Origin of the sequence: Synechococcus sp. CCY 0621 (assembly GCF_019038465.1) — a bacterium.
Taxonomy (GTDB): Bacteria; Cyanobacteriota; Cyanobacteriia; order PCC-6307; family Cyanobiaceae; genus Cyanobium.
This window is the reverse complement of the sequence record NZ_JAFKRH010000040.1, coordinates 1-55,435: the sequence shown is the minus strand read 5'-3', so window position 1 is coordinate 55,435 and position 55,435 is coordinate 1. Positions and strand designations below refer to the sequence as shown.

The window sequence follows — 55,435 nt, the reverse complement described above, 5'->3', positions numbered from 1 at the left end:
CGAGGCGTTCTCCATGGTGAGGCGCAGCCGTTCTTCCGAGGCCGCCAGGTCGGTCTTGGTGCGCTCCTCCGCCTGGCGTGCCTCCACCTCCCCCTGGATGTCGCGCCAGCTGCCGACCATCCCCAGCACCTCCCCAGTGGCCCCGAGCACCGGCCGCAGGGCCATGGACACCCAGCGGCTGCCCCCATCAGCGGCCCGGAAGCGAAGCTCGCAGACACTGCTGTTTCCCTGCCGGACCAGGCCGATGCTCTGATCCAGCTGCCCGCGGTCCGCCTCCAGCAGCAGTTCGTCGATGCTTCGTCCCTGCAGCTGCAGGGAGTCATGGCCCAGCAACTGGTGCACCGACGGGGAAATCCAGGCGATCCGCCCGTTCAGGTCGCTGCTGAGGACCACATCCGGGGCGTTCTCTGCCAGCAGCTGGTAGTGCTGCTTGAGCTCCCGGTTGCTGCGGTCCTTGGCCTGCAGTTCCCGGGCCAGATGCAGGGACACCCAGGCCATCCCGATCAGCCCGACCAGCCGCAGCAGCAGTTCCAGGGTTGTGGGTTGGGGAGCCTGAAGCGACCAGACAACCGTCAGCACGATCGCCAGGCTCGTGAACCAACCCACCTGGCGCGGCGTGGCGAAGGAGGCCGCCAGCAGCACGGGGATCCAGTAGTAAGGAAACAGAGTGAAGCCCAGGCTTCTGGTGAGGGCCAGATCCAGCACAAAGAGGCCGATCAGGGCAACTGCCGAGACGACGACTCTTGGATGGTAACGAGGTTGGGAAGGAATCAAATTATTCTGACTAACAAATGTGACTGCTAATCATTAGCCGCCCATTTCACCGCGATGGTGGAGCAGGCAGTTAGTTGTTGACGCTTTCTGATTGGGTGTCGGAGCTGTTCTGGTGGCCGTTGATGTGCTTTTCGCAGGCCATGGCCGCTGAAGCGAACAACAGAACAAAGCTCAGCACGATGGCTCGCAAAGGAGCTTGAAACGCAGGGTTCATGCCGTAGGGGTCCAGATAAGGTGGACTATAAGTAGTCGCTGGCTTCCACGCTCTAGGCCTGGATGCTGCATGCCTGCCGCGCTCTGCTGACCGTGGCCGCGGCGGTGGCTAGTAAGAGCTGGTGGGAGACCATCGCCATGACCCCTTCGGCCCCGGCCAGCACCGACCCGCGCATCGCCCAGGTGATCCGCCGCCATGGCGCCCGCGCCGACGCCCTGATTGAGGTGCTGCACCAGGTGCAGGAGCTCCATGGCTACCTGGCGCCGGAGGTCCTGCGGGAGGTGGCCACCGGGATGGGGCTGCCCTTGAGCCGGGTCCATGGCGTGGCCAGCTTTTACCACCTGTTCCGGCTGGAGCCCCCCACCGCCCATCGCTGTGCCGTCTGCCTCGGTACCGCCTGCTACGTGAAGGGGGGCGCCCAGGTGGCGGCCCGCATCGAGCAGAGGCTGGGGGTGCGCCTCGACGATGCGGCGGGCGATGGTGTCTGGGCCCTGCAGCACGTCAGCTGCCTGGGGGCCTGCGGCCAGGCGCCGGTGCTGGTGGTGGATGGGGAGCTGATGACGCGGCTGTCCGTGGACCCGCCCGAGGCGCTGGACGCCCGGCTGGAGGCCGCCGGCCTGCCTCAGCGCACCACCACCTGATGGGTCCCCCCACGGTGGACTGCATCGCCAGAGGCGAGTGAACGGCCGCCTGGCCATTTCCTGGCTAGCAAGGCCTTAGGCGCACCGGTCCCCATGCCCGTTACTCCGCAGCTGCGCTGCTGCGATGCCAGCGGCTGCCGTTCTGCCGGCGGCCAGGCCCTGCGCCGCGCCCTGGAGGAAGCCCGGGACGCCGCCGGCCTCACGGCTGAGGCGCTGGCGATCAAGCCGGTGGGTTGCCTGCGCCTGTGCGGCAGCGGCCCCCTGGTGGCCTGCGACGGCCCCGGCCCCAGCCAGCTCTTCGGCGGCGTGGCCCCCGAGCACGCCGGGGCGTTGATCGCCGCCAGCGTGGCTGCAAACGATGGCTCCGCCGCGGTGTCGGATGACCCCCTGGCGGCTCACCGCCTCGATCTGAGCGATCCCTTCTTCGCCCTGCAGCAGCCCGTCGTGCTGGAGGGCTGCGGCCAGGTGAATCCCGAATCCATCGACGACGCGATCGCCTTCGGCACCTACGCCCAGCTGCACCGCGTCCTGCAGGAGCTCACCCCCGAGCAGGTGCGCGACGAGGTGCGCCGCAGCGGCCTGCGCGGTCGCGGCGGCGCCGGCTACCCGACGGGTCTGAAGTGGGACACGGTGGCCCTGCAGCCCCCTGGCCCCCGCTACGTGGTCTGCAACGCCGATGAGGGGGACCCGGGCGCCTTCATGGACCGCAGCGTGCTCGAAAGCGACCCGCACCGCCTGATCGAGGGGATGGCGATCGCCGCCTACGCCGTCGGCGCCGAGCGGGGCTTCGTTTATGTGCGGGCGGAATACCCCCTGGCGATCGAACGGCTGCGGCTGGCCCTGCAGCAGGCCCGCAGCCGCCACCTGCTGGGCAACCACATCGACGGCACCAGCTTCAACCTGCGCCTGGAGGTGCGGGTGGGCGCCGGTGCCTATGTGTGCGGTGAGGAGACGGCCCTGCTGCTCTCGATTCAGGGCCAGCGCGGCATGCCCCAGCCCCGACCCCCCTTCCCGGCCCAGTCGGGCCTCTGGGGGGCGCCCACCCTGATCAACAACGTCGAAACCTTCACCGCCGTGCCGGCGATCCTGCGGCAGGGCGGCCACTGGTACGCCGGCATCGGCACCGAGCACAGCAAGGGCACCAAGGTGTTCGCCCTCTCCGGGGCGGTGGTCAACACCGGCCTGGTGGAGGTGCCGATGGGCACCCCGCTGCGCACCGTGGTGGAGGTGATCGGTGGCGGCGTGCCCGATGGCTCGCCGATCAAGGCGGTGCAGACGGGGGGCCCCTCAGGCGGCTGCATCCCAGCCGAACGGCTCGACACCCCCGTCGACTACGAAAGCCTGCTGGAGCTCGGCTCGATGATGGGCTCGGGCGGCATGGTGGTGATGGGGGCCAGCACCTCGATGCCCGAGGTGGCCCGCCACTTCATGGGCTTCAGCGTCAACGAGAGCTGCGGCAAGTGCGTGCCCTGCCGCGCCGGCACCGTGCAGCTGGCCCAGCTGCTCGATCGCTTCGTGGAACACCGGGCCACCCCCGCCGACATGGAGCGGCTCGATGCCCTCTGCCAGATGGTCAAGGTCACCAGCCTCTGCGGCCTGGGCCAGTCGGCCCCCAATCCGGTGCTCAGCACCCTGCGCTGGTTCCGCCATGAGTACGAGGCCGCCTGCCGCGAGCCTGCGGCCTGTGTCGCCGCCGGGGGGGTGGAGCGATGAGCGTCGTCACTCTCACGGTGAATGGCCAGGACGTGGCGGTGCCGGCGGGGGCAAGTCTGCTGGAGGCCACCCGGGCGGCGGAGGCCAACGTCCCCACCCTGTGTCACCTCGAAGGCCTCACCCCGGTGTCCGCCTGCCGGCTGTGCCTGGTGGAGGTGGAGGGCTCCAGCAAGCTGCTCCCCGCCTGCAGCACCGCCGCCGCCGAGGGCATGGTGGTGCACACCCACACCCCCCGGCTCAGGGAGTACCGGCGCATGACGGTGGAGCTGATCTTCGCCGAGGGCAACCACGTCTGCGCCGTGTGCGTGGCCAACACCCACTGCGAGCTGCAGGACATGGCCGTGACCGTGGGCATGGACCACTCCCGCTTCCCCTACCAGTACCCCCAGCGGCTGGTGGACGCCACCCACCCCCAGTTCACCCTCGACCACAACCGTTGCATCCTCTGCACCCGTTGCGTACGGGTGTGCGACGAGATCGAAGGGGCCCACGTGTGGGACATCGGCAGCCGCGGCGGCCAGTGCCACATCGTCGCCGGCCTCGATGAGCCCTGGGGCCAGGTGCAGGCCTGCACCTCCTGCGGCAAGTGCGTCGATGTGTGCCCCACCGGCGCCCTGTTCCGCAACAGCGACACCACCGCCGAGAAGCAGCCCAACACCACCCTGCCCGCCCTGCTGCGCACCGCCCGCGAACAGCGCCGCTGGCACAACCAGTGAGCTCCCACCCCATGATCCCCACCCCGCCTGCCGCCAAGCTCCGCCTCGCCACCGTCTGGCTGGCGGGCTGCTCCGGCTGCCACATGTCATTTCTGGATCTCGACGAGTTCCTCTTCGATCTGGCCGAGAAGGTGGATGTGGTGTTTTCGCCGGTCGGCACCGACGTCAAGATCTACCCCGAGAACGTCGACATCGCCCTGGTGGAGGGGGCGGTGGCCAATGTCGACAACCTCGAGCTGGCCCTGCAGCTGCGCCAGCGCACCGCCCTGGTGATCTCCTTCGGCGACTGCGCCGTGACGGCCAATGTGCCCGGCCTGCGCAACCTGCTCGATGGCGGCCACGACAGCGCCAGGGCCGTGCTGGAACGCGGCTACCTGGAGCTGGCCGACGCGACGGGCCAGCTGCCCTTCGCCCCCGGCATCGTTCCGGAACTGCTGCCGAAGGTGCTGCCCCTGCATGAGGTGATTCCGGTGGATCTGTACCTGCCGGGCTGCCCCCCCTCCGCCGAGCGCATCCGCGAGGCGATCACACCGTTGCTGGCCGGTGAGCGGCCCGTGCAGGAAGGCTCCGCCATGCTGCGGTTCGGATGAGGACAACGCCATGACCCGCACCGTCATCATCGATCCGGTGACCCGCATCGAGGGCCACGCCAAGATCACCCTCCACCTCGACGAGGCCGGCCACCTCACCGACACCCGCTTCCACGTGGTGGAGTATCGGGGCTTCGAAAAGTTCTGCGAGGGCCGGCCTTTCACCGAGATGGCCGGCATCACGGCCCGCATCTGCGGCATCTGCCCGGTGAGTCACCTGCTGGCGGCCGCCAAGACCGGCGACAAGCTGCTGGCGATTTCGATCCCCCCGGCGGCCGACAAGCTGCGGCGGCTGCTCAACCTGGCCCAGCTGACCCAGTCCCATGCCCTCTCGTTCTTTCACCTCAGCAGCCCCGATTTCCTGTTGGGCTGGGAGAGCGATCCGGCGAAGCGCAACGTCTTCGGTCTGATGGCCGCCGACCCCGACCTGGCCCGGGCCGGCATCCGCCTGCGCCAGTTCGGCCAGCAGATCCTGGAGCTGCTGGGCGGCCGCAAGATTCACTCCGCCTGGGCGGTGCCCGGGGGTGTGCGCTCCCCCCTGAGCCAGGAGGCCAAGGACTGGATCCTGGACCGCCTGCCGGAAGCCCGCGCCACCGTGACCCTGGCACTGGAGCTCTACAAAAAACTGCTCGATGGCCCCCTGCAGAAGGAGCAGCGGGTCTTCGGCGACTTCCCCAGCCTGTTCATGGGCCTGGTGACCCCCAAGGGGCTCTGGGAGCACATCGACGGCGGCATCCGCTTCCGCGATGCGAACGGGGCGGTCGTCGCCGACCAGCTCAGCGAGGACGACTACGCCGAGTTCCTCGGCGAGGCGGTGGAACCCTGGAGTTACCTCAAGTTCCCCTACTACAAGCCCCTCGGTTACCCGGACGGCATCTACCGGGTGGGCCCCCTGGCCCGGCTCAACGTCTGCGACAGCATCGGCACCCCCTGGGCCGACCGGGAACTGGCGGAGCTGCGCCAGCGCAGCGGCCAGACCGCCACCTCGAGCTTCGCGTACCACCACGCCCGGCTGGTGGAGATCGTCGCCTGCCTGGAGGCGATCGAGGTGCTGGTGCGCGACCCCGAGCTGATGCACGGCCGCATCCGGCTGCGGGCCTCCCTCAACCGCAACGAGGCGGTGGGGGTGAGCGAGGCGCCCCGGGGCACCCTCTTCCACCACTACAAGGTGGATGACGACGGCCTGCTCACCAGCGTCAACCTGATCATCGCCACCGGCCAGAACAACCTGGCGATGAACCGCACCGTGCACCAGATCGCCCAGGAATACATCCCCGACCCGGTGCCCGCCGGCGCCGAGATCCCCGAGGCGATGCTCAACCGGGTGGAGGCGGGCATCCGCTGTTTCGACCCCTGCCTCTCCTGCTCCACCCATGCCGCCGGCCAGATGCCGCTGCGGCTGCAGCTGCTGGCCGCCGATGGCACGGTGCTGGCCGAGCGTCTGCGGGGATGACCGGCGCCGGCCAGGCATTGCTGATCGGCATCGGCAACCCCCTGCGGGGCGATGACGGCGTGGGCTGGCACCTGGTGGAGGGTCTGGGGCTGCAGCGCCACCAGCTCACCCCCGAACTGGCCGAGGCGGTGGCGGCGGCCGATCGGCTGCTGATCGTCGATGCCTGGCTGGCGCCGCCCCGCAGCCGCTGCCTGCTGCGGCCCCTGGTGGCCTCAGGCGGCTGGGAGCGGGACACGCACCGGGTGGCGCCTGCCCGGCTGCTGGCCCTGGCCGAGCAGCTGTTCGATCGCTGCGCGCCGGCCCACGAGCTGCTGGTGCCGGCCTTCGACTTCTCCTGGGGCGATCAGTTCTCGCCGCAGCTGCGACGCCAGTTGCCGCAGGCGCGCCGGTTGCTGCGGGGCTGGTTGCAGGGGGCTGCGGCGCCCCGTGCATGAACTCAGCCTGATGGACGCGGTGCGGCAGCAGGCCCTGGAGCAGGCCGCCCTGCATGGGGCCCGCCGCATCACCGCCATCACCCTGCGGGTGGGCAGCCTGGCGGGGGTGGAGATTGAGGCCCTGCGCCTGGCCCACACGGTGGTGATGGCGGACACGATCGCCGCCGGCTCCCGGCTGGTGATCGAGGCGGTGCCCGCGGCGTGTTTCTGTGCCGCCTGCGGTCAGCCGTTCCCGGCGCGCGATGGCTGCTGCGACTGTCCGCGCTGCGGCCGCATCAGCCGGGAACTGCTGCGGGGCCGGGAGCTGCAGCTGGCCTCCATGGAGCTCGACTGAGGCCTGAGCCAGTCCGGGCCTGGCTGCCTTCCACCCCCGCCATCGCCTGCCCGACGCGGCCCCCGCAGACCCAGCCCCAGGTCGCCGGTTATCCCGATCAGGACTGGAAAAAATTCGCTCTATTATCAGCACACGGCAAACATGCAGCCAGTTTCAAGCATGAACTGAAATCTTGCGCAAGTTTTCTTTTTTTTACCACTCTGTGCCAGGCCTGATGCTGTCCATGACCTGACATTTCGACCATGGTGCGGGTTTATTTGTAAATGAGTGAGAGGAACGCAACCCCATGACTTATTTAACGAGGACATTCAATCGGACTTTCCTCCGCGGTGTGGGAATCGCTGCCACGGGCGGTCTGCTCCTGGGCGGCCCCGCCATGGCGGAGGTCATGCCCCTTGGCGAGCGCACCGAGCCAGTGACCAATCCTGTGGCATTGGAAACGTCGGCAGGCCTTGCCGGGGTCACTGAAGCCGGCCCCAGTGACGTTCCAGCCCCCAGCGCAAGCCTGGCTCCCCAAGCCGCGCCGGAGGCCACCCTCATCGCCCAGACCTATCCCCTGCCGGTGGTGAAAGAGGCCTACTCCGCCAAGGGCTGGTACCTCACCATCGGTGCCGGCGCCCAGACCCCCCAGTGATCAGACGGTCAACAGCAACGGCACGCTGGTTTCACCCTTCTTCACGCCACTGCTGTACAACTTCGGTAACAACAACTCCACCAAGCTCGACCTGGGCGGTGGTTTCTCCGGTGACGTCGGCGTCGGCTACGACTTCGGTGCCCTGCGCGCTGAGCTCACCTACGGCTACAGCCGGGCCAGCCTGAACGCCGTTGGTGCCGCCAACCCGATCGGCTTCGGTGCCTTCGGCATCGTTCCCTTCACCAACAATGTCTCCGGCATCATCAACAAGAATGATGTGCTGGCCAGCCTCTACTACGACATCGAGACCAACAGCCGCTGGACGCCCTACATCGGCGGTGGCATCGGTTACACCAACCTCAGCACCCCGAGCTTCAGCCTCAACGGTTTCCCCACCAACAGTGTCAACAAGGGGCTGTTCGGTTGGCAGGCCAAGGTGGGCGTCAGCTACGCCATGAGCTACAACTCCGATGTCTATCTTGAGGGCGTCTATCAGGGCGCTGGCGGTTATTCCTCCGAGAACCTGACCTTCGACGCCTTCAACAGCTTCGGCGGCAAGATCGGCTTCCGCTACCGCTTCGGCGCCCGCCCTGTCGCGGCAGCACCTGCTCCCACCCCGGAGCCGGAACCGATCATGCAGCCCGCACCGGCTCCTGCGCCGGTCTTCCAACCCGATCCGGCCCCCGCGCCGATCCGCGGCCTCTGGTGAACACCGGATGGCCCCAGTGGCCATCAGGGCCCCGTTGGAGCTCCGTGCCTAGCCTTCGGGCGAGGCCGGGCCCCGGCGGGGCTTTTCCGTGCCGCTCTCCTGTCTGGGGGTCGATCCTGCGATGTGTGTCGACTGCAATTGCGGCCAGCCCGTGGCCGCCGCCACCGACCCCCCCCGGCACCTGGAGCTGGGCCAGCGCCTGCTGGTTCACAACGATGCCCAGGCGTTGGCCAACCGGGAGCATTTCGCCGCTGCCGGCGTCCGGGTGATCAACCTGCTCTCCTCCCCTGGCTCCGGCAAGACCGCCCTGCTGGAGCGGCTGGCCCTGGAGCTGGCCCCGGCCCTGCCAGCGACACGCCATCCGATGGCGGTGATCGTGGGGGATCTGGCCACCGACAACGACGCCCGCCGCCTGCGGGCTGCCGGGGTGCCGGCCCTGCAGATCACCACCGGCCAGGCCTGCCACCTGGAGGCGGCGATGGTGCACCGGGCCCTGCACGACCTCGACCACCTCGGCCATCCCCTGGCTGGCCTGGAGCTGCTGGTGATCGAGAACGTGGGCAATCTGGTCTGCCCGGCCGCCTTCGACCTGGGCGAAAGCCTGCGGGTGGTGCTGCTGTCGGTCACCGAAGGGGAGGACAAGCCACTCAAGTACCCGGCAACCTTCCATTCCGCCGATGTGGTGGTGATCAGCAAGGGCGACCTGGCTGAGGCCTGCGGCTTCGATGCTCCCCAGGCCCGCCACAACGTGGCCCGGGTCGCTCCCCAGGCCCGGATCGTGGAGGTCTCTGCCCGCACCGGTGAGGGCATCGCCGCGCTGTTGGCGGCCCTCGGCCTGGAGCGGGTGCCCGTCGCCGGGTGAGCGGGCCGCCTGGGGCCGGACGGGCCCGGCTGCAGCTCACGTGCCGTGGGGTGGTCCAGGGGGTCGGCTTCCGGCCCCTGGTGCACCGGCTGGCGGCCGACCTCGACCTCAGCGGGGAGGTGGAGAACGGCCCTGGCGTGGTGCGACTGCAGCTGGAGGGGGAGCGCCCTGCCCTGGAGGCGTTCTTGCAGCGCCTGCCGCTTCAACTCCCTCCCGGGGCCCGAATGGAGCGGTTGGATCCCCTCTGGCTGCCGTCCCCGACGCGGCCGTCCGGGGCGCTCCAGGCGGGGGTCCGGATCCAGGCCGGGTGGGCGGAGCACTTCGGCATCGACCTGGTGGCAACGGCGCTGGTGGCCGATCGGGCCCCTTGCCGCGCCTGCCTGAGCGAGTTGTCGGATCCGGCCGATCGTCGCTTCGGCTATCCCTTCATCAGCTGCTGCGACTGCGGTCCCCGCTTCAGCATCGCCACCGCCGAGCCCTGGGTCCGGGCCCACACCACCCTGGCCCCCTTCCCGCTCTGCCCGGCCTGCCGCCAGGAGTTTGAGGATCCGGCCGATCGCCGCTTCCAGGCCGAGACGATCGCCTGCCCGGTGTGCGGGCCGCGGCTGGCCCTGTGGGATGGCGCCGGCAGGTCCCTGGCGGGTGCCGGCGGCAACGGCGGCACCACCGCCCTGATCGAGGCCTGCTGTGGGCGCCTCGCCGCCGGGGAGATCCTGGCCCTGCAGGGGGTGGGCGGCTTCCAGCTGATGGTGGATGCCACCAACGCAGCGGCGGTGGCCCGGCTGCGGCGGCGCAAGCGACGGCCCGCCAAGCCGTTCGCCCTGCTGGTGGCCGAGGTTGGTGCCCTGGCCCCCTACGGCCGCATCGCTGGCGGGGAGCGGCAGGCCCTGGCGGATCCCGCCGCCCCGATTGTGTTGCTGCGCCGCCATCTGGGCGGCCCGGAAGCCCTGCCGGGGGTGGCCCCGGGCAGCCCGTGCCTGGGGGCGATGCTGCCGGCCTCGCCGTTGCACCATCTCCTGGCGCACGCCTTCGGCCGGCCCCTGGTGGCCACCAGCGGCAACCCCAGCGGTGAACCGCTCTGCACCGATCCCGCCGAGGCCCTGGAGCGGCTGGGGGGCGGGACCGGCGGCCCCATCGCCGATGTCTTCCTGGTCCACGACCGCGCCATCGCCCGGCCCCTGGACGATTCGGTGCTGCAGCTGATCGATGGCCGGCCGGCCCTGCTGCGCCGGGCCCGGGGCTATGCCCCTGAGCCCCTGCCGTTGGCGGCGGCTCCAGCCGGGGCGTCCGATGGCGTTGTGGCCCTTGGCGGCGATCTCAAGAGCGCGCCGGCCCTGGTGCTGGATGGGCGGCTGTGGCTGGCCCCCCACCTGGGGGACCTGGCCGAGGGCCGCCTGCTCTCCAGGCTGGCCGACGGTCTGGCGGCGATCGAGCGGCGCTGGGGCGGGCAGCTGACGGGGATCGCCTGCGATGCCCATCCCGGCTACCTCAGCCACCAGCTCGCCACCGATCAGCCGTGGCCGCGGCGCACGGTCCAGCACCACCGGGCCCACGGTCTGGCGGTGCTGGCCGAGCACGGGCTGCCGTCGCCGCTGCTGGCCTTCACCTGGGATGGGCTGGGCTACGCCCCGGGCGCCGACGGCGCCCCCCAGCTGTGGGGCGGAGAGCTGCTGCTGCTGGGCGGGCCCGGCGCTTCCGCCTGTGAGCGTCTGGTGGCCCTGAGGCCCTTCCCGCTGCCGGGCGGTGAGCGGGCCATGGCCGAACCCCGCCGGGCGGCCCTGGGGCTGCTGGCCGCCGCCGGCCCCTGGGCCCTGGCGCACCCCGGCGCCCGCCCCAGTCAGGCCGCCTTCACGGCCGGCGAGTGCCAGTTGCTGCTGCAGGCCATCGCCAGCGGCTGCAACAGCCCCCTGAGCACCAGCGTGGGCCGGCTGTTCGATGCGGTCGCCTCCCTGCTGGGCCTGGTGCAGGTGCAGAGCTATGAGGGCGAAGGGGGTCTGCGCCTGGAGGGGGCCGCCGCCAGCGCTTCCCAGGAGCTTTGCCCCTGGCCCCTCCCCCTGGTGCCGCCCGAGGCCGTTGCGGGTGGCTCCAGCGGGCCGAGCCTGGGCTGGCTCGACTGGGAACCGCTGCTGGCGGCATTGCTGGCGGCAATCGCCACCGGCACGCCGCCGGCGCTGTGTGCCGCCCGCTTCCATCACGCCCTGGCCGAGGCCCTGGCCGACACGGCCGCCCTCGCCGCTGCCTTGCGCTGCCCCCCCGCCATGGCCAGCAGCGCGAAGGTGCCAGTCGCCCTGGGCGGCGGCTGTTTCCAGAACCGGTTGCTGCTGGAGGCCGCGATCGCGGCGCTGCGGGCCAGGGGCCTGCAGCCGTTCTGGCCGCAGGTCGTGCCCTGCAATGACGGCGGCCTGGCCCTTGGGCAGGCCTGGGCGGTGGGCGGTCCGTGGGCAGATCCGGCCGCCGCGCCTACAACCGGAGGGAGTGCCACCGCGCCGAACCCTCCCCATGTGCCTGGCCGTGCCGGCTCGCATCCTCTCGATCCGGATCCAGCCGCCGCAGGGGGCGCCTGAGCCGAGCGGGGCCGATGACGGCCTGTGGCGCATGGCCGAGGTGGATTTCGGGGGGGTGCGTCAACAGGTGAGCCTGGCCTGCCTGCCCGAGGCGGCCGTGGGCGATCGGGTGCTGGTGCACGTGGGCCTGGCCCTCAGCTTTGTCGACGACGATCCCGCATGACCATCACCGTCGACGGCAACGAGGCCGTGGCCCTGGTGGCCTATCGCCTCAACGAGGCGATCGCCATCTACCCGATCACCCCCGCCTCACCGATGGGGGAGTGGGCCGATGCCTGGTGCACCGAAGGCCGCCCCAACCTCTGGGGCACGGTGCCGGCGGTGGTGGAACTGCAGAGCGAGGCCGGCGCCGCCGGCACCGTGCACGGCGCCCTGCAGGCGGGGGTGCTGACCACCACCTTCACGGCCTCCCAGGGGCTGCTGCTGATGGTGCCCAACCTCTACAAGCTGGCCGGCGAGCTCACCCCCGCCGTGCTGCACGTGGCGGCCCGCTCCCTGGCGGCCCAGGGGCTTTCGATCTTCGGCGACCACAGCGACGTGATGGCCTGCCGCGGTACGGGCTGCGTCATCCTCTGCTCGGCCTCGGTGCAGGAGGCGGGCGACTTCGCCGCCATCGCCACCCGGGCGAGCCTGCTGGGGCGGCTGCCGGTGCTGCACATGTTCGACGGCTTCCGCACCTCCCACGAGATCCAGAAGATCCACCCCATCGACGACGCGGTGCTCCACGCCCTGATGCCGATGCAGGCGGTGGCGGACCACCGCCATCGGGCCCTTTCCCCCGACCATCCGGTGCTGCGGGGAACGGCCCAGAACCCGGACGTTTATTTCCAGGCGCGGGAGTCGGTGAACCGCTTCTATGACGCCCTCCCAGGGCACCTGCTGGAGGCGATGGAGCAGTTCGCCGGCCTCACCGGCCGCCATTACGGGCCCTACGAGTACGTGGGCGCCATCGATGCCGAGCGGGTGGTGGTGCTGATGGGTTCCGGCTGCGAAACCGCCGAGGAGACGGCGGTGGCCCTGAACGCCGCCGGCGAGCGGGTGGGGGTGCTCAAGGTGCGCCTGTTCCGGCCCTTCGTGGCGGCCCTGTTCGTCGCCGCCCTGCCACCGACGGTGCGGGGGCTGGCGGTGCTCGACCGCTGCAAGGAGCCCGGGGCCGGCGGCGAGCCCCTCTACCTGGATGCGGTGGCGGCCCTCAGTGAGGAGTGGCAGTCCTGCCATGGCGATCGGCCCCTGCCCCGGGTGGTCGGCGGCCGCTACGGCCTCTCCTCCAAGGAGTTCACCCCGGCGATGGTCAAGGCGGTGTTCGACAACCTCCGGCTGCCGCAGCCCCGCAATCACTTCACCGTCGGTATCGACGACGACGTCACCCATCGCTCGCTGCCCGTCGCGGCCGACTTCCACGTCGATGGGCCCGACCAGGTGCGGGCCGTGTTCTACGGCCTGGGTTCGGACGGCACCGTGGGGGGCAACAAGGCCACGATCAAGATCATCGGTGAGCAGACCGACCTGTTCGCCCAGGCCTACTTCGTCTACGACTCCAAGAAGTCGGGGTCGGTCACGGTGTCGCACCTGCGCTTCGGCCCCCGGCCGATCCGCGCCCCCTACCTGATCGAGCGTCCCACCCTGGTGGCCTGCCACCAGTGGGATTTCGTCGATCGCTTCGACCTGCTGGCCGGCCTGGACGCCGGTGGGGTGCTGCTGCTCAACAGCCCTTTCCCGATTGAGGAGAGCTGGCGGCGGATGCCGGCCTCGCTGCGCTGTGGCATCCGGGAGCGGGGCCTGTCGGTGTGGCTGATCAACGCCTACCGGGTGGCGCGGGAAGCCGGCATGGGCCAGCACATCAACACGGTGATGCAGGCCTGCTTCTTCGCCGTCAGCGGCGTGCTGCCGCGCCAGGAGGCGATCGAGCAGATCCGCATCTCCCTGCGCAAGACCTACGGCCGCAAGGGGGAGGCGGTGGTGGCCATGAACCTGCGCGCCCTCGACGCCACCCTCGACAACCTGCAGCCGCTCGACTGGAGCCGCCTGCCGGTGGAAGACGACCTCCCGGTCGCGCCGCCTGTGGCCGACAGGCTCGCCGGCGCTCCGCTGTTTGTGCGCGAGGTGATCGCCCCCCTGCTGGAGCGGCGCGGCGATGCCCTGCCCGTCAGCGCCCTGCCCTGCGACGGCACCTGGCCCACGGGCACGGCCCAGTGGGAGAAGCGCAACATCGCTGACACGGTGCCGGTGTGGGAGAGCGACCTCTGCGTGCAGTGCGGCAAGTGCGTCATGGTCTGTCCGCATGCGGTGATCCGGGCCAAGGCGGTGGTGCCGGAGGCCCTGGCCGGAGCCCCCGAGGGATTCCGCCAGGCCCCGGCCCGTGACCCCGACTTCAAGGGCCGCAGCTTCACGATCCAGGTGGCCGTCGAGGACTGCACCGGCTGCGCCCTGTGCGTGGAGGTCTGCCCGGCCCGCGACCGCACCGAGCCGAAGCGCAAGGCGATCAACATGGCCCCCCAGCGCCCCCTGCGGGAGCAGGCCCGGGGCCACTGGGACTACTTCCTGGGGCTGCCCGAGATCGCCCGCGGCGACCTCAACCTGCACAAGATCGGTCAGCAGCAGCTGCAGCAGCCCCTGTTCGAATTCTCCGGCGCCTGCGGCGGCTGCGGTGAAACGCCCTACCTCAAGCTGGCCAGCCAGCTGTTCGGCGACCGCATGCTGGTGGCCAACGCCACGGGCTGCTCCTCGATCTACGGCGGCAACCTGCCCACCACCCCCTGGAGCACCAACGCCGAGGGGCGCGGCCCGGCCTGGAGCAATTCCCTGTTCGAGGACAACGCCGAATTCGGGCTGGGCATGCGCGTGGCCATCGACCAGCAGCGCCAGATGGCCCTCGAACTGCTGGAGCGGCTGGGGCCGGCGCCGGAGCGGGCCGACGCCCTGCTCCCCGGGGCCCTGGTGGCGGCGATCCGGGACGCCGACCAGCACGACGAGGCCGGCATCGTCGCCCAGCGGCAGCGGGTGGAGGAGCTCAAGCGGCTGTTACACGCCGTGGCACCCCAGGGCCCCTGGGCCGCCCAGGCCGCCCGTCTGCTGGATCTGGCCGATGCCCTGGTCAAGAAAAGCGTCTGGCTGGTGGGGGGTGACGGCTGGGCCTACGACATCGGCTTCGGCGGCCTCGACCACGTGCTGGCCAGCGGCCGGGATGTCAACGCCCTAGTGCTCGACACCGAGGTGTACTCCAACACCGGCGGCCAGATGTCGAAGGCCACGCCCCGGGCGGCGGTGGCCAAGTACGCCGCCGGCGGCAAGGCCGCCCCCAAGAAGGATCTCGGGCTGATGATGATGAGTTACGGCAGCGTCTACGTGGCCAGCGTGGCCATGGGGGCCCGCGACGAGCACACGGTGCGGGCGTTCCTGGAGGCGGAGAGCTACCCGGGGCCGTCGCTGATCCTGGCCTACTCCCACTGCATCGCCCACGGCATCGACATGGCCCGGGGCATGGAGCAGCAGAAGGTGGCGGTGGACTCCGGCCGCTGGCTGCTCTACCGCTACGACCCGCGCCGCACCGAACGGGGTGAGCACCCCCTGCAGATCGACAGCCGGGGCCAGAAGCGGCCCCTGGCCGAGGCGATGGCCACGGAGAACCGCTTCCGCATGCTCTCCTTCAGCCAGCCGGAGCGGGCCCGGGCCCTGGCCCGGCAGGCGGAGCTGGAGGTGGCCCGGCGCTGGGCCATCTACCGGGCCCTCGCCGGCACCCCCGTGGAGGCACCGGCATGACCCGTCCCGATCTTTCTGTCACCTACCTGGGCCTGGAGCTGCGCAGTCCGCTGGTGGTGGGGGCCGCGGCGCCCCTCAGCGAGGACATCGACAAACTGCTGCGGCTGGAGGAGGCCGGCGCCGCGGCCGTGGTGTTGCATTCGTTGTTCGAGGAGCAGATCGAGCGCGACCAGCTGGAGCTGCACCGGGTGACCCTGCAGGGGGCCGACAGCTACGGGGAGGCGCTTAGCTACTTCCCCGAGCCCTCGATCTTCCATGTGGGCCACGACCTCTACCTGCGCCACCTGGAGCAGGCCCGCTCCAGGCTGTCGGTGCCCGTGATCGCCAGCCTCAACGGCGCCCATCCCGGCCAGTGGGTGCAGGTGGCGCGGCGGATGGAGTCGGCCGGCGCCAGCGCCCTGGAGCTGAACATCTATTCCGTCCCCACTGACCCCGACCTCTCCAGCGCGGCGATCGAGAACCAGGTGCTGGAAATCGTCGCCGAGGTGCGCGCTGAGGTGTCGCTGCCCCTGGCGGTGAAGCTCAGCCCCTTCTTCACCAACTTCGGGTCCATGGCCAAACGGCTGGCCGCCGTCGGTGCCGATGGCCTGGTGCTGTTCAACCGCTTCTACCAGCCCGATATCGACATCGAGGAACTGGAGGTGCGGCCCAACCTGCTGCTGTCCACCCCCCACGACCTGCGGCTGCCCCTGCGCTGGATCGCCCTGCTGCACGGCCGCCACCCGGTGGATCTGGCGGCCACCGGCGGCGTGCATCGCGGCACCGACGTGGTGCGCCTGCTGATGGCCGGTGCCGCCATCACCCAGGTGGTGGCCGCCCTGCTGCGCCACGGCCCCGGCCGGCTCACGGGCCTGGAGGAGGAGCTCAGCCAGTGGCTGCTCGAGCACGAGCACGCCACCGCCCGGGAACTGATCGGCTGCATGAGCCAGCAGCGCTGCCCCGATCCCAGCGAGTACGAGCGCTCCCAGTACATGCGCGCCGTCCAGACCTTCCTGCCCGCCGAGGCCGCGGCGGCGCCCGGTCCCTGGTGAGTGCTCCTCTGGCGGCGACGGCGGAGGTGGCCGCCGTGCGGGAGCTGGCCCAGGAACTGGCCGCGATCACCACCCGCCCCTGGACCCTGATGGAGGTGTGCGGCGGCCAGACCCACGCCATCGTGCGCTGGGGGCTCGACCAGTTGCTCCCCCCCGGGTTGCGGCTGATCCACGGCCCCGGTTGCCCGGTCTGCGTCACCCCCGCCGCCACCATCGATGCGGCCCGCAGCCTGGCCCGCCGGCCGGAGGTGATCCTCTGCTCCTACGGCGACATGCTGCGGGTGCCGGGCAGTGCCGCCGATGGCGGGCCGGGGGATCTGCTGGGGGTACGGGCCGAAGGGGGCGACGTGCGCCTGCTCACCTCCCCGTTGGAGGCCCTGGCCCTGGCCCGGCGCCACCCGGACCGGCAGGTGGTGTTCCTGGCGGTGGGCTTCGAGACCACGGCCCCGGCCACGGCCCTGCTGGTGCGCCAGGCGATGGCCGCCGGGGCGGCCAACCTCTCCCTGCTGGCGGCCCATGTGCGCGTGCCCCCCGCCATGGCGGCGATCCTGGCGGCCGAGGGCAACCAGGTGCAGGGGTTCCTGGCGGCGGGGCATGTGTGCGCGGTGATGGGCACCACGGAGCTGGAGCAGCTGGCGGATCGGCACGGGGTGCCGGTGGTGGTGAGCGGCTTCGAGCCCCTGGATCTGATGCGGGGCCTGGTGGCCTGTGTGCGCCTGCTGGAGCGGGGCGAGGCCCGGGTGGCGAATGCTTACGGCCGCGTGGTGCGCCAGCAGGGCAACCCGGCCGCCCGTGGCCTGTTGGAATCGGTGTTTGAGCCTGTGGATCGGCCCTGGCGGGGCTTCGGCGTCATCCCGGGGGGCGGCCTGGGGCTGAGGGTGCCCTTCCGCCGCCTGGAGGCCGGGGCCCGCTTCCCCGACCTGCCCGGTGGGCGGGCGGCCGCTCCGGAACCGGCGGGGGTCTGCATCAGCGGCGCCATCCTGCAGGGGCGGGCTCGCCCCATGGACTGCCCGGCCTTCGGGAGCACCTGCACCCCGGAGCATCCGCTGGGGGCACCGATGGTGTCCTCGGAGGGTGCCTGCGCCGCCTACCACCGTTACGGCCGCCGTGGCTGAGCCGGCCCCGCCCGTCACCGCCCGCATCCAGCTGGCCCACGGCGGTGGCGGCACCCTGATGCAGCAGCTGATCGACGCCGAGCTGCGCCGTCTCTACGCCGACCCCGACCAGGTGCTGCACGATGCCGCCCGCCTGTCCCTGCCCCACGGCCGGCTCGCCTTCACCACCGACAGCTACGTGGTGCAGCCCCTGGAATTCGAGGGCGGCGACATCGGCAGCCTGGCGGTGACGGGCACTGCCAACGACCTGGCCATGGCGGGTGCGAGGCCTTTGGTGCTGAGCCTGGGCCTGATCCTGGAGGAGGGACTGGAGCTGGCCGTGCTGCGCCGCATCGTCAGCTCGATGGTGGAGGCGGCCCGGCACTGCGGGGTGACCATCGTCACCGGCGACACCAAGGTGGTGGAGCGGGGCAAGGGGGACGGGGCCTTCCTCAACACCAGCGGCATCGGCCTGCTGCAGGTGGACGATCCGATCGATCCGCTGGCGATCGCCCCCGGCGACCAGCTGCTGGTGAGCGGCGACCTGGGCCGCCACGGGGTGGCGATCCTGGCCGCCCGCCATGGCCTGGATCTGCAGCCCCCCCTGGCCAGCGACTGCATGCCCCTGTGGCCGGCGGTGGAGGCGCTGCTGGCCGCCGGGGTGCGGCTCCACTGCCTGCGGGATCTCACCCGGGGCGGGCTGGCCAGCGCCCTGCAGGAACTGGCGGCCCCCAACGCTCTGGAGCTGCAGATCAAGGAAGCGTGCCTGCCGGTGGCGGAGCCGGTGCGCCGCACCTGTGAGCTGCTGGGCTTCGATCCACTGCACCTGGCCAACGAGGGACGCTTCCTGGCGGTGGTGCCCGAGGCCGATCGGCAGCGAGCCCTGGAGGTGCTGGGACCCGCAGGGGGAGCCTGGATCGGCCTCGTGGCCGCTGGCCCCCCCCGGGGCCGGGTGCTGCTGCGCACCCCCTACGGCAGCGAGCGGGTGCTGGTTCCCCTCAGCGGGGAACTGCTGCCGAGGATCTGCTGAAGCAGGACGTCACTGGATCGGCACCTGGGTCGGCTCGGCGCTGGGGGCGGGCCCCTTGCGGGGCACGGTCACGGTCAGCTGTCCTTCCCTGGCTGTGGCCTGGAGGCCAGCGGTGTCGGCGTCCTCCGGCAGGGTGAAGCTGCGGGAGAAGTGGCCGTAGAAGCGCTCCACACGATGCATCCGGGCACTGTCCTCCTTCTTCTCCTGCTGCCGTTCTCCCTGCACCGTGAGGACTCCGTGGTCGATGGTCACCTTCAGGTCCTCCTTGCGGACCCCGGGAATGTCGGCCTGGATCTCGTAGGCGCCATCGGTTTCGACGATGTCGACCCGGGGATTCCATTCGGCCATGGTGCCGGCGGCGATGGCGCGACCCGAAGGCCACGGCCAAGGCAGGGTGCGGGTGTAGCGGTCGAAGAGTTCTTCGACGTCCTTGAGGGTTTCCGAGGGAATGATGGCCATGGTGGTTCCTCCTGAATTGTGAAAGAGCCTGAATGGATCTGTCGTGGGTTTCACTGTTATGAGTCCCCACCTTTTCCGTTCACAGGTTGGTGTGGATAGAATGGTGCAGATTACTGCCTTTGAAGTGATCCTACGGAGACCATGGGGAGAGAAAGACGATAGGCAGACCTAGGCTTCTTCTTTCAATTCAATCTTATTGAAGCTCCCCGTTCGGCCTGGATCGAATGAGCTGTTCTTTGGATCTCTTCACCATCCTCAACGATTCGTTCGCCAGCGTTTGTCGATGGCATCGGCGAGGATCACCAGCACTGGCGCCAGGGCCATCGGACCCAGCCAGGCCATGGGGAACGGCGCCATCCCGAACACGGCGGCCACCGGAGCCAGCAGCACCAGGGCACTGGCCAGCAGCGGCTCGCTGACCAGTCCCAGCCACAGCAGCTGGTTGGGAATGCCGAGCATGGCCCAGGCCGGACGGCGTTCACTGCGGCAGGCCAGCAGGGTGCCCATCTGGCCGGCCACGATCAGGCAGAAGGTGACGGTGGTGGCCTGTTGCTGGATCGCCACCACGCCGGCGTCAGCCGTGTGGTGCAGCAGCTGGGGGGCCAGGACACGCAGCTGGCTCCAGCCCACGCCGTTGGCACGCCAGGTCAGCAGGTACCCCGCCATGGCCACCAGGCCCTCCACCACCCCCAGCACCAGATAGGCCCGCATCATCACGGCCCGGTTGAGCAGCGGCAGGCCCTTGGGGCGCGGTGGCAGGCGCATCACCCCCGGCTCGGGTGGGTCGGCCCCCAGGCCCAGGGCCGGCAGCAGGTCGGTGCCCAGGTCGACGGCCAGGATCTGCAGCACCGTGAGGGCGGCGGGAATCCCGGCGATCACCATCGCCAGGAAGGGCAGCACCTCCGGCACGTTCGAGGCCAGCACGTAGGTGATGAAGCGGCCGATGTTGGTCACCACCGAGCGGCCGTAACGGACGGCCTGCACGATCGTGGCGAAGTTGTCGTCGAGCAGCACGATGTCGGCGGCCTCACGGGCCACATCCGTGCCGCTGATCCCCATCGCCAGCCCGACATCGGCGGCGCGCAGGGCCGGCGCATCGTTGACGCCATCGCCGGTGACGGCCACCACCTCGCCGAGGGCGCGGTAGGCCTGCACCAGCCGCAGCTTCTGCTCCGGCGCCATGCGGGCGAACACCAGCCGGCGGCGGTACTTGAGCAACTGGCGCAGCTGCACGTCGCTGATCTGGGCCAGGGTGGAGCCCTCGATCACCCGCACCGGGTCGGCGCTGGCCTGCTGATGGGCTGCCGATCGCCCCGACGTTCGGGGCGGGTCGAGCAGACCGATCTGCTGGGCGATCGCCTGGGCCGTGAGGCCGTAGTCGCCGGTGACCATCGTCACCTTGATGCCGGCTTCGCGGCACTGCCGGATCGCGTCGGGCACCTCCGGCCGTGGTGGGTCGTAAAGACCCAGCAGGCCGAGGAACATCTGCCCGCCTTCCAGGTCATCACTCGGCGCCGTGGTCGACTGGTCGTCGCCGCGGCGCAGCGCCACGGCAATGACGCGGAAGCCTCGGGCGGCCAGCGAATCGTTGGCGGCCACCACCTGCTGGCGCAGTTCGGCCGGCAAGGGCGCGTCGCCACCGGAGGACAGCCAGCTGGTGCAGTGCGCCAGCACCTCCAGGGGAGCCCCCTTTGTGATCAGCAGGGAGCCCCCGGTGACAATCGGCAGGTCGTCGGCCTGGTCGCTCCATTCCACCAGCACGGTCATGCGGCGGCGCAGGGAATCGAAGGGGATTTCCCGAAGCCGTGGATGGCGGCCCGGCAACGCCTCCGGGACCAGACCAGCCTCAGCGGCGGCCACCAGCATCGCCGTTTCGGTGGGATCCCCCACCCCCAGCCACGGTTCGGTGGCTCCACCGGCCCCAGCCACCGCGGCCTCGAGACGGGCGTTGGAGCACAGGGAGGCGGCGCGCAACAACAGCCGCTCCAGCCCCTCTTCGGGTATGGGGAGCCAGGTGCTCTCCACCGCCATCCGGTTTCCCGTGAGCGTGCCCGTCTTGTCGGAGCAGATCACACTCACCGAGCCCAGGGCTTCCACCGCCGACAGGCGGCGGACCAGGGCCTTGCGGCTCGCCATGCGCTGCACCGCCATGGCCAGGGCGAGGGTCACGGTGGGCAGCAGCCCTTCAGGGACGTTGGCCACGATGATCCCCGTGGCGAACACCACGCTCTCCAGCGGGGCCATCCCGACCAGCAGAACGCTGAGGCCGAAGGCGACCACGCCCATGGTCACGGCGATGGTGCAGATCGTGTGGACGATTTTGCTGACCTGCACCTCGAGGGTGCTGGTGCCGCGGCTGGTGCCGGCCGCCAGCCGCGCCACCTGTCCGAATTCGGTCTCAGCGCCCGTGGCGTAGACGAACGCCTCCCCCCGTCCTGAGGCCACCGTGCTGCCGGCCATCACCAGGTTGGCCCGCTCACTGGTGCTGACCTTCGCCTGCCGTTGGCTGGCTTCAGGGGCATCACTCCGGCGCGCCACCGGCAGGGACTCGCCGGTGAGCACGGAGAGATCCAGATAGAGCGTGTGGGCGATGCTCACCCGACAGTCGGCCGGGACCCGAGCCCCCTCCTCGAGCCGAACCCGATCGCCCGCCACCAGGTTCTCCGCCGGCAGAAAGCCCAGCTGCCCGTCGCGCCACACCTGCACCTGGCTGGGCAGGGCACGCGTGAGGGCGGCCAGGGTGCGCTCGGCCTGGAATTCCTGCCAGAAGGAGAAGACGCCATTGATCAGCACCACCGCCCAGATGGCCCAGCCCAGCTGCGGGGTTCCGGCGGCGAAGGCCAGGCCTCCGGCGATCCACAGCAGCAGGGCCATGAAGTGGACCATCTGGTCCAGGAAGCGCAGGGCCAGGGGCCGCCGCTTGGCCGGCGGCAGGCGATTGGGACCGAACTGCGCCAGGCGTCGGTCGGCCTCGTCGCTGCTCAGGCCCTGCGCTGAGGTCTGCAGGGCCTGATGGACCTCCTCCAGGGGCAGCGACCAGATCGGCTGGGATGCGGCGAGAAGCACGGATCGGCAGCGGGGGCCACGGTCAGCATGACCAGCTTCCGGAGCCGTGAAGCGCTGTCGCTAGCGTCCGCGGGACGTTGTTGATGCTGCAGCCCATGCGAGCGCTGGTGCTGCACCGCTCCCTGGCTGTGCTGGCCCTGTGGCTGGTCGCCCTTCCCGCGGCGGCTGCCGAGGTCGGCACCCTGTGGCGGCTGCGCGATGGCGCCGGAACGGTGTTCATCGCCGGCTCCCTGCACCAGCTGCGCCGCGACCGGGCCACCCTGCCCCCGTCCTATGGCCAGGCCTACCGGGAGGCGGAGCGGCTGGTGATGGAGCTCGACATGGACGCCATCAGTCCGGCGGACCTGGCCGGCGAGCTGCTGGGGCGGGCCATGGATTCCCAGGGCCATTCGCTGCGCGACGGCCTGCCGCCGGCGTCCTGGCGGGCCCTGCAGCCGCGGCTGCAGGGCCTGGGGTTACCGGAGGCAGCGATCGATCGCTTCGAGCCCTGGGCCGTGGCCCTGCTGCTCGCCTCCACCGAGTTTCTGCAGCGGGGCTACTCCCCGGACAGCGGCGTCGAGGGCCAGCTCCAGGCCAGGGCTGCCGCCGACCGCAAGCCCATCGACGGACTGGAGACCCCGGCCCAGCAACTCGCGTTGTTCGATGGGCTGAGCCGGGCGGACCAGCTGCAGTTGCTGGAGGTCACCCTGAAGGAACTGGACAGCGTCGGGCCGAGGCTTGAGGCCCTGGAGGGCGCCTGGCGGGCCGGCGACCTGGCCGGGCTCGATGCCCTGCTGCTAGGGGACTACCGCCAGCGCCCCGAACTGCACCAGCGCCTGGTGGTCAGGCGCAACCGGGCCTGGGTGGCTCCTGTAAGGGAGCTGCTGCGACGCCCCGACGACACGCTGGTGGTGGTGGGTCTGATGCACCTGCTGGGGGAGCAGGGGCTGATCGCCCTGCTCAGGACGCAGGGGCTGAAGCCTGAGCGGTTCGTGGCTGGGGCCTGGCGGCCCGATCCCTAGGCCGGTTCCCCCCGGCGGCCCGCTCCCAGGCTGAGCTCCCATCCCTTCACGATCCGGTAGAGGGTGGGCACCAGGAAAAGGGTCAGCCCCGTGGCCACCAGGAGGCCGAAGAACACCACCGTGCCGATGCTGGTGCGGCTGGCGGCCCCGGCACCGGTGGCGAACAGCAGGGGGAGGAAGCCGGCCAGGGAGGAAAAGGCGGTGAGCAGGATCGGCCGCAGGCGGGCGACGGCGGCGCCGTGGACGGCCTCGTCGAGGGGCATCCCCTCGGCCAGACGTTGGTTGGCGAATTCGACGATCAGGATCGCGTTCTTCGCCGCCAGGCTCACCAGCACAAGCAGGCCCATCTGGCCGTACACATCCAGGGGCAGGCCCCGCAGCGCCAGACCCAGCACCCCGCCGAGCACCCCCATCGGCACCGTCGCCAGGATGATGAGGGGATCGGCGAAGTTCTCGTAGAGACCGGCCAGCACCAGGAACATCACCAGCACCGCCAGGGCGAAGACCTGCAGATTGCCGCCACCGGCCCTGGCCTCCTCCCGGGCCAGGCCCGCCCACTCCAGGTCGGTGGCGGTGCTGGCCCTGTCCCGCTGCAGCTGCTCCAGCAGGGTGATGGCCTGGCCGCTGCTGACCCCCTGGGCGGGTTCGGCCCGGATGCTGATCGAGCGCACCAGCCGGGTGTGGTTGATCGTCGTGGGGCCGGTGCCCGTCTCCACCCGCACGATCTGGGCCACAGGGATCAGTTGGCCATCCCGGTTGCGCACCTGCAGGGCCAGCACGTCATCGGCGTCCCGCCGGGCTTCGCCGTCCAGCTGGAGGATCACCTTGCGCACCTGGTCCCCTTCGAAGCTGTCGTTGACGTACTCGCTGCCGAAGCTGGCTCCGAGCACGCTGACCAGCTCATCGAGGTCCACCTGGAGCGAGGCCATGCGCAGCCGGTCGGGAATCAGGCGCAGCAGGGGGGCGTCGGCACTGAAGCGGGTGCCCACCTGCTCAAAGGCGCCGGTGTCCCGGGCCGCCGCGATGAAGGCCTCTGTCTCCTGCTGGAACTCCCCCAGGCTCAGGCGGCCACCACTGGTGTCGAGCAGGTCGAACTCCAGCCCGCTCTCACTGCTGAAGCCACGCACTGTGGGGGATTCGCTGACGATCACCGTGGCGTCGGTGATCGTCTGGCGCAGGCGTTTGTTGAGCCGTTCGGCCACGGCGGCCGCACTCTGGTCGGCGCCGACCCGTTCCTCGATCGGCCGCAGCCGCAGGAAGAAGATCCCCTTGTTGGGGGAGCTGTCACCGAAGGAACGCCCGGCGTAGAAGTTGGCGAACCGCATCAGGGGTTCCTCGGCCACCACCGCGCGCACCTGCTCCATCACCGCCTGGGTGCGGGGCAGGGCGATGCCGTCCTGAAGCAGCACCACCCCCCTCAGCTGGCCGCTGTCCTCCTGGGGAATGAAGGCCGTCGGCCGTTGCTGCAGCGCCAACCCCGTGAGCAGCAGACCCAGCAGCAGGCCAGCCACCACCCGTCGCCGCCAGCGGAGCACACGGGTCAGCAGCCGGTCGTAGGGGCCTTCCAGCCGCTCCAGGGCCCGCCGCGTGGGGTCGATCCAGCGCAGCAGCCAGCCCGGCTCCCGGCGCTCGGCATGGAGCAGCCGGCTGGCGGCCACCGGGGTGAAGGTGAGGGCGTTGAAGGTGGAGAACACGATGGTGCCGCCGATCGTCAGGGCGATCGGGGCATAGAGGCGCCCCAGGCTGCCCTGCAGGGTGAGCACCGGCAGGAACACCACGATCAGCACCAGGGAGGTGGCGATCACCGCCCCTCCCAGCTCGGCCATCGCTTCGCGGGCAGCCTCCAGCGGTGGGCGGCCATTCTCCAGGCGTCGGCCGATGTCCTCGCTGACCACGATCGCGTCGTCCACCACCAGGCCGCTGGCCAGCACCATGCCGAACAGGGTGAGGGTGTTGATCGAGTCGCCGCTGAAGCGCAGCACAACCAGGGATCCGATCAGAGCCACGGGCACCGCCGAGGCGCTGATCAGGGCCAGACGACTGTTGCCCAGCCCCAGCAACAGCACCAGAAACACCAGCAGCACGGCCTCCCGCAGGCTCGCCGTGGTGCGGTCGATGCTGGTGCGGATCGAGGCCGCTTCGTCGACGATCACCTGCAGATCCACCCCGGGGGGAAAGCTGGAGCCCAGTTCCGCGAGGGCCTCGTTCACCCCCTGGTTCACCTCCAGGGCGTTGCTGCCGTCCCGCTGGAAGATCCCCACCGCCACGGCGCTCTTGCCGTTGAGGTCGGTGGCGATCGATTCGTAGTTCTCGCTGCCCAGGCTCACCCGGCCCACATCCTTCAGCAGGGTGACCCCACCGTTGGCGCTGCGGTCGACCACCAGGCTCTCGAACTCCTGGGCGGTGCGCAGGCGACCCTCCATGCGCAGGGGCAGGGTGACCAGTTGGTCGTCGGGGGAGGGGGCGACGCCGGCCTGGCCGAGGGCGGCCAGCACGTTCTGCTCCTCGAGGGCGTCCCGCACCTCACTGATGGTCAGATCGCGTTCCTCCAGGCGCAGCGGATCCAGCCACAGCCGGAAGGCCAGTGAACTGCCACCGAACAGCCGCACCTCCCCTACACCGGGAACCCGTTGCAGCCGGTCGCGGACCACCTGATCCACCCAGCCGCTCAGGAAGGTGGCGTCGTAGCGGTCGCGGCTGGCGCTGAAGCTCAGCACCATCAGCAGGTCGTCGGAGGTGCGCCGCACCTGGACGCCGAAGCGGGCGACCTGGGCAGGAAGCTGGCGGCTCACCACCGCCGCCTCGTTCTGGGTGTTGATCTGGTTGATCTCGGGGTTGCCCCCTTCAAAACCGAGGGAGATGCTGCTGCCGTTGGCCGAACTGGTGGAGCGGATCGAATCCAGCCGTTCCAGGCCGTTGAACTGCTTCTCGAGCAGGGTGGTGACCCCTTGCTCCACCACCTCGGGGCTGGCGCCGGGGTAGCTGGCGCTCACCGAAACCCGCCCAGGCGCGATCGGGGGAAGGTTCTCCACCTTCAGCCCCGGCAGGCTGATCAGGCCCGCGAGAACCACCAGAAGGCTAAGCACCAGCGTCAGCACGGGCCGACGCAGGAACGGATCGGAGATCGACTTCACAGAATCGTGGCGGGCACCGACCCTTTGCGCCCGATAATCCTGGCAGGCGAATCAGGCGACCTGTGATCAGCGCAGGTCGCGTTTGAGCACGGCGTAGAGGTAGTCGGGGGACTTGTAGCGGCTGGGGAGGCAGATGTGGAGCTGCTCCAGCCGGCTCCAGCAGACTGTCTTCTGAATGGCTTCCATGGTGCGGCCCTCCTTGAGCAGCAGCCGCATCGCCTTGCAGTAAAGGGAATATTTCGCCTCAAGCTCGCCGATCGTGGGGGGCTGACCCTGGACCTGGGGCATGGCGGAAGGGGGCACCCGGGTTTTTCAGGGGCGCCAGTCCACTCTACGAGCTGGCCAGCATCCCCTCGACGCCCAGGGCCCGCGCCGGCGGCGCGTAACCGAGGGTCGCGGCCTGCTCGTCGCTGAGGCGTCCGGCCGCATGCAGCACCCCCGTGATGCGCGGAATGTCGAGAACGGCATGGCAGCGATAGCCCCCCTTGGCGAGCCGCTGGCGGGCGCTGGTGTCCGCCTGGCCGCCGTGGTCGATGAACACCACCACGTCCTCCACCTCCAGGCCGGAACTTTCCAGCTTGGCAATGCCCTCAAGGACGCTGGTTCCGGTGATCAGGATGTCGTCCACCACCACCACCCGGTCGCCCTCCTCGAAGTCCCCTTCGATCAGGCGGCGGGCCCCGTGGGCCTTCACCTCCTTGCGGGGGTAGAGCAGGGGCTTGTGAAGCTGCAACGACAGCCCGGTGGCGGTGGGCAGGGAGCCGTAGGGAATGCCGGCGATGCGGTCGAAGACCAGCTCCCCGAGCTGGCCGGCGTAGGCATGCAACACCCGGTGGAAGAGGTTGGGATCGGAGATGATCTGGCGCAGATCCACGTAATAGTTGAAGACGGCCCCGGAGGCCTGCACGTAGTCGCCGAACAGCAGGCAGCCGATATCGAACAGGTCGACGATCAGGCTGGCCAGGGGATCCCCGGCCCCACCGCTGTCGCCATCACCATGCGTGGTCGCAGCGAGCCCAGCCCCGCCCTCCGGCTGTCGCCCCGGCAGCCACAGGCTGCAGACATCGCTCTGGTCCCGAACCCGCTTCTCCAGCCAGCGGTCGCGCCGCTGGCTGATGCGCTGCTTGAGGGCGGCCGATCGCTCGGCGATGTCGTCCTCCACCAGCAGGTTCTGGGGCAGGGGCATCAACAGGCCGTCGGCCGATGGGCTCAGTCCGGCCTCCAGCAGGGCATCCAGCCGGTCCTCCTCGCCCCAGAGGCTGCGCAGGATCAGGAAGCGCTCGGGCGCCTCCTGGCGCACGCGAGCCAGGATGGCGGGGTCACTGGTGCCCACCTCCAGCAGCAGCTGGTCGGGGGTGGCCCAGAGCTGGCACTCCCGCACGATGCGCAGGTAGAGGGGGTCGTCCTCATTGGGGTGGTGCTGCAGCACCCTGGCGGCGGCATTGGAGCTGTGGCAGGTGATCACCACCGCCTTTTCCGGATAGAGCAGGAAGGGGGCGGCGATGTCCTGGCCAGCCAGGGGCGACAGGGTGACGCCGTCGGCACCGAGCTCGCGGAACAGGTAATGGGCCAGGGCCGAGGAACTGTTCAGGTCCCCGTGCTTGGCATCGATGATCAGGGGGATGTCGAGGGGCACCAGTTCCCGCACCTCTCGCAGCAGCTCCAGTCCGACGGGGCCGAGGGCCTGGTAGAAGCCGAGGCTGGGTTTGTAGGCGCAGACGTGGTCGGCGGTGGCCTCCACCACCGCCTTGATCCAGTAACGCGCCTGGGAAAGAAACGAGCGACCCCCCATGCCCCGGCGGTGGGCCCAGGCCTGCAGCATCTCCGGGTTGGGATCGAGGCCGGTGACCAGAAGCGACTGACGGGCGGCGATGGCGTCGGTGAGCCGGACGAAAAAGCCCATCGCGCGGGGGGTGATTGCCCAAGGTGCTAAGGCGAGCGACGTCGCCTGCGCGAGTGGGTGACACAGCTCTTATTGATCCTTCGGTCTCAGGGGATCGCCCGCAGGGCGGATCGGAAACTGATGATGGTGGCGAGGAGGGCGCCCGCCAGAACTGGAATCAGTACGAAGTCATTGACGAGCTCCAACGAAAGTCCCATGGGCTGGCTGAAGCTGATCGTTAGGTATGGGGTGAACCATGCGAGCAGCATCGGCACCAGAATCAGGGTGATCCAGAAGCGATGACCCTTGCCGGTGGCACCTCGGCAAAGGAGGGCTCCGGTGAACGCAAGGACGGGCAACAGGAAGATGAATTTGTAGTCGTAGGACTTGGTGAACAGGTAAGTCCCCACCCAGGTGCCCGTGAACAGGCTGATGGTCACGGCGATCAGCTGAGGATGGAGCCGGTTGGCTGGCGAGAACAGCAAGGAGCGCAGGCTGTGGTGAACCGCCTGCCGCCAGACGCCAACGAACCCCAGCAGAAGGAACATCAGCTTGATCCCCAGGCAACTGAAGGCCAGGAGCCTGGACAGGCTCTTCGACAGATGAAAGTCGGCCATCCAGTCGTAACAGATCTGATGGGCCATCAGTCCATGGCTGAGGATCCCCCCCGTGGCAACTGGAGAGTTCCGCAGAATCGGGCCGAGCCAGGGCACGACCAGGGACAGGCCGGCCACCCCTCCCACCAGGGCCCAGCGGAGGTGCCGCAGCTGGAGCCTCCCCCGTGATTCCCACCCTGGAGGCAGCAGCTGAGTGGCGAAGATCCCGAAGATGGGGAGGAGCTTGGTGGCCACGGCCACAAAGGCCAGGGCAGCCCCGGCGGCGGCCGAACGCCCCGTCCCACGCGCCATCGCCAGGGCGAGCAGGCAAAGCAGCAGATAGACGATCTGATCGTTGTTGGCACGCTCCAGGGTCAGTTGGAATGGCAGCGACAAATAGGCCAGGGCCAGCAGAAACCCTGCCACGGCGGCCGAGGGGATCAAGGCGAAGAAAAAGACGCCGGTGAGCAGGGCCACGCTTGCTCCCATGGCCACTCCCAACCACCCCAGGCTGGCGCTCGACAGGCCAAGGGCACTGAACATCCACAGGGCCATCGGTGGATAGGTGAACAGGCGTCCATAGGGATCGCAGTTCACCCTGCCGTCGAAGAGATCGCTCAGGCTGCCGTCACAGCGGGCGCTGTGGGTGAGCATGGCCAGGTCCGCGAAGGGTGGAGTGACCTTGGAGAACAGCCGGATGGGTACAAAGGCCAGGGGTTGCCAGTCCTGAAGGGAAGGAATGGCATAAACAATCAGGGAGAATAAAATGTAGAGGAAACTTGTCCCTGCCAGCAGATAGCCGAGCCGGTTGCCGATGGCAGAGAAAAGCATCGTTTTGCGCTTCCTGCTCTGCATTGATTCCGTCAGTAATGCTGTTGTTACAGTAACACGAATGGACCCTAATCGACCGTTTTCGGTTCTTCGGTGATCGTCAACTCGGCATAAACAGGGCTCCAGCGAGACCTCTCCAATCTGGCGATGGCGGCTTCAGGGGTGGTGGCGAGACGCGCCAGTCCTTCCTGCACCGCCGCGAGCGCCACCGCTTCGGCCACGGCCCGGGACACCGCCTGCACGGCCGAAAGGGGCGGCATCAGTGGCGCCTCAGGATCGCTGGCGGCCGGAATCACCCGGGCCAGGGCTTCAATGCTGGCGTCGATCATGGTGTCGCTCACCTCCGTGGCGCCCACCGCCACGGCCCCATAGCCCAGGCCGGGGAACACGAAGCAGTTGTTGCATTGACCGATCACCCGTTCGATCGGCTGGCCGGTGCTGCCGGTGCAGGCCACAGGCGCGAAGGGGCTGCCGGTGGCCACCAGGGCCCGGCCCTGGCTCCAGCGCAGCAGGTTCTCCGGGGTGATCTCCGCCAGGTGGGTGGGATTGGAGAGGGGCAGAACGATCGGCCGTTCGCCGCCGCAGCAAAGCGCCTCCACCACCGCCTGGTCGAAGGCCCCGGCGGCGGTGGAAGTGCCGATCAGCACCCCCGGCCGCACCGCTTCGACCACCGACAGCAGGCCCGGCCCTTGGGTGCTCTCGCCGGCCTCCGCCCCGAACCGTTCAGCCAGTTGCTGCTGCGATTTGGCAAACGGCCGGGCGCCGTCTGCCAGGCCCAGGGTGGCGGAGTGGATCAGCCCAGCGCGGTCGATCAGCCAGAGACGATCGGCGGCCGCGGCGGCGCTGAGTCCCGCCCGCTGCAGCAGGCGCCACAGCCGCTCGGCAATGCCGCAACCGGCACTGCCCGCCCCGAAGATGACGATCTGCTGGTCGGCCAGCGGCTTGCCGAGGCCCCGCAGGCCGGCCAGGATCGCCGCGGCGGCCACGCTGCTGGTGCCCTGGATGTCGTCGTTGAAGCTCGGCACCCGGTGCCGGTAGGCTTCCAGCACGGGGCGCGCATGGTCGGCGCCGAAGTCCTCCCAGTGCACCAGGGCGCCTGGGCACACCCGCTGCACCGCCGTGATGAAGCAGTCGAGGAACGCGGTGTAGGCCTCCCCCTGCAGCCGAGGCTGGCGCAGGCCGGGGTAGCAGGGGTCGGCGAGCAGTTCGGGCCGGTCGGTGCCCACATCGAGCATCACAGGCAGCCCGCGGGCCGGATCCAGCCCGGCACAGAGGGTGTAGACGGCCAGCTTCCCCTGGCAGATCTGGATGCCCCCCACCCCCTGGTCGCCGATGCCGAGGATCCCCTGGGCGTCGGTGACCAGGAGCAGGTCCGGGGAGCGGTCGCCGCAGGCCTGGGCCAGCAGCTCCTCGAGCCGCTGCTGCTGCGGTGCCGCCAGGTAGATCCCCTGGCTGGGGCTGCGGTAGGTGTGGCTGAAGTGCTGGATCGCCTGCCCCACCGTGGGGGTGTAGACGATCGGCATCGCCAGCTCGATGTGGTCGGCGAGGAAGCGGTGAAAGAGGGTGACGTTCCGCTCCCTCAGGGTCTGGAGGTAGGCGTATCGCTCCAGGTCGCTGCCCATGGCGCCGAAGGCCAGCCGGCAGCGCTCCACCTGGGTCTCGATGCTCTCCACCTGCCAGGGCAGCAGGGACTCCAGGCCCAGGGCCTGGCGCTCCGCCCGGCTGAAGGCGGTGCCCTTGTTGAGCAAGGGGTCATTCAGCAGCTCGGCGCCGCGGAGGAGCGTGCTCCGCTGGCGACGTGTTTCGGCGACCACGGCGTGCTCCTCGGTCCGCTGGCGCCCCCATCATCCATGGGCTGCTGGGCGAGAGTGTTTCCTCCGGGCCTCCGGCACCCTCCTCGGCAGCCCCCCGGCAGCTTCTGCGTGCACCCCCCATGAAGATCGTGCGCTACCGGGAGTCGGCAGGCGGCATCCACCACGCCCGTCTGGATCCCGACGGGCGCCTGGAGCTCCTGGCGGGCGACCTGTTCGGCGAACTGGTGCCCACGGGCGAGCCGGCCGCGGTGGAGCGGATTCTGGCCCCCCTGGAGCCCCGGGCCATCCTCTGCATCGGCCTCAATTACCGCCGCCATGCCGCCGAAACCGGCGCGGCGATCCCCACCCATCCGGTGCTGTTCATGAAATCGCCGGGGGCGGTGCAGCACCCGGAGGCGCCGATCACTTTGCCCACCACCGCGGCCAGCCACCAGGTGGATTACGAGGGGGAACTGGCGGTGGTGATCGGCCGCACCTGCCGCAATGTGTCGCGTTCCGAGGCCCTGGACGTGGTGCTGGGCTACACCTGCGCCAACGATGTCAGCGCCCGCGACTGGCAGAAGCAGCAACGCCTCGGTGGCGGTCAGTGGTGCCGCGGCAAGAGCTTCGACAGCTTCGCGCCCCTGGGCCCCTGTCTGGTGCGTGCCGCCGCGATCCCCGATCCCCAGGCCCTCAGCCTGCAGACCCGTCTCAACGGTGAAACGGTGCAGGCGGCCAGCACCGCCGACATGATCTTTCCAGTGGCGGCGATCATCGAATTCCTCAGCGCCAGCACCACTCTGCTGGCCGGCACCGTGATCCTCACCGGCACCCCCAGTGGCGTGGGCATGGCGGCCGATCCACCCCGCTGGCTGCGCAGCGGCGATACGGTCGAAGTGGAGATCGAAGGTATCGGCGTATTGCGCAACCCGGTGATCGACGAACCCATCCCCACCCAGACCCCCTGAACGGCCCCGGAACACCGCGTGATCAAGCTCCCCACCGCCTGGACCGCCCAGCCCGCCCAGGCCGAGCGCAGTAGCGGCTACCGCCATTTCGCCGCCCTGGGCCAGCGGGGCCACGGCCGGGGGCGGACCCTAGAGCTGCAGGCGGTGCTGGATCCCGGCTACCGGCTGCTGGTTCCCCTGGGTGAACTGCGCGATCGCGACGCCTGGCAACCGGGCTGGCAGCAGCTGCCGCAGGAACAGGGGCCCTTGGAGGGACCATCGGAGGCGACGGCCCTTTGAGGGACGCGGCCGGGCTCAAACCTGCGACAGTCCCCGACGGGCGACCACGTCCCAGGCCTGGTCATTGTCAGCGCCGATGCTGTCCCCGTCGGCCTGAAGCAACTGCTCCAGGTCATGGGTCAGCTGACGCGAACGGGCGATCACCTGTGCATCGTCGCCTTCGATCCTCGCCATTTCCTGCAGCGCGGCCTCATCGTGCTGACGGAAGGTCTGGGCGATTCGATGGGCCCGGTGGGCCCGCACGCCCAGCAGTTTGAGGGCATCGATGCCCGTCTCCAGGGCAGAGCCGAAGGTTTCCCGCCGGATCAGGCTCACCCCCTGGCGGATCAAGGCGTAGGCATGGCGGCGATCCTGGGCCCTGGCCAGGATCGCCAGGTGGGGGAAATGCTTCTGGGCCAGGGCCACGATCTCCAGCGCCTTGTCGGGATCGTCAATCGCCACCACCAGCAGCCGGGCCTGGGCGGCGCCAGCCGCCTGCAGCAGATCGAGCCGACCGGCATCGCCGTAGAACACTTTCCACCCGAAGCGACGCAGCAGATCGATCTGGGCGGGGCTGTGATCAAGCACGGTGATGCGACAGCGGTGGGCCAGCAGCAGCCGCCCCACCACCTGGCCGAAACGGCCGAAGCCGGCAATGATCACCGGGTTTTCGCTCTCATCGATGCCGTCGGGCTCCCGTTCTTTAGCCGGGCTGGCGAAACGGGGCTGGAGCCAGCGTTCGTTGGCGATCAGCAGCAGGGGGGTGAGCAGCATGGAGAACGCCACCACCGCCACGAGCACGGCCGTGAGGCTTTCAGGCAGCACCCTCGCCTTGGTGGCGAAGGAGAACAGGACGAAGGCGAACTCCCCCCCCTGGGCGAGGGCGAAGCCGAACAGGAGGGTCTGGCTCCACGCCAGGCGGAAACCCCGTCCCAGAGCCACCAGCACGCCCAGTTTGGCGACCACCAGGGCCAGCACCAGGCCAAGGATCAGCCAGGGCCGCTCGATCAGCAGCCGGAAATCGATGCTGGCGCCAACGGTGAGAAAGAACAGCCCCAGCAGCAGGCCCTTGAACGGAGCGATGTCGCCCTCCAGCTCATGGCGGTATTCGTTGTCGGCCAGCACCACGCCGGCGACGAAGGTGCCCAGGGCAGGCGAGAGGCCCACGGTCTGCATGGCCAGCGCGATGCCGATCACCAGCAGCAGGGCCATGGCCGTGAACACCTCCCGCAGCCGGGTGGCGGCCACGATGCGAAACACGGGCCGCATCAGGTATCGGCCGCCGACGATGATCCCGGCCACGATCCCAAGCACCATCACGGCCTGCAGCCAGGGATTGAGTGCTGGCCCGTGGCCGCCCAGATCGACCTTCTCGTAGGCCAGCAGCGGCAGCAACGCCAGGATCGGGATCACTGCGATGTCCTGGAAGAGCAGCACCGAGAAGGCCGACTGGCCCGCGTCGGTTTTCGCCAGGCCCTTCTCGTCGAGGCTTTGCAGGCCGATGGCCGTCGATGACATCGACAGGATCAGGCCCACCGCCAGGGCCATTGGCCAGGTCAGCCCGAGCACCATGGCCAGGGCCGCGATCAACAGGGCGGTGGCCAGCACCTGAAGACCCCCCATGCCGAGGATCGGCAGTCGCAGTCGCCACAGCCTGGAGGGCTGCAGTTCCAGCCCCACCAGGAACAGCAGCATCACCACGCCGAACTCGGCGAAGTGCATCACGTCCTCCCCCTCCTGCCCGACCAGACGCAGGCCGAAGGGGCCGATGACCACCCCGGCGATGAGGTAGCCGAGTACCGAACCGAGCCCCATCCGGTTGGAGATCGGCACCGCCACCACAGCCGCAGCGAGATAGATGAAGGCCTGCAGGAACAGGCTTTCGTCATGCATGGTCGGTCACCGGGGAGGGGCTGAGCACCCGTTCGAAGTTCTGATGCAGATACTCCCCTTCTGCGAGAGCATCCCAGCGGAGCGTGTCATCCCGCAGCCCCATGAGCAGGTGCCGGTAAGCGCGGGCGTAGGGGGCAATCTGGCCGGCCTCCCGGAGGAGATGGGTGCCGTGGATCACAAAGGGGGGCAGGTAGTCCATGCCGCAAAGGTGTGCGGTCTGCTCAAAAGGCGTCAGCAGTTCCCGGATCGTGAAGCGGTTGGCGCCGGAGCGGCCGTAGGCCCCGTGCTGGCCGCCGGTGGTGATGGCCGAGAGAAACTTCTTGCCCCCCAGGGCCGTGCCGCCGGAGCCGTAGGCGAAGCCGTGCTCGAGTACCAGGTCCTGCCACTCCTTGAGAATCGCCGGACTGCTGTACCAGTAAAACGGGTGCTGGAACACGATCACGTCGTGGGCAAGCAGCAGGTCCTGCTCCCGTTTGACGTCGATGTGGAAGCCGGGATAGGCCTCGTAAAGGTCGTGCAGAGTGACGTCTTCGAGGTCGTCGATGGCCCGGATCAGGCGTCGGTTCACCCAGGATTTGTGCAGGGCCGGATGGGCGAACAGCACGAGAATGCGGTTGGCTGTGTCCATGGGCCGTCCCTGCGTGTGGGGACGGTAATCGGGTTTCCCGGCACGGACAGTCGCATCGGTTCGTCCCGGGTCCGGATTCCGCCAGTGTCCCTAAAATTGCCCCACCTGAAAACGGCCCTGTGACCTTCAACGGATCCCTGGCGGAGCTCCAGGCACTGGTCGAGGGCCTCGGCTGCCAGGGCCACTGGGTGCATGAGGGGGCCTTCGAGATGCTGGTGATCGAGGACGGCGAATCGAACCTGCGCCTCAACTGGTGGCCCGGCACCGGGACCCTGATGCTGGTGGGAGATCCGGCCCAGCGCAGGGAACTGGAGCCGCGCCTGAAGGAGGCCCTGGCTGGCGGCGCCTGAACACCGGCCACGCTCGAACATTGCTTAGTCCCGCACCACCAGTTCGGTGGTGCCGCTGCGGCGCAGCAGATCGCCCAGCACCAGCAGGTCGTTGCCGTGGATCAGGCCGATGCAGCCATCGGTGCCGCTGCGGCGCCCCCGGCCGGCGCTGGGATCGTGGTGAATGCCAAGGCCCCGGCGGGCGGTGGCGAAGCTCGGCTCCAGGCCGATCCAGAGAAAGCGGCCGAGTTCCACATCATCCGTCGGGGCCACGGGGGTGATCTCGGTCACGGCGTAGCGGCCCCGCGGCAACGGCGCCTTGCTGCCCAGCCGGCCCCGGTCGCCGTCCTGGCGCCGCACCCGGCCCACCAGGGCTTCGTAGGCCCGTGGCGGCTGGCCGGGGAGATGGAGCTGAAGCTCCCAGATCGGATCGCCGGTGACGGGCAGCTGCCGCTCGGTGCGCACCAGCACCATCTGACCGCTGCTTGCAACGGCAAGGGCCCTGGGGCCGGGGTCACCCGGGGGCGCCATAAGGCCCCAGACAAGGGCCAGCAGGGCCAGGCCAGTGGATCGCTTCATGGGCAGGACAAGGTCCGGTGCCCGTGTTACTGCCCCGGCGAGGGTGCCACAAGGGCGATGCAGCCAGTCCGGGAAGGCTCAGTCCTGCTCATCGCCGTCCCGGCTGATCGTCACCAGGGCCGGCGCGAACAGGAACACGGTGTCCCCCAGGCGTTCCGACTGGCCGTCCAGGGCGAAGACGCCGCCCGAGACGAAATCAATCGTGCGCTGGGCCTCCTCCGGCGCCATCGCGCTGAGGTGGAGCACCACCGTCTTGAACTGCTGCACCGCCAGCACCGCCTCGACGGCCTCCTCGAAGCGGCCCGGTGTCATCACCACCACCTCGTGAAACCAGGTGCCGAAGGGGGTTTCCATGGACCCAGGTTGCCGCAGTCCGGCCCCCCCAGCTAGCCGATGGCCATGCGGCTTCGCTGGGAACCGCCTCAGGCGAGCACGGCGATGGCGTCGATCTCCACCCGCGCGCCCTTCGGCAGGGCCGCCACCTGCACGCAGGCCCGCGCTGGGGCCACCCCCGCGCCGAACACCTCGGCGTACAAGGCGTTGACCCGGGCGAAGTCGTTCAGATCCACCAGGTACACCGTGGTGCGGACCACCTGCTCAGGGCCGCAGCCGGCGGCGGCCAGCACCGCCTGCAGGTTGCTCAGCACCTGGACGGTTTCGGCCTCGACGTCGCCGTCCCCCACCAGCGTCCCGCCCACCGGATCCAGGGCGATCTGGCCGGAGCAGTACAGGACGCCACCGGCGACCACAGCCTGGTTGTAGGGGCCCACCGGGGCGGGGGCGGCCGCGGTTTGGACCGGATGAGACAAGGGCCTGTGCCTTTCGTCACTCCCGCCAGCGCTGGAACTCATGACGGGTGACAATGCGGGACTGGGATCTTATGGCTTCTTCCACCACCATCGCCACTCCTGCCGCCACTGCCGCCACCACGGCTTCGAGCACCGGGGAGATCACCGGCCTCGCTACCCGCGACCACGTCCGCATCGACGACCTCTGGTATCGGTACCCGGGTCGCGACGTTTCTGCCTGGACCCTCAAGGGGGTCGACCTCGTTCTTGGTGCGGGGGAACTGGTGGGTCTGCTGGGCCCATCCGGCTGCGGCAAGACCACCCTGTTGCGCCTGATCGCCGGCTTCGAGCGCCCCGGCCGCGGCAGCATCAGCATCGGCGGACAGCAGGTGGCGGGTCCGGAGCGGCTGCTTCCCCCCGAACGGCGGGGTGTGGGCATGGTGTTCCAGGACGATGCCCTCTTCCCCCACCTCGATGCCTGGCGGAATGCCTGCTTCGGCCTGCGCCGCGGCCAGGACACGGCCCGGGTGGCCTGGCTGCTCGATCTGCTGGGGCTTGGCGGACTGGAGCGCCGCTATCCCCACGAACTCTCCGGCGGCCAGCGCCAGCGGCTGGCGATGGCCCGGGCCCTGGCGCCATCGCCCTCGGTGGTGCTGCTGGATGAGCCCTTCTCCAACCTGGATGTGGAGGTGCGGCTGCGGCTGCGCAGCGAGCTGCCGGCGGTGCTGGCCCGCTGCGGCGCCAGCGGCCTGATGGTCACCCACGATCCGGAGGAGGCCCTGGCGATCTGCGACCGGGTGGGGGTGTTGCGCGACGGGGTGTTGCACCAGTGCGCCCCGCCCCGTGAGCTGGTCGACCAGCCAGCCACCGCCTTCGTGGGCCAGTTCGTGCTCCAGTCCAACCTGTTGCCGGCCCGCTGGCGCGGCCGCCGGCTGCAGACCGTGCTCGGCGAGCTGGAGCCCCTCTCCCGGGGGGCAGACGGCCCGGAGGCAGCGGAAGCCGTCGAGGTGATGGTTCGCCCCCAGGCCCTGGAGTTTCTGCCCGAGGAGGAAGGGCCAGCCTGGATCACCGGTCGGGAATTCCTCGGTCGGGAATGGCTCTATCAGGTGCAGCTCGGTGACCAGCGGCTGCGCTGGCGCGCGCCATTGGAGGCCGACCACCCCCACGGCCGCCGGGGCCGGCTGCGGTTCCGCGCCGGTGAGTCCGCCCTGTTGTTCCCTGGTGGACGGTCCCTGGTGACCCTGCCCCAGGGGCGCAGTGCCGAGAGCCTCAGCTCGCCTCCCTGAGCCCGGCCACGCGGCGGCGCCTTAGCAGCAGCAGGGTGCAATCGTCCTCGAGGTGCTGGCTGCTGGTGAAGCCCTGCAGGCTCTGACGCAGCCCGTCGATCAGGGCGTCAAGGGGAGCCTGACCCGCCTGGGCCAGAAGACGTTGGCATCCCTGCACACCGAAGGGTTCCCCTTCAATGTTCTCCGCTTCGGTGACACCGTCGGTGTACACCATCAACAAGTCGCCGGGTTCGAGCTGCAGGGTCAGGCTCTGGTAGGTGCGGCCGGCAAAGACGCCCAGCAGGGCCCCCTTCGGCATCGCAATCGGGCGGATCCCTCCCTCCTGCTGGAGCAGGGGCGGGCAATGGCCTCCGTTGGAATAGGTGAACAGGCCGGAGCTCACATCCAGATAGCCGCAGAACATCGTCACGAACAGCGCGGCCTCGTTGCCTTCGGCGAGGCTGTCATTGAGGCGGCGCAGAACGGCGTCCGGCGTTGTTTCGGTGTTCGCCAGGATCCTCAGCAGTCCCACCGAACGCGCCATGAACAGGGCCGCACCGAGGCCATGGCCGGACACATCCCCGATGCAGATGAACAGTCGCTGGTTGTCGACGAAGAAGGCATCAAAAAAATCCCCCGCCACCGTGGTGGCCGGTTCCATCAGTGTGGCGATTTCGATGTCCGGATGTTCGGCAAACAAACAGCCCTGGGGTGGCAGCATGTTCAGCTGCAGGTCCCGCGCCAGGTTGAGTTCCTTGCGCAGGTGGGACAGCTCCAGGGCTTCCCGCTGAGCCTCCATGGTCAGCTGATTGGTGAGCCGGGTGCGCTCCACCAGGGAAATCATCATGTTGCGGGCCACCCCCGGCAGCAGCACCATGTGGGACCAGAACACCTGCTGGGGAATCTTCAGCACAATCGCCTCATCTTCCGCCCGCACAAGAGCAGAGGCCGGCCGGCCATCGATGGCGGAAAATTCGCCGATGCATTGACCAACGGGAATCGCCATTCCCTTGCTGCGGTAACTGTCGGCGCCGAGGTGGACCGTGACGGTTCCGGCCAGGATGATGAAAATGTCCTCGTTCGTCTGCCCCGGGGTCAGCAGCACCTGGCCTGGCGCCAGGGGCAGAAGCTCACAGCGACGAACCGCCGCCAGCAGAACGTCTTCCCTGACATCCCGAAACAGGGGAATGTCCTGGTAAGGAAGGGAAGCGGTGGTCGAGGGATCCAGAGAGCGTGGGGGCTCGACGCACATTCCCGATCAGGGGTCTTTGGAGAAGTAGACGCCGAGCTTAAGCACGTTCCTGTCCCCGGCCCTCTGGTAGCTGCGCTCATCCATGAAGCGATGCACCAGCAGCAGACCGAGTCCGCCGGGTTCAGCCTCGGCAAGCGTGCGCGGCAGAGGGCCGCGGCTGACGCTGAGGGGATCGAAGGCCGGGCCGGCATCGACGATGGTGAGGGTGGCCAGGCCCCGATCGCCGCAATCGGCCAGTTCCAGGGTCAGATCCACCGGGCTGGTGAACTCCGCGGCCCCGCCGTGGTCGATCAGGTTGGCCAGCACCTCGTTGAGGCAGAGATCCAACTTGCCGGTGGGCTCGGGGGGAACGGCCCGGATCTGGCAGTGTTGCGTGAGCCACTCGGAGCAGCGCCGCAGTTCCAGGGGGCTGGGCTGCACGGAAAGGCTGGGGGCGTCGGGGTGGGGTGGCGCCATCGATCGAGCCTCAGGCCAGGGCGTCCCGTTCGGCCTGATCCTCTTCGGCGACCATCGGAATCACGTCGTCGATGCCGGTGGACTCCAACGTGGCCTTCACCAGTTCGTTGCCGCCCAGAAGGATCACCATGCGGCCGCCTTTCTGATCCAGGGCACGGGCGCTGGAGATGATGCTGCGGATGCCGATGGAGGCCAGAAAGCTGACGTCGCGCAGATCCAGAATCACCGGCAATGGTTTGATGGCCGTCAGCGATGTGAGCTTCAGGGCAATGTCTTCCATACCCAGCATGTCGAGGCGTCCGGAGAGAACAACCTTGCGCAGCTTGATGGAGCCGTCGGGCTCGAGGACATCGTCCGATCGGATCGAAGCCGTCTGCATCATGACCGCTGGAAATTGAACCAAGTGACATTACCTGGGTTGTGCTTCGGACCGACAAGACGGCCACGGCGTTGTGTTGTGCAACACATTTCTGCGCAAGGGCGTCACCTTTCTCGCCCTCATCCGGCACCGGTTCAGTCCGACCAGTCGTTCTTGCTGCGCCGCAGGGCGGCCAGTTCCCGGGCATCCGTCGCCCGCAGGAACAGGTTGGTGCGGCGTTCCTCGCCGATGCTGCTGGGGATGGTGGGCCTGTCCTGGGTCCGGGCGAGCAGCACCGCCGCCAGCCGTTCGGCGATGGCCCCATCCCCCGGTCGCTGGGCCGCGGCCCAGCGCAGATTCGAGGCGGTGTACTCATGGGCGCACCACACCCGGGTCGTCTCCGGCAGCGCCGCCAGCAGCCCCAGGGAGTGATGCATCTGCTCAGGGCTTCCCTCAAACAGCCGGCCGCAGCCGGCGGCGAACAGGGTGTCGCCGCAGAACAGCTCCCCCTGCAGGGGCAGGTGGAAGGCGATGTGGGCGCGGGTGTGGCCCGGCACCGCCAGCACCTCCACCGGCTGGCCCAGCAGCGTGAAATGGTCGCCGCCCGCCACCCCCCGGGTCTGGAAGGGGATCCGCTCCCGATCGGCCAGGGCCGCCACCACCTCCGCCCGGGGCCATTCCGCCAGCAGAGCGGGGGTGCCGCCGATGTGATCGCTGTGGTGGTGGGTCTGCAGCACCGCCACCAGCTCCAGATCCCGCTGCTTCAGCCAGGCGATCGCCGGCTCCGCCACCGCCGGATCCACCACCGCCGCCCGCCTGCCGTCGTGGAGCACGAACAGATAGTTATCCCGCAGCACCGGCAGCAGCACCACCTCGAGCGGGGTGGAGGGCCTGGCTTGGGCGTGATCCGGCATCGTTACAGTCCAGGTTGCTGCTGGCTTCCATGATCACCGCCAACCAGCGGTCCCCGATCACCGTTGCCCTGGCCAAGGGTGCCCTGCTGAAGGATTCGGTGCGTCGCTTTCAGGCGGCCGGCCTTGATTTCTCCGATCTGCTGGAGGAGGACAACCGTCTGCTGATGGTGCCGAGCCGCTGCGGCACAGCCCGGGCCCTGCTGGTGCGCAATGCCGATGTGCCCGTCTATGTGGCCTATGGCCAGGCCCAGCTCGGGGTGGTGGGCTACGACGTGCTGCGGGAGCACCAGTTGCCGGTGGCCCAGCTTGTCGACCTCGGCTTCGGCGGCTGCCGCATGGCCGTGGCGGTGAAGGCCAGCAGCGGCTACCGCCGCGCCGCCGATCTGCCGGCCCACTGCCGCGTGGCCAGCAAGTTCACCCGCTGCGCCGAAGCCTTCTTCGAACAGCTGGATCTGCCGGTGGAGCTGATTCACCTCACCGGTTCGGTGGAGCTCGGTCCGATCACGGGCATGTCCGAGGCGATCGTTGACCTGGTGGCCACCGGCCGCACCCTGCGCGACAACGGCCTGGTGGCGATCGAGGATCTGTTCAGCAGCACGGCCCGGCTGATCGGCCATCCCCTGGCCCTGCGCCTCGATGACGGGGCCTTGCAGGGCCTGGTCGAGCGGATCGCCACTGTCCAGAGGCCCGCCCACAGGCCCGTCCAGGTGCCGGTCCGATGAGCAGCCTCGATGGCCAGCGACTGCGGCGACTGCTTCCTTACCTGGGCCGGGATCGCAAGCGGCTGCTGCTGTCCCTGCTGCTGCTGATTCCCCTGGCCCTGGCGGCCTCAGTCCAGCCGTTGCTGGTGGGCCAGGTGATCTCCAAGCTCCGGGGCGAGGAGGTGCTGCCCTGGCTGGCCCCTTTGCCCGTGCCGGCGGCCCTGCGGCTGCTGGTGCTGCTGCTGCTGGCGGCGGTGCTGCTGCGCCTCTCCCTGCAGGGCACCCAGACCTACAACGTCCAGGTGGTGGGCCAGCGGCTCACCGCCCGGATCCGCGACGACCTGTTCCGCCATGCCATGGCCCTGTCGCTGCGCTTCCACGACCGCACGCCGGTGGGCAAGCTGCTCACCCGCCTCACCAGTGACGTGGATGCCCTGGCCGAGGTGTTCGGCAGTGGTGCGGTGGGGGTGCTCTCCGATCTGGTCACCCTGCTGGTGATCGGCCTCACCATGCTCTCGATCGAGTGGCGGCTGGGGCTGCTGCTGCTGGTCAGCCAGGTGCCCGTCACCCTCGGGGTGCTCTGGTTGCAGGGCCGCTACCGCAAGGCTAACTACCGGGTGCGGGAGGAACTGGGCCAGCTCAATGCCGACCTGCAGGAGAACCTCCAGGGCTGGAGGTGGTGCAGATGTTCCGGCGGGAGGCCGTCAACGGCCAGCGCTTCTCCCACACCACCGACGCCTACCGCCGGGCCGTCACCGGCACGATCTTCTACGACAGCGCCATCTCGGCCTTCATCGAGTGGGTGGCCCTGGCGGCCGTGGCGCTGGTGCTGGCCCTCGGCGGCGCCATGGTCACCGGTGGGGCGATGGGCCTGGGCACCCTGACCACCTTCATCCTGTTCTCCCAGCGGGTGTTCGATCCCCTGCGCCAGCTGGCGGAGCGCTTCACCCAGATCCAGGGGGGGCTCACCGCCGTGGAGCGCATCGGTGAGCTGCTGGAGCAGCCGATCGAGATCGCCGATCTGCCCAGCAGCCAGCGCAGCGCCGCCGCCATGGTGTCGGGGGAGGAACGCTTCAGCCCCGGCGAAGTGGAGTTCGAGAACGTCTCCTTCGCCTATCGCCCGGACGATCCGATCCTCACCGATCTCTCCTTCCGCATCGCCCCCGGCGAGCACGTGGCGATCGTGGGCCCCACCGGATCCGGTAAGACCACTGTGATCCGGCTGCTCTGCCGGCTTTACGAACCGCAGCAGGGCACCATCCGCCTCGATGGGGTGGACATCCGTGAACTGCCGATCGCCACCCTGCGGCGGCGCCTGGGGGTGGTGTTGCAGGACACCTTTCTGTTCAGCGGCAACGTGGCCGACAACCTGCGCCTCGATGCCGACATCAGTGAGGCGGATCTGGAGCGCCTCTGCGGCGATCTCGGCCTCGCCCCCCTGCTGGGCAGGCTGGGGGATGGCCTGGCCACGGAGCTGCGCGAGCGGGGCGGCAACCTTTCCTCCGGCGAACGCCAGCTGCTGGCCGTGGCGAGGGTGGCGATCCGTGACCCCTCCGTCCTGGTGATGGACGAGGCCACCGCCTTCATGGACCCCTCCACCGAAGCCACTCTGCAGCGGGACCTCGACACCCTGCTCAGCGGCCGCACCGCCATCGTCATCGCCCACCGGCTGGCCACCGTCGAAGCCGCCGACCGCATCCTGGTGCTGCGCCGGGGCCGCCTGATTGAGGAGGGCAACCACCGCGAGCTGCGGGCCGTCGGGGGGCTCTACGCCCAGCTGGCGGAGCTGCAGGAAAAGGGACTGGCCACGCTCTGAAGCCCTTGGCTCTGGGGGGGGAGTTCCAGCTCGTCCTCCAGCCAGGTGTCGATCAGGGCCGCCAGCTGGCGCGGTTGTTCGCCCATCGGCAGGTGTCCCAAGCCGTTGAGGACCACCAGCCGGTGCAATGGGCTGTAACCGGCCAGGTGGCGCACATAGCGGGGCTGCATCACCCGGTCGCGGCTGCCGGCGATCCACAGGCTGGGCACCTGGAGTTCGGCCGTGAGCCTGGGCAGCTGGCGAACGGCGCCCCGGTTGGTGCTGCAGGCCAGCAGCCCCCGCGCGGCGCGGCCGTCAGCCACCAGGGGGCTGCGGATCGCCCCTGTGCCAGGCAGCTGGGCCGCCCAGACCGGTCGCCAGCGCAGGAAGGCGGCCCCTCCCCGGCGGACACGGGCGAAGGGCCGCGGCTGGTACACGCCACCCCCCACGGCGATCTGCACAAGGCCCCGCAGCTGGCCCCCCAGCAGGGGGGCCGCATGCAGCGCCAGGCTTCCCCCCAGGGAGTGGCCCAGCAGCACCACCGGCCGTCCGGCGGCCTCCCGCTGGGCGGCCTCCGCCAGCCAGCGGCCGTAGCTGGCCAGGCTCGCCTGCAGCCCCCGGGGCCGTTCCGTGCCGCCGAAGCCGGGCAGATCAGGGCACCACAGCGACCAGCGCGGCGCCAGTTCCCGCCGCAGCGGGTGCCACAGCCGGCCTGCCAGCAGCCAGCCATGGACGCCGACCAGCAGGGGCCAATCAGAGCTGGTGGGGGAGACGCTCAGGACGGTCGCCGGGTGGAGTTCCTACCCTGCCGCAGTCAGACCTGCATCCGTCAGGATCTTCAGAACGCGTAGTCCCACGTCGTGCCCGAGACCCTGCCACTGATGACCGATCTTTACGGGTCCGGGCACCGCCTCTGCGCCACCCCCAATCCCAGCCTGGAGCTGGTGCTCAGCCAGGAGCGGCCGATTGATCTGATCGAGCTGGAGGCGCTCTGCGATGCGGTGGGCTGGAGCCGCCGTCCCCTGCGGCGTGTGCGCAAGGCCCTGCAGCACAGTCTTCTGCAGGTGGGGCTCTGGCGCCATGACGCCCGTCTGCCCCGTCTGGTGGGCTTTGCCCGCTGCACCGGTGACGGGGTGGTGGAGGCCACCGTCTGGGACGTGGCGGTCCATCCCCGCTACCAGGGGGCCGGCCTGGGCAAGGAGCTGATGGATTACGTGCTCTTGCAGTTGCGGGCCATGGGCATCGACCGGGTGAGCCTGTTCGCCGATCCCGACGTCGTCGGCTTCTACGCCGCTCAGGGCTGGGAGCTGGAGCCGCTGCAGCGCCGCTGTGCCTTCTGGTATGCCCCCTGAGGGTTGGCAGCGTAGTAGCGCTCGGCGAGCTGCTCCGCCGGCGTGCCGCGGCGCCAGGCGCGCCTGAGGCGGGCGTTGGCCAGCACCGTCTGCCACACCCCCAGCTGCTGCCAGCGCCGGCCATTGACCCGCAGGGCCAGGCCGAGGCTGCTGATCCTGGCCTTGCGCCTGAGGCGCTGCACGAACTCCAGGTCCTCCATCAGCGGCAGCGGTGCGATCCCGCCGGCGGCGTCATGGAGCACCCTGGCCAGCAGCAGCCCCTGGTCGCCGTAGGGCAGTTGGCACCAGCGGCTGCGCAATTCCACCGCCAGCTCCACCAGGCGCAGGGATGGATCGTCGCCGGCGATGCGCAGCCGGAAGGCCCAGGCGCTGGTCTCGCCAGCGGCGATCGCCGCCGCCAGGGCCCGGGCCCACCCCGACGGCAGGCGCACATCCCCATGCAGCAGCAACAGCCAGGTGCCCACGCTGCTGGCCACCCCGGTGGCCAGCTGGCCGCCTCGGCCGCTGCTGTCGTGGAGCACCCGGGCGCCGGCCAGGGCGGCCAGCCGCGGGGTGCCATCGCGGCTGCCGCCATCCACCACCAGCACCTCCCGCACCAGCTCCGGTGCCGTGGCCAGATCCGCCAGCAGGGCCGGCAGGCCGCGGGCCTCGTCGCGGGCGGCGATCACCACGCTCAGGGGCGGCTTCATCGCCAGGGATCCAGGTCGGCGGGGCGGTCGAGGTCGTGGCGCTCCGCCAGCAGGGTCGGGGCCAGGCCGGCCTGGCGTGCCAGCTCCAGGGTCTGCGCCAGCACCCGGTCGCTGCCCCAGTCGATGCCCGTGAACAGCTGGGGCGTGGCCTGGCGCCGGCCGATCAGCCAGTAGCCGCCGTCGCCGGCGGGGCCCAGCACCAGGGTCCCGTGCTCCAGGGCCCGGAAGGCCTCCACCAGGTCCTCGGCGGCGAGTGCGGGCAGATCACTGCCGATCAGCACCACCGCCGCCGCCCCCTCGCGGCTGCCCCGCAGCAGCTGACGCTGCAGCCGCAACCCCAGGCTGCCGCTGCCCTGGGCCACCACCCGGTCGACGCCGAGCAGGTGCCCCCAGCGCGCGGCAGCCCTGGCGCCAAGGCCGCTGGCTGCCAGCACCAGCTCAAGCCTGCCCGCATGCCCCCCGCCTGCGGCCGCCGCCAGGGACCTGCGGGCCTCGGCAGCGGCGGCCAGCCCGTGCTGGGTGAGACGGGCCTGGATGGCGGCGGCCCTGGCCCTGCCCACCCCGGGCACGAGGCGGCTCTTGCAGCGCCCGGGCGCCGGCCAGCGGGCCAGCATCACCAGCTGGGGTGGTCCGGCCCCCCGACCCCGCGGCGGCCTCAACCCTCGCGCGGCAGTTCGGCGGGGCGGACGGTGAGGTTCTGCCTGGAGCCGTTGCGCAGCACCGTGATCGCCAGGGGATCGCCCACTTTGCCCCGGTCGACGCCCAGCTGCACCTCCGAGGCGTTGCGGACCGTCCTGTCGCCCACCTTCTCGATCAGGTCGCAGGGCTTGAGCCCGCCCCGGGCCGCCGGGCTGTTGGCCATCACCTCGACCACCACCACGCCGTTCACTTCCGGCAGGCGGCACTCGTTGGTGGTGGCGTTGATCTCCTTGGCCAGCTGGGGGGTGAGGGCCTGGAGGCGTACACCGATGTAGGGGTGGCTGGCGTAGCCGCGCTCGAGGATCTGGGCGGCGATCTGCCGGGCCGTGTTGATCGGGATCGCAAAGCTCAGGCCGGCGCCGGGCGCCTGGCGAATGGCCGTGTTGATGCCGATCACCTGGCCGCGGTCGTTGATCAGCGGCCCGCCGCTGTTGCCGGGGTTCACGGCGGCGTCCGTCTGGATGTAAGGCACGCGTTGGCCCTCACCCACGGCGTTGGTGCGCTGGATGGCGCTGATGATCCCGGCCGTCACCGTGTTGTCGAGGCCGAGGGGGTTGCCGATGGCGATCGCCCATTCCCCCGGCCGCACCTTGTTGGAATCGCCCAGGGTGGCGACCGGCAGCTTGGAGGCCACCACCTTGACCACCGCCACGTCGGTCAGGGGATCGGCCCCCAGCACTTTGCCGGTGAAGCTGCGGCCGTCGGGCAGGGTCACGCTCACCTCGCTGGCCCCCTCGACCACGTGGGCGTTGGTGAGCAGCACCCCGTCGGAGCGGGTGATGAAGCCCGAACCCTGGCCCTGCTGCTGCTGAATGGCCGGACCCCGGCCGAAGATGCCGCCCAGGGGGTTCACGGTGCGCTTGACCGTGTCAATGCGCACCACCGCCGGGCCCGCCTTCTCGACCGCATCGACGATCACGGAACTGCTGGGCTGCAGCGCCGGCGCCGGTGCCGCATCGCTGATGGGGGGCTGCTCGGGCTTGGGCAGGCCCGGCAGGCCCGGGAGGGCCAGACGGGTGCCGGTGCAAGAGGTCAGCAGGCCTGCCGTGGCCGCCAGGAGGCTGAGACGTGACAGGAAACGGGGCTGAACCATCGGGGGCGGACGGGCGTCGCTGAAGGATTCATTAAAGACGAACCTCCGGGCCCGGGATGCCTATATTCGGCCATCGCGTCGTGGGCTCCTGGTGCAGCAGGGTGATCAGCTGTGGCACAGGGTGAGCCAGGATCTTCAGGGCAGGCTCAGCAAACCGACCTACGAGACCTGGATCCGGCAGGCCCGTTGCCGGGATTTCGCCGACGGCCTGCTGCGTCTTGAGGCCCCCAACAGCTTTGCCTGCGGCTGGCTGCGCAAGAACTACCTGGTGATGATCGCTGCGGTGGCCAGCGAGCACGCCGGACGCCAGGTGCGGGTCGAAGTGGAGGTGGCCGCGGATGCCGAACCCCTGGGCGAGCTGCCGGACGTCCTCGCTGAGAACGGCGACACGCTGCCGCAGCCGGCGGTGGAGGCCCCCCTGCGCGCTGCCGGGGGTGGCGCCCGGACGGTGCCGGCCCCCCTGCGCCTCGGGGCGGGCCTGAACACCCGCTACGTGTTCAACCGCTTCGTGGTGGGAGCCAACAGCCGCATGGCCCATGCCGCCTCCCTGGCGGTGGCCGAGGCCCCTGGCCGGGAGTTCAACCCGCTGTTCATCTGCGGTGGGGTGGGCCTGGGCAAGACCCACCTGATGCAGGCCATCGGCCACTACCGGCTGGAGATCGACCCGGACGCCCGCGTGTTCTATGTCTCCACCGAGACCTTCACCAACGACCTGATCCAGGCGATTCGCAAGGACGGGATGCAGGCCTTCCGCGATCGCTACCGGGCGGCCGACCTGATCCTGGTGGACGACATCCAGTTCATCGAGGGCAAGGAATACACCCAGGAGGAGTTCTTCCACACCTTCAACGCCCTGCATGAGGCCGGCCGCCAGATCGTGATCGCCAGTGACCGGCCCCCCAGCCAGATTCCCAAACTCCAGGAGCGGCTGATTTCCCGCTTCTCGATGGGCCTGATCGCCGACATCCAGATCCCCGACCTGGAGACCCGGATGGCCATCCTGCACAAGAAGGCGGAGGCGGAGCAGGTGGCCCTGCCCCGGGAACTGATCCAGTACATCGCCGGGCGTTTCACCTCCAACATCCGTGAACTCGAAGGTGCCCTCACCCGGGCGGTGGCCTTCGCCTCGATCACCGGCCTGCCGATGACCGTGGAATCGCTGGCGCCGATGCTCGATCCGGTCGGCAATGAGGTGGCGGTCACCCCCCAGCAGGTGCTGGAGAAGGTGTCCGAAGTGTTCGAAGTGCGCATCGATGAGATGCTCAGCCCCAGCCGTAAACGGGCCGTCAGCCAGTCCCGCCAGGTGGGGATGTACCTGATGCGTCAGAACACCAACCTTTCGCTGCCGCGCATCGGCGAAGCCTTCGGCGGCAAGGATCATTCCACCGTGATGTATGCGGTGGAGCAGGTGGAGAAGAAGCTCAGCAGCGATCCCGCCCTGGCCCGGCGGGTGCAGCAGGTGCGCGACCTGCTGCAGATCGCCTGCCGCCAGCGCCGCTGAACGTCAGCCGGCGCCGGAGAGGGGCTGGGCCGGATCCAGCCCTTCCACTTCCCCGTGGAACACCCGACTGGCGATGATGTCGTCGGCCTCAATCGTCATCAGGTCGGTCTTGGTGAGGGCCCGGCCCATGCCGCTGAACAGCCGGTTGGCCTGGCGCATGCGGGCCCGGTCGATGGCGTTGCGGATTGAGCGGGCATTGGCGAAGAAGGGCAGCTGCATGCGGCGCTGGATGTACTCGGCGAAGGCCGCGCCCGCCTCCGGGCTGAAGCGGTAGTTCTCCGCCGCCAGGATCAGCTGGGCGATCGCCAGGAGTTCGCTGGCGGAGTAGTCGGGAAAGTCGATGTGGTTGGCCACCCGCGAGGACAGGCCAGGGTTGCTCTGGTAGAAGATGTCCATCCGCTCCTTGTAGCCGGCGAAGATCACCACTAGATCGTTGCGGTTGTTCTCCATCACCTGCAGCAGAATTTCGATCGCCTCGGCGCCGTAGTCCCGCTCGTTCTCGGGCCTGTAGAGGTAGTAGGCCTCGTCGATGAACAGCACGCCGCCCATCGCTTTTTTGAGCATCTCCCGGGTTTTTGGCGCGGTGTGGCCGATGTACTGGCCCACCAGATCGTCGCGGGTGGCCGTCACCACGTGGCCCTTGCGCACGTAGCCGAGTCCATGCAGGATCTTCGACATGCGGGCTGCCACCGTCGTCTTGCCGGTGCCGGGCCGGCCTGTGAACGACATGTGCAGGCTGGGGGGCGCCGTGTCGAGCCCCACCTGGGTGCGGGCCCGGTTGATCACCAGCAGGGCGGCGATCTCCCGGATCCGGGCCTTCACTGGACGCAGGCCGATCAGTTCCCGGTCGAGCTGGTCGAGACCCTCCTTGATGCCGGCGGCGTCATAGGCCGCCCGCAGGTCCACCAGCGTCGATTCCTGGGCGTCGGCTGCCCCAGCGGCGTCGGCAGTGTCGTCGCTAAAGGAGCCCATCGATGGCCTTGGCGAAGGTTTCCTCCGGTTCGCCGATGGGGTCCTCGTCGGCTTCGGCGCGCACGGTGAGATTCACGTAGGTGCGCCCGAAGCTGATGTCGGGGAAGCGTCCCTCCTGCTCCGAGAGGCCGTTCAGGCGCTCCAGGAAGGTGCGGGTGCGTTCGTAGTCGTCGAACTCGATGCGGCGCTCGAGCCGATCGGGTCGGGGCCTCCGGGTCCAGGGCTGATCCATGGACCCGACCCTAGATCAGCCCGGATCGTCGAGACAGTCGGTGCGGGCCACACAGAGGCGGGCAGCCCAGGCGGCGGCATAGGCCCGGTTGGCCGCCTGTTGCGCCGGGACGTCGCTGTCGAGGGGGTGGGGGAAGGTGCCGGCGATGGCGGCGTTGGTGACGCAGAACATCGCCTTCTGGAAGGTCATGCAGATCTTCACCCGCACGTCCCCGGCGCCGCGGATGCCGGCCAGGTAGGTCTGGTGCAGACGCTCGGGCAGGTGGCGGTACATGTCCTGCATCAGCAGGCTGGGCGGGATGCCCGAGCCCATGGTGGGCAGCGGGTCGGCGTAGAGGGCGCCATACATGAACTGGGCCTGGTCGGGGGAAATCTGCTGGGCCTGGGCGTTGAAGGACACGGTGCCCAGGAACGGGGTGCCGCGCAGGAACACCGCCTCCACATAGGGCACGGCCACATCCATCAGGAAGCTGAGGCCCGCCTCGGGGGGGAGCACCCAGAAGCGGCTGCCGGCGATCTCCACGGCGTAGGTGATCGGTGCACCGGCTGCCGCCACCAGGCCCTCCTTGATGAACGTGACCACCGCGGCGATCGAATCCACCCGCCCATCCCGCTCGGCCCGGGCCAGATCCAGGAACAGATCGCTCATCACCCGCCAGAACTGGCCCAGGGCATGGGTGGTGGCCGCCGAGCGGATCAATTCGCTCAGGAACTGGGGGAACAGCGGGTTGAGGACCGCCAGCAGGGGGTCGCGGCGGGTCTTGTGGGCGACGATGGCGGCGCAGTTGGCTGCAAAGGCCTCGCTGTCGAGGTAGGCGTCGAGGCCACCGGTGCCGTGCCAGAGCATCGCCTTCTGGCAGTACTCGGCGTATTCGAAATTGATCCGGTCGTGCAGCAGATGGCGCCAGATCTTCGCCGGGCTGTGGTCACCGTCGAGGAAGCGGAACACCGGGAAGGGATTCAGGAACTGCTTCTCGGCCTGGTAGATGAGGTTGATGCTGTAGGCATCCAGCACTTCCCCGTAGCTCTCCAGCACGTCCACCACCTGACTCAGGTGATCGGGGGACTCGGCCAGCAGGGTGCGTCCGGCCAGCAGGGTCTCCACCAGGTCGTTGCTGGAGGGCAGCCCGCCGCTGAAGGTGAGGGGCGGTTTGGGGGAACGGGGGATCGGTCTCATGACAGCAGCCCTCCGCCCTGGATCGCCGCCACCAGGGCCGGCAACTGGGCCATGGCGGTGGTGGCCTGTTCGCTCAGCTTGCCCAGCCCCCAGGGCAGCACCCCCAGGCCCACCACACCGCTGGCCAGGGCCAGGGCAGGCAGGGTTTCGCGCAGGGCCACCGCCGGCAGGCGCACGTCGAGGCGGGAGTCGGCCACCGCATCACCGCTGGGTGGGGTCACCGCCAGCCGGCCGAAGAAGGCCCGGTTCACCAGCAGCAGGAAGTACACCGCCGTGAGCCCGGAGCCCACCATGCACAGCAGGGTGGCCACCGGGAAGGCAGCGAGGCTGCCGCGGAACACCAGGAATTCGGAGATGAATCCCGCCATGCCGGGCATGCCGGCGCTGGCCATCACCCCCAGGATCATCAGGGTGCCGGTGAAGGGCAGGCCCCGCTCGGGGTTGAGCAGGCCGCGCAGCACCTCCAGATCCCGGGTGCGGGTCTTGCGGTAGACCACGCCCACCAGCAGGAACAGCAGGGCGGAGATCAGGCCGTGGCTGACCATCTGGAAGACGGCCCCCAGCAGGCTGACGGGGGTGGCGGCGGCCGCCGCCAGCAGGATATAGCCCATGTGGCCCACGGAGCTGTAGGCCACCATCCGCTTCATGTCCCGCTGGGCGATGGCCGCCAGCGATCCGTACAGCACCGACACCGCCGCCCAGCCCGCCAGCCAGGGGGCGAGCAACGCCCAGGCCTCCGGGAACATCCCCAGGCAGAAACGCAGCAGGCCGTAGGTGCCCAGTTTCAGTAGCACACCGGCGAGCAGAACCGACACCGGTGTGGAGGCCTCGGTGTGGGCATCGGGGAGCCAGGTGTGGAAGGGCACCAGCGGGATCTTGATGGCAAAGCCGATCAACAGCGCCCCCAGCAGCACCAGCTGGGTGCCCATGCCCAGCTGGGCCGTGGTCACCGGGTGGATGCCGAAGTCGGCCTGGCCGGTGACCAGGGCCAGGCCCAGGAAGGCCCCCAGGATCAGGAAGCCTGAGATGGCCGTGAAGATCAGGAACTTGGTGGCGGCATAGCCCCGGTTGGCGCCGCCCCAGATCGAGATCAACAACCAGAGGGGAATCAGCTCCAGCTCATAGAAAAGGAAAAACAGCAGCAGGTTTTCTGACAGGAAGGCCCCGTTCACCGCGCCGCTGATCCCGAGCAGCAGGGCGAAGTAGAGGCGGGGACGCTGGCTGAGGTCGCGGGTGCAGATCGCCGACACCAGGGTGAGGGCGGCGTTGACCAGCACCAGCGGCATGGCCAGGCCATCGACACCCAGCCGGTAATCAAGGCCGATGCTGTCGACCCAGGCGAAGGACTCCTGCAGTTGCAGGCCCGGATCGCTGGCATCGAAGGCCAGCAGCACCCGCAGGCTCCAGAGCAGCTGCAGGAGCAGCAGGCCGAGGGCGGCGCGGCGGATGCGTTCGGTGGCCAGTTCGCCGGGCCAGCAGAGCAGGCCGAGGGCGCCGGCGAAGGGAATCAGCAGCAGGGCGCTCAGCATGGTTCCGGTTCAGCCCCCCAGCCAGGCGAGGCTGCTCACCAACAGCACGATCGCCGCCACCACAGTGAAGACGTAGGTCTGCAGCCGGCCACTCACCCCCAGCTTCAGGCTTTCAGCCGAGGCCATCGAGACGTCGGCGATGCGGTTGACCAGCCCGTTCACCACCAGCTGGTCGAAGCCATTGGTGATCCTGGCCAGGCCGGCCACGAAGGCCACGATCGTGGCCCGGTAGATGCGGTCGGTGTAGAAGTCGAAGGCGAGCAGGTCCTGCAGGACCCGCAGGGGCTGGCGCACGGAGCGGGACCAGAAGGTGTCCAGCGGCACCAGGCTGCCGGCCAGCAGGCCGGCCAGGCCGCTGCCCACCAGCGCCAGGGCCGTGACCGTCGAGAAGGCACCGATGCCGGGGACGCGGTCGATGCGCGCCATCACCAGCGGGGTCACCAGCACCAGCACCGCGACGCTCACCATCGGCAGGGCCATCAGCCAGTTCACCTCCGGGGTCCGGCGGGTCTTGGGGTGGGGGGACCCCATGAACACCTGGCGGTAGACCCTGGTGAAGTTGAGGGCCGTCAGGCCGTTGGTGAGCAGCACCACGGCGGCAAAGAACGGAGCCCTGGAGCTCAGCCCCTCCACCATCAGGCCGAAGCTCCAGAAGCAGCCCAGGGGCAGAAGGCCGGTGAGGCCGGCCGCTCCCACCAGGAATCCGCTGGTGGTGGCGGGCATGCGGGAGCCCAGGCCGCCCAGTTCGGTGAGGTCCTGGCAGTTGGTGGTGGCGATGACGCTGCCCACGCTCATGAACAGCACGGCCTTGGCCAGGGCATGGGAGAAGAGCAGCAACAGGGCGATGAAGGGCTGCTGCAGGGCGATGGCCACGAACACCAGCCCCAGATAGGAGGTGGTGGAGTAAGAACAGGCCCGCTTCAGGTCGACCTGGGAGATGGCCACCAGGGCACCCCCCAGCGCACTGATGGTGCCCACCGCCAGCAGCACATCGATCGCCACCGGCGAGATCAACAGCAGCGGCATCACCTTCAGCAGCACCACGGCACCGCAGGTGACCACGACGGAGTTGCGCAGGATCGAAGCCGGGTTGGGGCCCTCCATGGCCTCATCCAGCCAGAGGTGCATCGGAAACTGGGCGCACTTGCCCATCGGTCCGGCGATCAGCCCCAGGCCCAGCAAGGTGGCCCCCAGGGCCGGCAGGCTCTGGTGGGCCGACCAGGCGTAGAGGTCGTTGAACTCCAGCGATCCGGCCATGGCCGACAGGGTGACGACACCCATCAGCAGCAGCACATCCCCCACCCGCTTGGTGAGGAAGGCATCGCGGGCGGCGGTCACCACCAGGGGCTGGGCATACCAGAAGCCCACCAGCAGGTAGGTGGACAGGGTCAGCATCTCCAGCAGGAAATAACTCATGAACAGGTTGCTGCTCAGCACCACCCCGGCCATGGCCCCTTCGAAAAAACCCACCAGGGCGTAGAAGCGGGCCAGGGACCATTCCTTGTCGAGGTAGCCCAGGGCGAACACCTGGCCCACCAGGCTCATGAACGTCACCAGCTCCAGGGCCGCCAGGTTGGTGAGGGAAAGATCGAAGCCGATGCGCAGGTCCAGGTCGGCCGCTGCAAACCAGCCGATGTCCAGGTGCTGGGGGCCGATGGCCAGCACGGCGCGCAACACGAGGCTGCCGTGCAGCACCGCCAGCAGGGTGACCAGCAGGTTGAGGTAGGCGGCCGGACGGGGACCGTTGCGTTTGATCCAGCCGGTTGCCCAGGGCAGCGACAGCACCATGCCGCTGAATCCGTAGAGGGGGATCAGCCAGCTCAGCTGGATCGACAGGGGAAGGGTGTCCGGCAAGGGGAGGGACGTCAGAAGGTGGCCCTTTGCAGGGACCGGGACTCGGCATGGCCCAGGCTGTCCAGCCAGGCCGCCAGCGCTTCCCCATGCTGCTGTTCTTCGTCCCTCAGGGTTCGAAAGAAGGCCTCATTGTTGCGATCGCCGATCAGCAGACAGAAGCGCGTGGCTTCGGCGTAGTGCTGAATCAGATCCTGCTCGAGGTCGGCATCGAGGCGCAGCAGACCGAGCAGATCGGCGGCGTGGCCCACGGGCCGCAGCTGGGACGCGGCCGGGGCCACCCCCAGCTGGAGCATGCGCTGCACCAGCCGTTCGGCATGCCCCAGCTCCTCGACCGTTTCCTGGCGGAGGCGTTCGGCGGCCTCGGCCTCGCCCCAGAGCTCCACGAGGGAGGCCTGGGTCATGTACTGCTGCACGGCGGACAGTTCCAGGCTCAACGCGCGGCCCAGGTAGCCGAGGACGCGCGGATGGGCGGCGTCCATGGGGATCAGCCCCTGCGACCGACACCGGAGGCCGCCAGGGCCGGCTCCACTTCGCTGTGGGGACGGGCAATGATGTGGGCGGCCACCAGGCCGTCGCCCACCCGCTCGCAGGCGTCGGCGCCAGCCCTCACGGCCGCGTTGACGGCTCCGGTTTCGCCGCGCACCATCACGGTGACGTAGCCGCCGCCGACGAATTCACGGGCGATCAGGGTGACTTCGGCGGCCTTGGTCATGGCGTCCGCCGCTTCGATCGCCGGCACCAGGCCACGGGTTTCGATCAGGCCGAGGGCGATGCCGTGGATGGTGGGGGCCATGGGGGAGGTACGGGGAGTGGGGGTCGTGGGGGGGGTGCCGGCGCCGC

The 55,435-nt window shown here is 69.5% G+C and carries 52 protein-coding genes and 1 pseudogene (1 of these 53 cut by a window edge); 25 read left to right on the top strand and 28 right to left on the bottom strand.

From position 1 onward, the window contains the following. A protein-coding gene (locus KUG43_RS13770) for a sensor domain-containing protein (protein WP_216909949.1) crosses the window boundary here: on the bottom strand, nucleotides 1-705 show its beginning. It extends 1,257 nt beyond the left edge of the window; only the first 705 of its 1,962 coding nucleotides appear in the window; the start codon lies at nucleotides 703-705; its stop codon lies beyond the left edge, outside the window. Between the two features lie 345 nt (nucleotides 706-1,050). Here KUG43_RS13770 and KUG43_RS13765 point away from each other — a divergent pair, with 345 nt between their 5' ends. The 16 genes from KUG43_RS13765 to hypE all read left to right on the top strand — a co-directional run bounded on the left by KUG43_RS13765 (nucleotide 1,051) and on the right by hypE (nucleotide 18,552). Further along, entirely contained in the window at nucleotides 1,051-1,629 is a 579-nt protein-coding gene (locus KUG43_RS13765; RefSeq protein WP_216909947.1) for an NADH-quinone oxidoreductase subunit NuoE family protein, read from the top strand. A 93-nt stretch (nucleotides 1,630-1,722) separates the two neighbouring features. Continuing rightward, on the top strand, nucleotides 1,723-3,342 hold the full coding sequence (locus KUG43_RS13760; protein WP_216909945.1) for a NuoF family protein: 1,620 nt from the start codon (nucleotides 1,723-1,725) through the stop codon (nucleotides 3,340-3,342). Next, entirely contained in the window at nucleotides 3,339-4,058 is a 720-nt protein-coding gene (gene hoxU, locus KUG43_RS13755; RefSeq protein WP_216909943.1) for a bidirectional hydrogenase complex protein HoxU, read from the top strand. The genes KUG43_RS13760 and hoxU overlap by 4 nt, the downstream gene beginning before the upstream one ends. 11 nt (nucleotides 4,059-4,069) lie before the next feature. Further along, on the top strand, nucleotides 4,070-4,648 hold the full coding sequence (locus tag KUG43_RS13750; protein ID WP_216909941.1) for an NADH-quinone oxidoreductase subunit B family protein: 579 nt from the start codon (nucleotides 4,070-4,072) through the stop codon (nucleotides 4,646-4,648). 10 nt (nucleotides 4,649-4,658) lie between these two features. Then, nucleotides 4,659-6,101, top strand: a complete 1,443-nt coding sequence (locus tag KUG43_RS13745; RefSeq protein ID WP_216909939.1) for a Ni/Fe hydrogenase subunit alpha — start codon at nucleotides 4,659-4,661, stop codon at nucleotides 6,099-6,101. Further along, nucleotides 6,098-6,535 carry a hydrogenase maturation protease gene (locus KUG43_RS13740; protein ID WP_216909937.1) on the top strand — a complete coding sequence of 146 codons (438 nt, stop codon included), beginning with the start codon at nucleotides 6,098-6,100 and terminating at the stop codon, nucleotides 6,533-6,535. The genes KUG43_RS13745 and KUG43_RS13740 overlap by 4 nt, the downstream gene beginning before the upstream one ends. Continuing rightward, nucleotides 6,528-6,869, top strand: coding sequence for a hydrogenase maturation nickel metallochaperone HypA (gene hypA, locus KUG43_RS13735; protein WP_216909935.1), 342 nt, complete (start codon nucleotides 6,528-6,530; stop codon nucleotides 6,867-6,869). The genes KUG43_RS13740 and hypA overlap by 8 nt, the downstream gene beginning before the upstream one ends. A gap of 376 nt (nucleotides 6,870-7,245) precedes the next feature. Further along, entirely contained in the window at nucleotides 7,246-7,503 is a 258-nt protein-coding gene (locus KUG43_RS13730) for a hypothetical protein (protein WP_216909933.1), read from the top strand. Next, a complete protein-coding gene (locus tag KUG43_RS13725) occupies nucleotides 7,478-8,212 on the top strand; it encodes an outer membrane protein (protein ID WP_216909931.1) in 735 nt (244 codons plus the stop codon). Before KUG43_RS13730 ends, KUG43_RS13725 begins: the two co-directional genes overlap by 26 nt. A gap of 121 nt (nucleotides 8,213-8,333) precedes the next feature. Further along, nucleotides 8,334-9,074 (top strand): hydrogenase nickel incorporation protein HypB, encoded by a 741-nt coding sequence (gene hypB, locus KUG43_RS13720; protein ID WP_216910005.1) that lies wholly within the window; start codon nucleotides 8,334-8,336, stop codon nucleotides 9,072-9,074. Next, on the top strand, nucleotides 9,071-11,638 hold the full coding sequence (gene hypF, locus KUG43_RS13715; protein ID WP_216909929.1) for a carbamoyltransferase HypF: 2,568 nt from the start codon (nucleotides 9,071-9,073) through the stop codon (nucleotides 11,636-11,638). Before hypB ends, hypF begins: the two co-directional genes overlap by 4 nt. Continuing rightward, a complete protein-coding gene (locus KUG43_RS13710; protein ID WP_353618044.1) occupies nucleotides 11,586-11,801 on the top strand; it encodes a HypC/HybG/HupF family hydrogenase formation chaperone in 216 nt (71 codons plus the stop codon). Before hypF ends, KUG43_RS13710 begins: the two co-directional genes overlap by 53 nt. Further along, a complete protein-coding gene (gene nifJ, locus KUG43_RS13705; RefSeq protein WP_216909925.1) occupies nucleotides 11,798-15,397 on the top strand; it encodes a pyruvate:ferredoxin (flavodoxin) oxidoreductase in 3,600 nt (1,199 codons plus the stop codon). The genes KUG43_RS13710 and nifJ overlap by 4 nt, the downstream gene beginning before the upstream one ends. Then, nucleotides 15,394-16,428: a dihydroorotate dehydrogenase-like protein gene (locus tag KUG43_RS13700; protein WP_216909923.1), complete on the top strand. Its 1,035-nt coding sequence runs from the start codon at nucleotides 15,394-15,396 to the stop codon at nucleotides 16,426-16,428. Before nifJ ends, KUG43_RS13700 begins: the two co-directional genes overlap by 4 nt. Further along, complete coding sequence (hypD, locus tag KUG43_RS13695) at nucleotides 16,425-17,543, top strand: hydrogenase formation protein HypD (protein WP_216909921.1); 1,119 nt, start codon at nucleotides 16,425-16,427, stop codon at nucleotides 17,541-17,543. The genes KUG43_RS13700 and hypD overlap by 4 nt, the downstream gene beginning before the upstream one ends. Next, nucleotides 17,536-18,552, top strand: a complete 1,017-nt coding sequence (gene hypE / locus KUG43_RS13690) for a hydrogenase expression/formation protein HypE (RefSeq protein WP_216909919.1) — start codon at nucleotides 17,536-17,538, stop codon at nucleotides 18,550-18,552. Before hypD ends, hypE begins: the two co-directional genes overlap by 8 nt. A 9-nt stretch (nucleotides 18,553-18,561) precedes the next feature. Here the strand turns inward: hypE and KUG43_RS13685 are convergent, their stop codons facing one another. Together KUG43_RS13685 and KUG43_RS13680 are read right to left on the bottom strand one after the other, a co-directional pair. After that, nucleotides 18,562-19,011: an Hsp20/alpha crystallin family protein gene (locus KUG43_RS13685; RefSeq protein ID WP_216909917.1), complete on the bottom strand. Its 450-nt coding sequence runs from the start codon at nucleotides 19,009-19,011 to the stop codon at nucleotides 18,562-18,564. 255 nt (nucleotides 19,012-19,266) lie between these two features. Next, nucleotides 19,267-22,077, bottom strand: a complete 2,811-nt coding sequence (locus KUG43_RS13680; RefSeq protein WP_216909915.1) for a cation-translocating P-type ATPase — start codon at nucleotides 22,075-22,077, stop codon at nucleotides 19,267-19,269. 95 nt (nucleotides 22,078-22,172) lie between these two features. Here KUG43_RS13680 and KUG43_RS13675 point away from each other — a divergent pair, with 95 nt between their 5' ends. Beyond that, the gene (locus KUG43_RS13675) at nucleotides 22,173-23,078 is read left to right on the top strand and encodes a TraB/GumN family protein (RefSeq protein ID WP_216909913.1); all 906 of its coding nucleotides are present in this window, start codon (nucleotides 22,173-22,175) and stop codon (nucleotides 23,076-23,078) included. Here KUG43_RS13675 and KUG43_RS13670 read toward each other — a convergent pair. The 5 genes from KUG43_RS13670 to KUG43_RS13650 all read right to left on the bottom strand — a co-directional run bounded on the left by KUG43_RS13670 (nucleotide 23,075) and on the right by KUG43_RS13650 (nucleotide 31,335). Further along, entirely contained in the window at nucleotides 23,075-26,212 is a 3,138-nt protein-coding gene (locus KUG43_RS13670) for an efflux RND transporter permease subunit (protein WP_216909911.1), read from the bottom strand. The two genes, KUG43_RS13675 and KUG43_RS13670, sit on opposite strands and share 4 nt — an antisense overlap. A gap of 66 nt (nucleotides 26,213-26,278) precedes the next feature. Further along, nucleotides 26,279-26,500, bottom strand: coding sequence for a DUF3136 domain-containing protein (locus KUG43_RS13665; RefSeq protein ID WP_094584893.1), 222 nt, complete (start codon nucleotides 26,498-26,500; stop codon nucleotides 26,279-26,281). A gap of 43 nt (nucleotides 26,501-26,543) precedes the next feature. Then, nucleotides 26,544-28,115, bottom strand: coding sequence for a bifunctional orotidine-5'-phosphate decarboxylase/orotate phosphoribosyltransferase (locus KUG43_RS13660; RefSeq protein ID WP_216909909.1), 1,572 nt, complete (start codon nucleotides 28,113-28,115; stop codon nucleotides 26,544-26,546). An 86-nt stretch (nucleotides 28,116-28,201) separates the two neighbouring features. Continuing rightward, a complete protein-coding gene (locus KUG43_RS13655; protein WP_216909907.1) occupies nucleotides 28,202-29,521 on the bottom strand; it encodes a hypothetical protein in 1,320 nt (439 codons plus the stop codon). Nucleotides 29,522-29,589: 68 nt separating this feature from the next. Beyond that, entirely contained in the window at nucleotides 29,590-31,335 is a 1,746-nt protein-coding gene (locus tag KUG43_RS13650) for an NAD-dependent malic enzyme (protein ID WP_216909906.1), read from the bottom strand. Between the two features lie 119 nt (nucleotides 31,336-31,454). Between KUG43_RS13650 and KUG43_RS13645 the strand changes: the two genes are divergently transcribed. Both KUG43_RS13645 and KUG43_RS13640 read left to right on the top strand, forming a co-directional pair. Further along, complete coding sequence (locus KUG43_RS13645) at nucleotides 31,455-32,282, top strand: fumarylacetoacetate hydrolase family protein (protein ID WP_216909904.1); 828 nt, start codon at nucleotides 31,455-31,457, stop codon at nucleotides 32,280-32,282. Between the two features lie 18 nt (nucleotides 32,283-32,300). Continuing rightward, nucleotides 32,301-32,561 carry a TIGR02450 family Trp-rich protein gene (locus KUG43_RS13640; protein WP_353618043.1) on the top strand — a complete coding sequence of 87 codons (261 nt, stop codon included), beginning with the start codon at nucleotides 32,301-32,303 and terminating at the stop codon, nucleotides 32,559-32,561. Nucleotides 32,562-32,576: 15 nt separating this feature from the next. Here the strand turns inward: KUG43_RS13640 and kefC are convergent, their stop codons facing one another. Further along, nucleotides 32,577-34,433, bottom strand: a complete 1,857-nt coding sequence (kefC, locus tag KUG43_RS13635; RefSeq protein WP_216909902.1) for a glutathione-regulated potassium-efflux system protein KefC — start codon at nucleotides 34,431-34,433, stop codon at nucleotides 32,577-32,579. Beyond that, nucleotides 34,426-35,061, bottom strand: a complete 636-nt coding sequence (locus KUG43_RS13630) for an NAD(P)H-dependent oxidoreductase (RefSeq protein ID WP_216909900.1) — start codon at nucleotides 35,059-35,061, stop codon at nucleotides 34,426-34,428. Before KUG43_RS13630 ends, kefC begins: the two co-directional genes overlap by 8 nt. A gap of 119 nt (nucleotides 35,062-35,180) precedes the next feature. On the opposite strand from KUG43_RS13630, the gene KUG43_RS13625 reads away from it, so the two are divergent. Then, the gene (locus tag KUG43_RS13625; protein WP_216909898.1) at nucleotides 35,181-35,411 is read left to right on the top strand and encodes a hypothetical protein; all 231 of its coding nucleotides are present in this window, start codon (nucleotides 35,181-35,183) and stop codon (nucleotides 35,409-35,411) included. 24 nt (nucleotides 35,412-35,435) lie between these two features. On the opposite strand, the gene KUG43_RS13620 is transcribed toward KUG43_RS13625, so the two are convergent. The 3 genes from KUG43_RS13620 to KUG43_RS13610 form a co-directional block, all read right to left on the bottom strand. Next, nucleotides 35,436-35,969, bottom strand: a complete 534-nt coding sequence (locus KUG43_RS13620; protein ID WP_286194791.1) for a L,D-transpeptidase — start codon at nucleotides 35,967-35,969, stop codon at nucleotides 35,436-35,438. Between the two features lie 78 nt (nucleotides 35,970-36,047). Beyond that, nucleotides 36,048-36,323, bottom strand: coding sequence for a cell division protein SepF (locus tag KUG43_RS13615; protein ID WP_216909897.1), 276 nt, complete (start codon nucleotides 36,321-36,323; stop codon nucleotides 36,048-36,050). A 68-nt stretch (nucleotides 36,324-36,391) separates the two neighbouring features. After that, complete coding sequence (locus tag KUG43_RS13610; protein ID WP_216909896.1) at nucleotides 36,392-36,820, bottom strand: Rid family detoxifying hydrolase; 429 nt, start codon at nucleotides 36,818-36,820, stop codon at nucleotides 36,392-36,394. 29 nt (nucleotides 36,821-36,849) lie between these two features. Here KUG43_RS13610 and KUG43_RS13605 point away from each other — a divergent pair, with 29 nt between their 5' ends. Further along, a complete protein-coding gene (locus tag KUG43_RS13605) occupies nucleotides 36,850-38,043 on the top strand; it encodes an ABC transporter ATP-binding protein (RefSeq protein WP_286194790.1) in 1,194 nt (397 codons plus the stop codon). Here the strand turns inward: KUG43_RS13605 and KUG43_RS13600 are convergent. The 4 genes from KUG43_RS13600 to gloB form a co-directional block, all read right to left on the bottom strand. Beyond that, on the bottom strand, nucleotides 38,027-39,274 hold the full coding sequence (locus tag KUG43_RS13600) for a PP2C family protein-serine/threonine phosphatase (RefSeq protein ID WP_216909895.1): 1,248 nt from the start codon (nucleotides 39,272-39,274) through the stop codon (nucleotides 38,027-38,029). The genes KUG43_RS13605 and KUG43_RS13600 overlap by 17 nt on opposite strands. Before the next feature lie 6 nt (nucleotides 39,275-39,280). Continuing rightward, a complete protein-coding gene (locus tag KUG43_RS13595; protein WP_216909894.1) occupies nucleotides 39,281-39,730 on the bottom strand; it encodes an ATP-binding protein in 450 nt (149 codons plus the stop codon). A 10-nt stretch (nucleotides 39,731-39,740) separates the two neighbouring features. After that, entirely contained in the window at nucleotides 39,741-40,112 is a 372-nt protein-coding gene (locus tag KUG43_RS13590; RefSeq protein WP_216909893.1) for an STAS domain-containing protein, read from the bottom strand. A 131-nt stretch (nucleotides 40,113-40,243) separates the two neighbouring features. Then, nucleotides 40,244-41,002, bottom strand: coding sequence for a hydroxyacylglutathione hydrolase (gloB, locus tag KUG43_RS13585; RefSeq protein ID WP_216909892.1), 759 nt, complete (start codon nucleotides 41,000-41,002; stop codon nucleotides 40,244-40,246). 29 nt (nucleotides 41,003-41,031) lie between these two features. On the opposite strand from gloB, the gene hisG reads away from it, so the two are divergent. Both hisG and KUG43_RS13575 read left to right on the top strand, forming a co-directional pair. After that, on the top strand, nucleotides 41,032-41,724 hold the full coding sequence (hisG, locus tag KUG43_RS13580) for an ATP phosphoribosyltransferase (RefSeq protein WP_216909891.1): 693 nt from the start codon (nucleotides 41,032-41,034) through the stop codon (nucleotides 41,722-41,724). Beyond that, nucleotides 41,721-43,519 (top strand): annotated as a pseudogene (locus KUG43_RS13575) (ABC transporter ATP-binding protein). The gene hisG and the pseudogene KUG43_RS13575 overlap by 4 nt, the downstream one beginning before the upstream one ends. On the opposite strand, the gene KUG43_RS13570 reads toward KUG43_RS13575, so the two are convergent. Beyond that, nucleotides 43,471-44,241, bottom strand: a complete 771-nt coding sequence (locus KUG43_RS13570) for an alpha/beta fold hydrolase (protein ID WP_353618045.1) — start codon at nucleotides 44,239-44,241, stop codon at nucleotides 43,471-43,473. The pseudogene KUG43_RS13575 and the gene KUG43_RS13570 sit on opposite strands and share 49 nt — an antisense overlap. A 138-nt stretch (nucleotides 44,242-44,379) precedes the next feature. Here KUG43_RS13570 and KUG43_RS13565 point away from each other — a divergent pair, with 138 nt between their 5' ends. After that, nucleotides 44,380-44,850 (top strand): GNAT family N-acetyltransferase, encoded by a 471-nt coding sequence (locus KUG43_RS13565; RefSeq protein WP_216909890.1) that lies wholly within the window; start codon nucleotides 44,380-44,382, stop codon nucleotides 44,848-44,850. Here the strand turns inward: KUG43_RS13565 and KUG43_RS13560 are convergent. Genes KUG43_RS13560 through KUG43_RS13550 form a run of 3 tightly spaced genes read right to left on the bottom strand, consistent with a single transcriptional unit; the run spans nucleotide 44,793 to nucleotide 47,331 of the window. Further along, nucleotides 44,793-45,539: a TIGR04283 family arsenosugar biosynthesis glycosyltransferase gene (locus KUG43_RS13560; protein WP_216909888.1), complete on the bottom strand. Its 747-nt coding sequence runs from the start codon at nucleotides 45,537-45,539 to the stop codon at nucleotides 44,793-44,795. The two genes, KUG43_RS13565 and KUG43_RS13560, sit on opposite strands and share 58 nt — an antisense overlap. After that, nucleotides 45,536-46,198, bottom strand: a complete 663-nt coding sequence (locus KUG43_RS13555) for a TIGR04282 family arsenosugar biosynthesis glycosyltransferase (protein ID WP_286194788.1) — start codon at nucleotides 46,196-46,198, stop codon at nucleotides 45,536-45,538. Before KUG43_RS13555 ends, KUG43_RS13560 begins: the two co-directional genes overlap by 4 nt. Beyond that, on the bottom strand, nucleotides 46,195-47,331 hold the full coding sequence (locus KUG43_RS13550; RefSeq protein ID WP_216909886.1) for a trypsin-like peptidase domain-containing protein: 1,137 nt from the start codon (nucleotides 47,329-47,331) through the stop codon (nucleotides 46,195-46,197). The genes KUG43_RS13555 and KUG43_RS13550 overlap by 4 nt, the downstream gene beginning before the upstream one ends. A gap of 91 nt (nucleotides 47,332-47,422) precedes the next feature. Here KUG43_RS13550 and dnaA point away from each other — a divergent pair, with 91 nt between their 5' ends. Continuing rightward, complete coding sequence (dnaA, locus tag KUG43_RS13545; RefSeq protein WP_502988618.1) at nucleotides 47,423-48,832, top strand: chromosomal replication initiator protein DnaA; 1,410 nt, start codon at nucleotides 47,423-47,425, stop codon at nucleotides 48,830-48,832. 3 nt (nucleotides 48,833-48,835) lie between these two features. On the opposite strand, the gene cbbX is transcribed toward dnaA, so the two are convergent. The 7 genes from cbbX to csoS1 form a co-directional block, all read right to left on the bottom strand. Then, nucleotides 48,836-49,804, bottom strand: coding sequence for a CbbX protein (cbbX, locus tag KUG43_RS13540; protein ID WP_216909883.1), 969 nt, complete (start codon nucleotides 49,802-49,804; stop codon nucleotides 48,836-48,838). After that, entirely contained in the window at nucleotides 49,791-50,036 is a 246-nt protein-coding gene (locus KUG43_RS13535) for a 4a-hydroxytetrahydrobiopterin dehydratase (RefSeq protein WP_216909881.1), read from the bottom strand. The genes cbbX and KUG43_RS13535 overlap by 14 nt, the downstream gene beginning before the upstream one ends. A gap of 15 nt (nucleotides 50,037-50,051) precedes the next feature. Further along, nucleotides 50,052-51,212, bottom strand: coding sequence for a CO2 hydration protein (locus KUG43_RS13530; protein ID WP_216909879.1), 1,161 nt, complete (start codon nucleotides 51,210-51,212; stop codon nucleotides 50,052-50,054). Next, the gene (locus KUG43_RS13525; protein WP_216909878.1) at nucleotides 51,209-52,741 is read right to left on the bottom strand and encodes an NADH-quinone oxidoreductase subunit M; all 1,533 of its coding nucleotides are present in this window, start codon (nucleotides 52,739-52,741) and stop codon (nucleotides 51,209-51,211) included. Before KUG43_RS13525 ends, KUG43_RS13530 begins: the two co-directional genes overlap by 4 nt. A gap of 9 nt (nucleotides 52,742-52,750) precedes the next feature. Further along, on the bottom strand, nucleotides 52,751-54,595 hold the full coding sequence (locus KUG43_RS13520; protein WP_216909876.1) for an NAD(P)H-quinone oxidoreductase subunit F: 1,845 nt from the start codon (nucleotides 54,593-54,595) through the stop codon (nucleotides 52,751-52,753). Between the two features lie 11 nt (nucleotides 54,596-54,606). Then, on the bottom strand, nucleotides 54,607-55,074 hold the full coding sequence (locus KUG43_RS13515) for a ferritin-like domain-containing protein (RefSeq protein WP_216909874.1): 468 nt from the start codon (nucleotides 55,072-55,074) through the stop codon (nucleotides 54,607-54,609). A gap of 5 nt (nucleotides 55,075-55,079) precedes the next feature. Then, nucleotides 55,080-55,435 (bottom strand): alpha-carboxysome major shell protein CsoS1 (gene csoS1 / locus KUG43_RS13510; RefSeq protein WP_286194787.1); only part of this gene is annotated, 356 nt, incomplete at its 5' end.

What these genes read in the sequence shown, in the direction of transcription:
- KUG43_RS13765 (WP_216909947.1), top strand. Translation starts at nt 1,051, where the DNA reads ATGCTGCATGCCTGCCGCGCTCTGCTGACCGTGGCCGCGGCGGTGGCT.
- KUG43_RS13760 (WP_216909945.1), top strand. Translation starts at nt 1,723, where the DNA reads ATGCCCGTTACTCCGCAGCTGCGCTGCTGCGATGCCAGCGGCTGCCGT.
- hoxU (WP_216909943.1), top strand. Translation starts at nt 3,339, where the DNA reads ATGAGCGTCGTCACTCTCACGGTGAATGGCCAGGACGTGGCGGTGCCG.
- KUG43_RS13750 (WP_216909941.1), top strand. Translation starts at nt 4,070, where the DNA reads ATGATCCCCACCCCGCCTGCCGCCAAGCTCCGCCTCGCCACCGTCTGG.
- KUG43_RS13745 (WP_216909939.1), top strand. Translation starts at nt 4,659, where the DNA reads ATGACCCGCACCGTCATCATCGATCCGGTGACCCGCATCGAGGGCCAC.
- KUG43_RS13740 (WP_216909937.1), top strand. Translation starts at nt 6,098, where the DNA reads ATGACCGGCGCCGGCCAGGCATTGCTGATCGGCATCGGCAACCCCCTG.
- KUG43_RS13730 (WP_216909933.1), top strand. Translation starts at nt 7,246, where the DNA reads ATGGCGGAGGTCATGCCCCTTGGCGAGCGCACCGAGCCAGTGACCAAT.
- hypB (WP_216910005.1), top strand. Translation starts at nt 8,334, where the DNA reads ATGTGTGTCGACTGCAATTGCGGCCAGCCCGTGGCCGCCGCCACCGAC.
- nifJ (WP_216909925.1), top strand. Translation starts at nt 11,798, where the DNA reads ATGACCATCACCGTCGACGGCAACGAGGCCGTGGCCCTGGTGGCCTAT.
- KUG43_RS13700 (WP_216909923.1), top strand. Translation starts at nt 15,394, where the DNA reads ATGACCCGTCCCGATCTTTCTGTCACCTACCTGGGCCTGGAGCTGCGC.
- KUG43_RS13685 (WP_216909917.1), bottom strand. Translation starts at nt 19,011, where the DNA reads ATGGCCATCATTCCCTCGGAAACCCTCAAGGACGTCGAAGAACTCTTC.
- KUG43_RS13675 (WP_216909913.1), top strand. Translation starts at nt 22,173, where the DNA reads ATGCGAGCGCTGGTGCTGCACCGCTCCCTGGCTGTGCTGGCCCTGTGG.
- KUG43_RS13665 (WP_094584893.1), bottom strand. Translation starts at nt 26,500, where the DNA reads ATGCCCCAGGTCCAGGGTCAGCCCCCCACGATCGGCGAGCTTGAGGCG.
- KUG43_RS13660 (WP_216909909.1), bottom strand. Translation starts at nt 28,115, where the DNA reads ATGGGCTTTTTCGTCCGGCTCACCGACGCCATCGCCGCCCGTCAGTCG.
- KUG43_RS13655 (WP_216909907.1), bottom strand. Translation starts at nt 29,521, where the DNA reads ATGCTTTTCTCTGCCATCGGCAACCGGCTCGGCTATCTGCTGGCAGGG.
- KUG43_RS13645 (WP_216909904.1), top strand. Translation starts at nt 31,455, where the DNA reads ATGAAGATCGTGCGCTACCGGGAGTCGGCAGGCGGCATCCACCACGCC.
- kefC (WP_216909902.1), bottom strand. Translation starts at nt 34,433, where the DNA reads ATGCATGACGAAAGCCTGTTCCTGCAGGCCTTCATCTATCTCGCTGCG.
- KUG43_RS13630 (WP_216909900.1), bottom strand. Translation starts at nt 35,061, where the DNA reads ATGGACACAGCCAACCGCATTCTCGTGCTGTTCGCCCATCCGGCCCTG.
- KUG43_RS13620 (WP_286194791.1), bottom strand. Translation starts at nt 35,969, where the DNA reads ATGAAGCGATCCACTGGCCTGGCCCTGCTGGCCCTTGTCTGGGGCCTT.
- KUG43_RS13615 (WP_216909897.1), bottom strand. Translation starts at nt 36,323, where the DNA reads ATGGAAACCCCCTTCGGCACCTGGTTTCACGAGGTGGTGGTGATGACA.
- KUG43_RS13610 (WP_216909896.1), bottom strand. Translation starts at nt 36,820, where the DNA reads ATGAGTTCCAGCGCTGGCGGGAGTGACGAAAGGCACAGGCCCTTGTCT.
- KUG43_RS13605 (WP_286194790.1), top strand. Translation starts at nt 36,850, where the DNA reads ATGGCTTCTTCCACCACCATCGCCACTCCTGCCGCCACTGCCGCCACC.
- KUG43_RS13600 (WP_216909895.1), bottom strand. Translation starts at nt 39,274, where the DNA reads ATGTGCGTCGAGCCCCCACGCTCTCTGGATCCCTCGACCACCGCTTCC.
- KUG43_RS13595 (WP_216909894.1), bottom strand. Translation starts at nt 39,730, where the DNA reads ATGGCGCCACCCCACCCCGACGCCCCCAGCCTTTCCGTGCAGCCCAGC.
- KUG43_RS13590 (WP_216909893.1), bottom strand. Translation starts at nt 40,112, where the DNA reads ATGATGCAGACGGCTTCGATCCGATCGGACGATGTCCTCGAGCCCGAC.
- gloB (WP_216909892.1), bottom strand. Translation starts at nt 41,002, where the DNA reads ATGCCGGATCACGCCCAAGCCAGGCCCTCCACCCCGCTCGAGGTGGTG.
- hisG (WP_216909891.1), top strand. Translation starts at nt 41,032, where the DNA reads ATGATCACCGCCAACCAGCGGTCCCCGATCACCGTTGCCCTGGCCAAG.
- KUG43_RS13565 (WP_216909890.1), top strand. Translation starts at nt 44,380, where the DNA reads ATGACCGATCTTTACGGGTCCGGGCACCGCCTCTGCGCCACCCCCAAT.
- KUG43_RS13560 (WP_216909888.1), bottom strand. Translation starts at nt 45,539, where the DNA reads ATGAAGCCGCCCCTGAGCGTGGTGATCGCCGCCCGCGACGAGGCCCGC.
- KUG43_RS13550 (WP_216909886.1), bottom strand. Translation starts at nt 47,331, where the DNA reads ATGGTTCAGCCCCGTTTCCTGTCACGTCTCAGCCTCCTGGCGGCCACG.
- cbbX (WP_216909883.1), bottom strand. Translation starts at nt 49,804, where the DNA reads ATGGGCTCCTTTAGCGACGACACTGCCGACGCCGCTGGGGCAGCCGAC.
- KUG43_RS13535 (WP_216909881.1), bottom strand. Translation starts at nt 50,036, where the DNA reads ATGGATCAGCCCTGGACCCGGAGGCCCCGACCCGATCGGCTCGAGCGC.
- KUG43_RS13530 (WP_216909879.1), bottom strand. Translation starts at nt 51,212, where the DNA reads ATGAGACCGATCCCCCGTTCCCCCAAACCGCCCCTCACCTTCAGCGGC.
- KUG43_RS13525 (WP_216909878.1), bottom strand. Translation starts at nt 52,741, where the DNA reads ATGCTGAGCGCCCTGCTGCTGATTCCCTTCGCCGGCGCCCTCGGCCTG.
- KUG43_RS13515 (WP_216909874.1), bottom strand. Translation starts at nt 55,074, where the DNA reads ATGGACGCCGCCCATCCGCGCGTCCTCGGCTACCTGGGCCGCGCGTTG.